Source organism: Pseudomonas sp. UM16 (assembly GCF_050312595.1).
GTDB lineage: Bacteria > Pseudomonadota > Gammaproteobacteria > Pseudomonadales > Pseudomonadaceae > Aquipseudomonas.
Genome location: NZ_JBNPJT010000028.1, coordinates 1 through 52,108, shown reverse-complemented (window position 1 = coordinate 52,108; position 52,108 = coordinate 1). Strand labels below are relative to the sequence as shown.

At 60.2% G+C, this 52,108-nt stretch carries 36 protein-coding genes and 1 pseudogene; 20 read left to right on the top strand and 17 right to left on the bottom strand.

The genetic code is table 11. The annotated features are described in order from the left end of the window. Positions 1 to 127: 127 nt before the first annotated feature. Positions 128 to 4,993 carry an NAD-glutamate dehydrogenase gene (locus ACQRAX_RS24150; protein WP_412040656.1) on the bottom strand — a complete coding sequence of 1,622 codons (4,866 nt, stop codon included), beginning with the start codon at positions 4,991 to 4,993 and terminating at the stop codon, positions 128 to 130. Positions 4,994 to 5,343: 350 nt separating this feature from the next. Here ACQRAX_RS24150 and ACQRAX_RS24145 point away from each other — a divergent pair, with 350 nt between their 5' ends. The 13 genes from ACQRAX_RS24145 (at position 5,344) to ACQRAX_RS24085 (ending at position 21,672) form a co-directional block, all read left to right on the top strand. Beyond that, positions 5,344 to 5,697 carry a hypothetical protein gene (locus tag ACQRAX_RS24145; RefSeq protein WP_412040657.1) on the top strand — a complete coding sequence of 118 codons (354 nt, stop codon included), beginning with the start codon at positions 5,344 to 5,346 and terminating at the stop codon, positions 5,695 to 5,697. A 74-nt stretch (positions 5,698 to 5,771) separates the two neighbouring features. Beyond that, positions 5,772 to 6,482 (top strand): FadR/GntR family transcriptional regulator, encoded by a 711-nt coding sequence (locus ACQRAX_RS24140; RefSeq protein ID WP_045187316.1) that lies wholly within the window; start codon positions 5,772 to 5,774, stop codon positions 6,480 to 6,482. A 117-nt stretch (positions 6,483 to 6,599) separates the two neighbouring features. Then, a complete protein-coding gene (gene lhgO / locus ACQRAX_RS24135) occupies positions 6,600 to 7,793 on the top strand; it encodes an L-2-hydroxyglutarate oxidase (RefSeq protein WP_412040658.1) in 1,194 nt (397 codons plus the stop codon). A 45-nt stretch (positions 7,794 to 7,838) separates the two neighbouring features. Further along, positions 7,839 to 9,167: an MFS transporter gene (locus ACQRAX_RS24130; RefSeq protein ID WP_412040659.1), complete on the top strand. Its 1,329-nt coding sequence runs from the start codon at positions 7,839 to 7,841 to the stop codon at positions 9,165 to 9,167. A 169-nt stretch (positions 9,168 to 9,336) separates the two neighbouring features. Further along, complete coding sequence (locus tag ACQRAX_RS24125) at positions 9,337 to 10,296, top strand: AAA family ATPase (RefSeq protein ID WP_412040660.1); 960 nt, start codon at positions 9,337 to 9,339, stop codon at positions 10,294 to 10,296. Between the two features lie 4 nt (positions 10,297 to 10,300). After that, positions 10,301 to 11,245, top strand: a complete 945-nt coding sequence (locus ACQRAX_RS24120) for a DUF58 domain-containing protein (RefSeq protein WP_412040661.1) — start codon at positions 10,301 to 10,303, stop codon at positions 11,243 to 11,245. Then, the gene (locus tag ACQRAX_RS24115) at positions 11,242 to 11,736 is read left to right on the top strand and encodes a DUF4381 domain-containing protein (protein WP_412040662.1); all 495 of its coding nucleotides are present in this window, start codon (positions 11,242 to 11,244) and stop codon (positions 11,734 to 11,736) included. The genes ACQRAX_RS24120 and ACQRAX_RS24115 overlap by 4 nt, the downstream gene beginning before the upstream one ends. Beyond that, a complete protein-coding gene (locus tag ACQRAX_RS24110) occupies positions 11,729 to 12,805 on the top strand; it encodes a vWA domain-containing protein (RefSeq protein WP_412040663.1) in 1,077 nt (358 codons plus the stop codon). The genes ACQRAX_RS24115 and ACQRAX_RS24110 overlap by 8 nt, the downstream gene beginning before the upstream one ends. Beyond that, positions 12,802 to 14,520: a tetratricopeptide repeat protein gene (locus tag ACQRAX_RS24105; RefSeq protein WP_412040664.1), complete on the top strand. Its 1,719-nt coding sequence runs from the start codon at positions 12,802 to 12,804 to the stop codon at positions 14,518 to 14,520. The genes ACQRAX_RS24110 and ACQRAX_RS24105 overlap by 4 nt, the downstream gene beginning before the upstream one ends. Next, positions 14,517 to 16,145 carry a BatD family protein gene (locus tag ACQRAX_RS24100; protein ID WP_412040665.1) on the top strand — a complete coding sequence of 543 codons (1,629 nt, stop codon included), beginning with the start codon at positions 14,517 to 14,519 and terminating at the stop codon, positions 16,143 to 16,145. Before ACQRAX_RS24105 ends, ACQRAX_RS24100 begins: the two co-directional genes overlap by 4 nt. 51 nt (positions 16,146 to 16,196) lie before the next feature. Next, positions 16,197 to 17,438, top strand: coding sequence for an exonuclease SbcCD subunit D (locus tag ACQRAX_RS24095; protein ID WP_412040666.1), 1,242 nt, complete (start codon positions 16,197 to 16,199; stop codon positions 17,436 to 17,438). Further along, positions 17,435 to 21,082 (top strand): AAA family ATPase, encoded by a 3,648-nt coding sequence (locus ACQRAX_RS24090; RefSeq protein WP_412040667.1) that lies wholly within the window; start codon positions 17,435 to 17,437, stop codon positions 21,080 to 21,082. Before ACQRAX_RS24095 ends, ACQRAX_RS24090 begins: the two co-directional genes overlap by 4 nt. After that, the gene (locus ACQRAX_RS24085) at positions 21,079 to 21,672 is read left to right on the top strand and encodes a glutathione S-transferase (protein WP_412040668.1); all 594 of its coding nucleotides are present in this window, start codon (positions 21,079 to 21,081) and stop codon (positions 21,670 to 21,672) included. The genes ACQRAX_RS24090 and ACQRAX_RS24085 overlap by 4 nt, the downstream gene beginning before the upstream one ends. Positions 21,673 to 21,824: 152 nt before the next feature. Here the strand turns inward: ACQRAX_RS24085 and ACQRAX_RS24080 are convergent, their stop codons facing one another. The 6 genes and pseudogenes from ACQRAX_RS24080 to ACQRAX_RS24055 form a co-directional block, all read right to left on the bottom strand. Beyond that, positions 21,825 to 22,013, bottom strand: coding sequence for a hypothetical protein (locus ACQRAX_RS24080; protein WP_412040669.1), 189 nt, complete (start codon positions 22,011 to 22,013; stop codon positions 21,825 to 21,827). A gap of 121 nt (positions 22,014 to 22,134) precedes the next feature. Then, positions 22,135 to 23,274 (bottom strand): lactonase family protein, encoded by a 1,140-nt coding sequence (locus ACQRAX_RS24075; protein ID WP_412040670.1) that lies wholly within the window; start codon positions 23,272 to 23,274, stop codon positions 22,135 to 22,137. Then, the gene (locus ACQRAX_RS24070; protein WP_412040671.1) at positions 23,240 to 23,536 is read right to left on the bottom strand and encodes a DUF5629 family protein; all 297 of its coding nucleotides are present in this window, start codon (positions 23,534 to 23,536) and stop codon (positions 23,240 to 23,242) included. The genes ACQRAX_RS24075 and ACQRAX_RS24070 overlap by 35 nt, the downstream gene beginning before the upstream one ends. A gap of 148 nt (positions 23,537 to 23,684) precedes the next feature. Further along, the gene (locus ACQRAX_RS24065) at positions 23,685 to 26,063 is read right to left on the bottom strand and encodes an efflux RND transporter permease subunit (protein ID WP_412040803.1); all 2,379 of its coding nucleotides are present in this window, start codon (positions 26,061 to 26,063) and stop codon (positions 23,685 to 23,687) included. Between the two features lie 20 nt (positions 26,064 to 26,083). Then, positions 26,084 to 27,130: a WD40/YVTN/BNR-like repeat-containing protein gene (locus ACQRAX_RS24060; RefSeq protein WP_412040672.1), complete on the bottom strand. Its 1,047-nt coding sequence runs from the start codon at positions 27,128 to 27,130 to the stop codon at positions 26,084 to 26,086. A 220-nt stretch (positions 27,131 to 27,350) separates the two neighbouring features. After that, a pseudogene (locus tag ACQRAX_RS24055) lies at positions 27,351 to 27,938 on the bottom strand (aminopeptidase N C-terminal domain-containing protein); the annotation flags it as partial. Positions 27,939 to 28,727: 789 nt separating this feature from the next. Between ACQRAX_RS24055 and ACQRAX_RS24050 the strand changes: the two are divergent. Genes ACQRAX_RS24050 through ACQRAX_RS24040 form a run of 3 tightly spaced genes read left to right on the top strand, consistent with a single transcriptional unit; the run spans position 28,728 to position 35,486 of the window. Continuing rightward, complete coding sequence (locus tag ACQRAX_RS24050; RefSeq protein WP_412040673.1) at positions 28,728 to 33,158, top strand: condensation domain-containing protein; 4,431 nt, start codon at positions 28,728 to 28,730, stop codon at positions 33,156 to 33,158. Positions 33,159 to 33,207: 49 nt separating this feature from the next. Then, the gene (locus tag ACQRAX_RS24045) at positions 33,208 to 34,518 is read left to right on the top strand and encodes an MFS transporter (protein ID WP_412040674.1); all 1,311 of its coding nucleotides are present in this window, start codon (positions 33,208 to 33,210) and stop codon (positions 34,516 to 34,518) included. Further along, positions 34,515 to 35,486 (top strand): TauD/TfdA family dioxygenase, encoded by a 972-nt coding sequence (locus ACQRAX_RS24040; RefSeq protein ID WP_412040675.1) that lies wholly within the window; start codon positions 34,515 to 34,517, stop codon positions 35,484 to 35,486. The genes ACQRAX_RS24045 and ACQRAX_RS24040 overlap by 4 nt, the downstream gene beginning before the upstream one ends. Before the next feature lie 246 nt (positions 35,487 to 35,732). Here ACQRAX_RS24040 and pepN read toward each other — a convergent pair whose 3' ends face one another. From pepN to ACQRAX_RS24010, 6 genes are read right to left on the bottom strand one after another with little or no spacing between them, the layout of a single operon-like run. Beyond that, the gene (gene pepN / locus ACQRAX_RS24035) at positions 35,733 to 38,390 is read right to left on the bottom strand and encodes an aminopeptidase N (RefSeq protein WP_412040676.1); all 2,658 of its coding nucleotides are present in this window, start codon (positions 38,388 to 38,390) and stop codon (positions 35,733 to 35,735) included. 12 nt (positions 38,391 to 38,402) lie between these two features. Then, positions 38,403 to 39,233: a DUF2797 domain-containing protein gene (locus ACQRAX_RS24030; protein WP_412040677.1), complete on the bottom strand. Its 831-nt coding sequence runs from the start codon at positions 39,231 to 39,233 to the stop codon at positions 38,403 to 38,405. Continuing rightward, positions 39,230 to 39,490: a YeaC family protein gene (locus ACQRAX_RS24025; RefSeq protein WP_412040678.1), complete on the bottom strand. Its 261-nt coding sequence runs from the start codon at positions 39,488 to 39,490 to the stop codon at positions 39,230 to 39,232. The genes ACQRAX_RS24030 and ACQRAX_RS24025 overlap by 4 nt, the downstream gene beginning before the upstream one ends. A 13-nt stretch (positions 39,491 to 39,503) precedes the next feature. Next, positions 39,504 to 40,376 carry a rhomboid family intramembrane serine protease gene (locus tag ACQRAX_RS24020; RefSeq protein ID WP_412040679.1) on the bottom strand — a complete coding sequence of 291 codons (873 nt, stop codon included), beginning with the start codon at positions 40,374 to 40,376 and terminating at the stop codon, positions 39,504 to 39,506. Further along, positions 40,373 to 41,344 (bottom strand): metallophosphoesterase, encoded by a 972-nt coding sequence (locus ACQRAX_RS24015; protein ID WP_412040680.1) that lies wholly within the window; start codon positions 41,342 to 41,344, stop codon positions 40,373 to 40,375. Before ACQRAX_RS24015 ends, ACQRAX_RS24020 begins: the two co-directional genes overlap by 4 nt. Then, positions 41,344 to 42,234, bottom strand: coding sequence for an NAD(+) kinase (locus tag ACQRAX_RS24010; protein ID WP_028945842.1), 891 nt, complete (start codon positions 42,232 to 42,234; stop codon positions 41,344 to 41,346). The genes ACQRAX_RS24015 and ACQRAX_RS24010 overlap by 1 nt, the downstream gene beginning before the upstream one ends. A 137-nt stretch (positions 42,235 to 42,371) precedes the next feature. On the opposite strand from ACQRAX_RS24010, the gene ACQRAX_RS24005 reads away from it, so the two are divergent. Continuing rightward, complete coding sequence (locus tag ACQRAX_RS24005; RefSeq protein ID WP_412040681.1) at positions 42,372 to 43,316, top strand: DUF1853 family protein; 945 nt, start codon at positions 42,372 to 42,374, stop codon at positions 43,314 to 43,316. 13 nt (positions 43,317 to 43,329) lie between these two features. Here ACQRAX_RS24005 and ACQRAX_RS24000 read toward each other — a convergent pair whose 3' ends face one another. Next, complete coding sequence (locus ACQRAX_RS24000; RefSeq protein WP_412040682.1) at positions 43,330 to 44,616, bottom strand: arsenic transporter; 1,287 nt, start codon at positions 44,614 to 44,616, stop codon at positions 43,330 to 43,332. Between the two features lie 171 nt (positions 44,617 to 44,787). On the opposite strand from ACQRAX_RS24000, the gene ACQRAX_RS23995 reads away from it, so the two are divergent. After that, entirely contained in the window at positions 44,788 to 45,336 is a 549-nt protein-coding gene (locus tag ACQRAX_RS23995; protein ID WP_412040683.1) for a cytochrome b, read from the top strand. Here the strand turns inward: ACQRAX_RS23995 and ACQRAX_RS23990 are convergent. Together ACQRAX_RS23990 and ACQRAX_RS23985 are read right to left on the bottom strand one after the other, a co-directional pair. Then, positions 45,333 to 46,229, bottom strand: coding sequence for a 1-aminocyclopropane-1-carboxylate deaminase/D-cysteine desulfhydrase (locus tag ACQRAX_RS23990; protein ID WP_412040684.1), 897 nt, complete (start codon positions 46,227 to 46,229; stop codon positions 45,333 to 45,335). The two genes, ACQRAX_RS23995 and ACQRAX_RS23990, sit on opposite strands and share 4 nt — an antisense overlap. Positions 46,230 to 46,301: 72 nt before the next feature. Then, on the bottom strand, positions 46,302 to 48,338 hold the full coding sequence (locus ACQRAX_RS23985; RefSeq protein WP_412040685.1) for an FAD-dependent oxidoreductase: 2,037 nt from the start codon (positions 48,336 to 48,338) through the stop codon (positions 46,302 to 46,304). A 192-nt stretch (positions 48,339 to 48,530) separates the two neighbouring features. Here ACQRAX_RS23985 and ACQRAX_RS23980 point away from each other — a divergent pair, with 192 nt between their 5' ends. Together ACQRAX_RS23980 and ACQRAX_RS23975 are read left to right on the top strand one after the other, a co-directional pair. After that, positions 48,531 to 49,652, top strand: coding sequence for a nitrilase-related carbon-nitrogen hydrolase (locus ACQRAX_RS23980; protein ID WP_412040686.1), 1,122 nt, complete (start codon positions 48,531 to 48,533; stop codon positions 49,650 to 49,652). A 7-nt stretch (positions 49,653 to 49,659) separates the two neighbouring features. Continuing rightward, positions 49,660 to 50,700, top strand: a complete 1,041-nt coding sequence (locus ACQRAX_RS23975) for an AraC family transcriptional regulator (RefSeq protein ID WP_412040687.1) — start codon at positions 49,660 to 49,662, stop codon at positions 50,698 to 50,700. Between the two features lie 216 nt (positions 50,701 to 50,916). On the opposite strand, the gene ACQRAX_RS23970 is transcribed toward ACQRAX_RS23975, so the two are convergent. After that, the gene (locus ACQRAX_RS23970) at positions 50,917 to 51,780 is read right to left on the bottom strand and encodes a DUF2242 domain-containing protein (RefSeq protein ID WP_412040688.1); all 864 of its coding nucleotides are present in this window, start codon (positions 51,778 to 51,780) and stop codon (positions 50,917 to 50,919) included. Positions 51,781 to 52,108 lie beyond the last annotated feature (328 nt).

The following is a 52,108-nucleotide window of genomic DNA, read 5'->3' as shown; positions in this document are numbered from 1 at the left end:
TCAGGCTGAACGCCATGCTACGCGACGGTACCGAATGGCGGTGACGAATAGCATGGTGAAGACAGTTGCTCCCACAAGGTCAAAAAAAAGCCCCGGCATATGCCGGGGCCTTGGTTTCAGCTCAGACTCAGGAAGGCATCACCACTGCCTGCCCGCTCATGGCCAGATCCACCAGCTCGCGGTTGGCCACCGCATACATGGCGTAATCGGTACCGGTAGCGGCACGCAGATCGTCGAGCATGGCGCGCCAGCGCTCGACCATCACCCGGTGCTGCTCCAGCCACAATGCCACTCGGGCGTCCATGTCTGCTGGCGCATCGGCCATCTGCAGGACCGAGATGGTGATCGCCCGCTGCTGCAGGTCGATATCATCGCGAAACGACTCGCGAGCCAGGGCCTGCCAGTTGTTTTCCACCGGCAGGTTGCTGATTTCCTGCAGGTACCAGGTCAGGTCCAGGGCGCTGCCAACGGCGAAGAAGGCCTTGGCCACTTCAGCCGGATCCTGGCCAGTGACGTCGGACGCTTCAATGATCGGCAACAGGGTATACAGGTGCGTAGTCCCCGCGACCATGCGCGCCAACAGTTCTGGTACGCCCGCTTCGACAAAACCTTGGTAACGGGTCATCCAGCGCTCGCGGGTCGGCCCTTCCAGCAGCTCATCAAGTTTCAGGCCCAAGGCGGCGATCTTCGGCCCGAAATGCGCTACGTCACGCCCAGCATCCTGCTCGTTGCGACGGCTACGCAGGAACCAGCGGGTTGCCCGGCGACCCAGACGCATCAACTCGTCCATCAGGGTCAGCTGGATTTCCGCCGGCACCTGATAGTCCAGCGCCTCGATCTGGCGGAACCAGTGCGGCAAGTGGAAGATGTCACGCACGATCACGTAAGCACCGGCAACGTTCGCCGGGCTCATGCCGGTGGACTCTTTCAGGCGCTGAACGAAGGTGATGCCCATGTTGTTGACCAGATCGTTGGCGATCTGGGTGCTGACGATTTCGCGCTTAAGGCGGTGACGACGCATGGCCTCGGCGAATTTGCTCACCAGCGACGGCGGGAACGCGGTTTCCATGTCACGGGTCAAGTAGTCGTCATCCGGCACCAAGGACTTGAGCAACGCTTCCTTGAGGTCGATCTTGCTGTACGAGATCAGTACCGACAGCTCCGCACGGGTCAGGCCCTGGTTGGCCGCCAGACGCTCGGCCAGCTGTTCTTCAGTCGGCAGGAACTCGATGGCCCGGTCCAGCTTGCCACGGCTTTCCAGATCAGCCATCAGCCGCTTGTACTCGGCGATGCGCTCGCGAGCCCGACGCGCCGCCAGGGACAATGCCTGGGTCTGCTTGTAGTTGTTGCCCAGCACCAGGCCGGAAACTTCCTCGGTCATGCTGCCCAGCAGCTGGTTACGCTGCTTCTCGGTCATATCGCCAGCCTGCACCACTTCATTGAGCAGGATCTTGATATTGACCTCGTGATCGGAGCAGTCCACACCACCGGCGTTGTCGATGAAGTCGGTGTTGGTAGCACCGCCGTTGAGGCCGAATTCGACCCGGCCCAGCTGGGTCATGCCGAGGTTACCGCCCTCACCCACCACCTTGCAGCGCAGCTCATCACCGTCAACGCGCAGGGCGTCGTTGGCCTTGTCGCCGACATCAGCATGGCTTTCTTCACTGGACTTGACGTAGGTACCGATACCGCCGTTCCAGAGCAAGTCCACCGGTGCCTTGAGCAAGGCATTGAGCAGCTCGGTCGGGGTCAGTTTGTCGGCTTCGATGGCGAAGCGTTCTTTCATCTGCGCGGTAATGGCGATGCTTTTCGCGCTGCGCGGGAAGATCCCGCCGCCTTCGGACATGATGCTGGTGTCGTAGTCGCTCCAAGCTGAGCGCGGCAGGTCGAACAGGCGTTTGCGCTCAGCAAAACTGCTGGCCGGCTCCGGGTTCGGATCGATGAAGATGTGCAGGTGGTTGAACGCAGCCACCAGTTGCAGTTTGTCGGACATCAGCAAGCCGTTGCCGAACACGTCACCGGCCATGTCGCCGACGCCGACCACGGTGATCGGGTCTTCCTGGACATTAATGCCACGCTCACGGAAGTGGCGTTGCACGCCGACCCAGGCACCACGGGCGGTGATGCCCATCTTCTTGTGGTCATAACCGGCCGAGCCACCGGAGGCGAAGGCATCGCCGAGCCAGAAGCCGTAGTCGATGGCAATGCCGTTGGCGATGTCGGAGAAGGTCGCGGTGCCTTTGTCAGCAGCCACTACCAGGTACGGATCATCATCGTCGTGACGCACGACGTTGGCCGGCGGCACCAGAGCGCCGTCCTTGAGGTTGTCGGTGATGTCCAGCAGACCGGAAATGAAGATCCGGTAGCAGGCGATGCCCTCAGCCTGGATATCGTCGCGGCTACCGCCCAACGGCAGGCGACGCGGCAGGAAACCACCCTTGGCACCGACCGGGACGATCACCGAGTTCTTCACCTGCTGGGCTTTTACCAGGCCCAGCACTTCGGTACGGAAGTCTTCCTCACGGTCCGACCAGCGCAGACCGCCACGGGCAACGTTGCCAAAGCGCAGGTGTACGCCTTCGACACGTGGCGAGTAGACAAATATCTCGAACTTGGGCACAGGCTTGGGCAATTCAGGAATCAGCTTGGGATTGAACTTGAAGCTGAAGTACGACTTGACCTGACCTTGTGCGTCGGTCTGGTAGAAGTTGGTACGCAGGGTGGCCTTGATCAGATCAAGGTAGCGTCGCAGGATGCGGTCTTCGTTGAGCACCTGAACGTTGTCCAGGGCGGTGAGAATGGCCTGCTCCAGACGCTGCTGCTTGTCGTCCAGGTCGTCAGTGGTGAGCTTGCGCGCCAGGTAGAAACGAGTCTTGAACAACCGGGTCAGTTCGCGAGCGATATCGGTGTGGTTGTTCAGGGTGCTGGCGATGTAACCCAGGTCGAAGCCCAGGCGGATCTGCTTGAGATAGCGGGCATAGGCACGCAGCAGGGCGACGTCGCGCCATGGCAACCCAGCAGTCAGTACCAGGCGGTTGAAGGCGTCGTTTTCCGCATCGCCTTTGACGATGTGAACGAAGGCATCCTGCAGGGTGTCGTTGAGTTGCTGGATATCCAGGTCCAGGCCTTCGCTGTAGGTAAAGGCGAAATCATGAATCCAGAACTCGCGGCCGTTGGCATGACGCAAGCGGTACGGGAACTCGCCGAGCACACGCAGACCTAGGTTTTCCAGGATCGGCAGCACGTCGGAAAGTGCCAGCGGGGTATCGGCGTGGTACAGCTTGCAGTGCAGTTGCTGCTTACCGGCCTGGGTCAGCGGCTGGTAGAAGCTCATCACCAGCGGCTTGCGCTCGGACAAGGCCAGCAAGTGGTGCATATCAACCACTGCCGAGTGCGCCGCAAAGCGCTCGCGATACCCTGCCGGGAAGCCTTTAGGGAAGTCGGCGAGGATATTGGTGCCCTGGGCTTCGCCGAAACTCTCGACGGTCAGGCTGGCGAAGTCATCCTGCCACGAGCGGCAGGCCTGGATCACTTCGTTTTCCAGCTGCTGCGGGTCGATATCGATGCGGTTCTTCGGGTCGACGCGCAGGATCAACTGCACGCGCGCCAGCACCGACTCGGAGAAGAACGTCCAGAACTCGCAGTCGCTGGCCTTGAGGCGGTCCATCAGCACTTGCTGGATCTTCTGCCGCACTTCGGTGGAGTAGATATCCCGTGGCACATAAGCCAGGCAGTAGCAGAAGCGACCGTATGGATCCTTGCGCAGGAACACGCGAATCTTGTTGCGCTCCTGGATCTGCACGATCGACATCACGGTGCTGAACATCTCGTCCACCGGTGTCTGGAACAGATCATCGCGCGGTAGCACTTCCAGAACCTGCGCCAACTCTTTACCCAGGTGGGCTTTAGGGTCGAAACCGGAACGACGCTCGACTTCGGCCACCTTGCCACGGATATACGGAATCGAGCGCACGCTCTCGCCGTACACCGAGGAAGTGTACAGGCCCATGAAGCGGCATTCCTTGATGACCTTGCCGTCGGCGTCGAGCTGGCGGATCGATACGTAGTCCGGGTAAGCCGGTCGGTGTACGCGACTCGGGTAAGCGGCCTTGGCGAAGGACAGCAGTAGCGGTTCGTTGAGGTAGTTGACCGCGTAGTCTTCGATGCGCAGATCTTCAGCCGTGAGGCCGGCGCGCAGCAGACGGGTCAGGCCGAGGAACGACTGTTCGTCATAGACCAATTGGCCGCCCTGAGCATCACCCTGGACAACAAACTCTTCATAGCCGAGGAAGGTGAAGTGGTTGCCCAACAGCCACTCAAGGAAATCCTTGACCTCGGCCTTCTCGACCTGCGCCGGGGCGTAGGCGGTTTGTTCGACCAGCGTCAGCAGCTCACCCAGCTTGGCTTTCATCGGCTCGAAATCGGCCACCGCCACGCGCACTTCTGCCAGCACCTGCTCCAGTTCGCGGGTCAGTACATTGAGTTCGGCGGCGTTGGCGCAGCGGTCGATCTCCAGGTACATCAACGATTCTTGCGAAACACCCTCGCCCTGGGTGCCCTTGGGCAGAATTTCCAGCAGTTCGCCCTTAGGCCCGCGACGCACGCTCAGAACGGTGGTCTGCAGGGTATGGATGCTGTAACCGCGGCGGTTGAGCTCGGTACGCACCGAGTCGACCAGAAACGGCAGGTCATGGTGCAAGACTTCGACCGCGGTGTGGGTCGATTGCCAGCCATGACGCTCGTAATCGGGGTTGTAGACGTGAACTTCAGGATGGGCCGGATCGAAGCGCTCGATAATGCGCCAGGCCGACAGGGTGCAACCGGCCAGGTCCGACATGCGGCGCTGGGTGAGCTCGTCAAGAGAGATGATGCCGAAGAACTGCTCGGCGAACAGCGCCACTTGTGGCAGTGCCTGTTCGCTGATGTGCTGCGCCAGGGCCGCCTGCAGTTGATGCTGGAAGTCGGCTTTGCTGGCTGCGGTGAAAAACGCCATCTGTGGTACTCCGCTTGGGCTTTGTTATTGAGTGAAGCGTCGCGCGCCTCCGCCATCTACGGATCAACGATAGCCAACCCGCAGCAGGAGGACGGTAAAACCATAAGAACAGGCGCAAAACACGACTCATTAGTCACATTCACCAATTCCACGGATGGGCATCTGCAAAAACGACTGCTCCAGAGCGAGCTGTGTCTTTACGGGTGACCATCGACAGCGCAGCTTAACGAGTGCCTACCCGCCCCTGCTTGCGGCGCTGCGACATATTCGGTCATTGAGGTGCAACTGCTCGTTTATCCTGGGGCCGAAGACTGGCAAAATCATGTTTCAACTTATTGATCGAGCCGCCCATGCAACTGACCACCGCCCTGCTCTTCGCCACCCCTTGCGATGATGAAGAAGACAACATGGCCACCCTGTGCTGCCACAGCGACAAGGGCCAGATGTTTCTCATGACCCGCTACCCGGACGAAGACCGCGTGGACATTACCCTCGACGAGCATTACGCCCCCGTCGAAGGTTTGAAGGTCACCTTCAGCGCCAAACGCCTACTGATCGAGGTTGCACCGCTGGATGCCGACGCCCTCGGTGGCGACGACCATCTGCAGATCCACCTCAGTAGCGACGGCACCGACCTTGCCGAGGTCGAAGAAACCCTGCAGAACATCCTCAAGGGCACCGGCACCTACGTCAGCGAGCTGTAATCGCGGCTGCAGCTTCTTGACAAGCAACTGCCTCGAGGGCATTGTCTGACAACCTGATTAATGAGCAATACCCCATGCTTGAGCTTCAGCGCCCTGACACGCTGGTTGAACGCGTCGTCGGTGCCATCCGTGCAGAGATCGATTCCGGACGCTTGGCGGCCGAAGCGCGCCTGCCCACCGAGCAGCAACTGGCCGAACAGCTGAACGTCAGCCGCTCGGTAGTGCGCGAAGCCGTGGCCCAGCTCAAGGCCGATGGGGTGCTGATCGCCCGCCGTGGCCTGGGTTCGTATATTTCGCAAACGCCCACCGGCACGGTGTTCCGCTTCCCTTCTGCACAAGGCCGCAGCCCAGACCTGGTGCAGATGTTCGAAGTGCGCCTGTGGATCGAAACCCAGGCCGCCTCGGTGGCGGCTCAACGTCGCGATGCGGCGGACCTGGCACGCATGAACAAGGCCCTGCAAGAGATGCTCGACAAGCGCAGCGACTTTGCCGCGGCAGCCGCCGCCGACGTCGAGTTCCACCGCGCTATTGCCGACGCCAGCAAGAACGATTATTTCGTCGCTTTCCACGACTTTCTCCGTGGCCAGCTGGCTGCGGCACGCAAAACCGCCTGGGAAAACTCCGCCGCCCACTCGGTGGGAGGCTCAGCTGACGCCAACCGCGAACACCAGGCGCTGTATCAGGCCATCGTCGATGGCGATCGCCACGCTGCCGCTGCCTGCGCCGAAGCCCACCTGCGTGCCTCAGCCAAGCGCCTGAAGCTGGAATTGCCAAGCATCGATTGAGCACCTGAACGGCAATACCTAACCGGCGCTGGTACACAGCGCCTTTTGTTTGACTGGCTTAGTCTGACAACCTGATAAGCAGACTCTCTGATAAGAACAAACCAAGGTGACACCTGCATGATTTACGACTACTGCATCATCGGCGGCGGCATTGTCGGCCTCGCCACCGCCATGGCGCTGCTCGAACGCCAGCCCGGCGCGTCCCTGCTGATTCTGGAAAAGGAAACTAGCCTGGCCAGGCACCAGACCGGTCACAACAGTGGCGTGATCCATGCAGGCATCTACTACGCCCCCGGCAGCCTCAAGGCTGACCTGTGCAAGCGTGGCGCCGAGGCAACCAAGGCGTTCTGCAGCGAGCACAAGATCAAGTTCGATGTCTGCGGCAAATTGCTGGTGGCCTCCACCCCGCTGGAAGTCCAGCGCATGCACGCGCTGTACGAGCGTTCGCAACAAAACGGCCTCAAGGTCGAGCGCCTGGACGCCGCCGAACTGCAACGCCGCGAACCGAATATCGTAGGCCTGGGCGGGCTGTTTCTCGACGCCACCGGCATCGTTGACTACAAGCAGGTGTGCCAGGCCATGGCCCGAGTGATCCAGGCGGCTGGCGGCGAAGTGCAGCTGTCGACCAGCGTGCGCGCGATTGTCGAGAGCGGCGACGATGTCACCATCAGCAGTGACGACAAGGTCTGGCGCGCGCGCCAGCTGGTTGCCTGCGCCGGCCTGCAATCGGACCGCCTGGCAGCCCTGGCCGGGGTCAAGATCGACCATCAGATCATCCCGTTTCGCGGTGAGTACTTCCGCCTGCCAGCCAGCAAGAACGACATCGTCAACCACCTGATCTACCCAATCCCCGACCCTGAGCTGCCGTTTCTCGGCGTGCACCTGACGCGGATGATCGACGGCAGCGTCACCGTCGGCCCTAACGCGGTGCTGGGCCTGGGCCGTGAGAACTACAAAAAATTCTCGGTGAACTGGCGCGATGTCGCCGAATACGCACGCTTCCCCGGCTTCTGGAAAACCATCTGGAACAACCTCGGTTCGGGCACCACCGAGATGAAGAACTCACTGTTCAAGGGCGGTTACCTGGAGCAATGCCGCAAGTACTGCCCATCACTGAACATCGAAGACCTGTTGCCCTATGAAGCCGGCATCCGCGCCCAGGCGGTAATGCGCGACGGCACCTTGGTGCATGACTTTCTGTTCGCCGAAACGCCACGCATGGTCCACGTCTGCAACGCGCCATCACCGGCCGCCACGTCGGCGATCCCGATCGGCCAGATGATCGCCGAGAGAATTTTCAAGACCCGCTAAAAACCTGCTGCACACATAACTACAAAGACAAAAAGGAAACCTCTTATGTCGGTACATGAGACGGCTGCGGCCGCGACAGAAACCCCGCAACAGAAGAAAAAACGTCTGCGCAAAGTCGCTGCGGCAACCATCTTCGGCTCGATGCTGGAGTGGTATGATTTTTACCTGTACGCCACCATGGCGGCGATCGTGTTCTCCAAGGTGTTCTTCGACCCGAGCAACCCGGCCATGGCCTCGTTGCTGGCCTTTTCCACCTTCGCCATCGGCTTTATCGCCCGCCCCTTCGGCGGCATCCTGTTCGGTTACCTGGGCGACCGCTTTGGACGCAAGCAGGTACTGGTTATTACGTTCTGCCTGATGGGTGTGTGCACCACCCTGATTGGCCTGATCCCCAGCTACGCCTCCATCGGCATCTGGGCGCCGATCATTCTCGTCCTGGTACGGATCATTCAGGGCCTGGGCGCGGGCGCCGAACTTTCCGCCGCAGCGGTCACCTCCTATGAGCACGCCAGCGAAGGCAAACGCGGCAGCCAGGGTGCCTGGCCAGCACTGGGACTGAACCTGGGCTTGCTGTTGTCGTCGCTGACCGTGTACGTGCTGACCATGAACGGCAACGAGTTCCTGCTCTCCGGTGGCTGGCGCATCCCGTTCATCTGCAGCATCGTGCTGGTCGCAGTCGGCCTGTGGGTGCGCAGGAGCATCCCGGAAACCCCGGACTTCAAAGAGCTGGAAAAGACGCCAAGCAAAGCGCAGGTATCGCCGCTCAAGCTGCTGTTCAAAAACGACCTCAAGGGTCTGGCAGTGGTGTTCTTTGTCGCCATTGGCTACAACGCCCTGAGCTACATTTTCAAGACCTTCTCGCTGGCCTACCTGACCCAGTACAAAGGTGTTGAAGCCCATGTCACTTCGTTGTCGGTAACCATCGCCAGTCTGGTGGCGATTATCGCCGTACCGTTCTTCGGCTGGCTGTGCGACAAGTGGAGCAGTAAAGCCGTGCTGATGCTTGGCGGGGCTTTCTCGGTACTGTTCGCCTATCCGTTCCTGGCGCTGCTCAACACTGGCGAGCCGATGATGATCTACCTGGCCATCGCCATCGGCACCGGCATCCTCGCGCCGATGATGTTCGCCCCTCAGGGTTCGTTCCTCAGCCGTCAGTTCCCGACCCAGACCCGCTCCTCGGGCTTTGGTACCGGCCGCGAGATTGGTACTGCGGTAGCCGGCGGCCTGGCGCCACTGGGCGGCCTGGCCTTGGTGGCAAGCTCGGCGACTCACTCCACCGATGGCGTGGCGGTGATCCTGGCCGTAGCAGCGGTGCTGGTAGTGGTGTTCGCCTTCTGTGACCAGGGACGTAAGCATTCCAGCTTCAAGAACTGAGTGATGGCCGTAGGTTCCGTCCTGCCCGTCACCGGGCAAGACGGAACCTACGAATCAATTGCACCTACCGGCCCGCGATGCTTTTCAACCCCGGATGCATTAAAGTAGCAGCCCCCGCCCGGGCGCTTTGACGCGGTACGCCCTGGCTTTTGTCCAGGAATCTTCAACGATGGAACACCGTGAGGCGCTGATCGCGCTGCGCACCTTTCTTTCCACCCAGATCCTTGGTCAGGAAAAGCTCGTCGAGCGCTTGCTCATCGTACTCCTGGCCGACGGCCACATGTTGGTTGAAGGCGCCCCAGGCCTGGCCAAGACCAAGGCCATCAAAGAACTGGCCGAAGGCGTCGAAGCCGAGTTCCATCGCATCCAGTTCACTCCCGACCTGCTCCCGGCCGACATCACCGGCACCGAAATCTATCGCCCGGAAACCGGCAGTTTCGTCTTCCAGCAAGGACCGATCTTCCACAACCTGGTGCTGGCCGACGAAATCAACCGGGCCCCGGCCAAGGTACAGTCGGCGCTGCTCGAAGCCATGGCTGAGCGTCAGGTCAGTGTCGGGCGCAGCACTTACGAACTGTCGCCGCTGTTCCTTGTCATGGCCACGCAAAACCCGATCGAGCAGGAAGGCACCTACCCGCTGCCTGAAGCCCAGCTCGACCGTTTTCTCATGCATGTAAAAATCGGCTTCCCGGATGCCTCGGTGGAGCGCCGCATTCTCCTGCAAGCCCGTGGTGAAGCGCTCAATGGTGAGACCAAACCCGAGCGTCGGGTCAGCCAGCAGGCGATCTTTGCCGCCCGCAAGGAAATCCTTGGCCTGTACATGGCCGATGCCGTGGAGGAGTACCTGGTGCAGTTGGTCATGGCCACCCGGACCCCGGCCAAATTCGACCTGGAGCTGGCCGACTGGATCGCCTATGGCGCCAGCCCCCGTGGCTCGATAGCACTCGACCGCTGTGCGCGGGCCCACGCCTGGCTGGCCGGTCGTGACTTCGTCAGCCCCGAAGACATCCAGGCGGTGTTGTTCGATGTGTTGCGTCATCGCATCATTCTGTCCTTCGAGGCTGAAGCCGCCGGGATTGATCAGGACCGGGTGATCCAGCGCATTCTCGACGTCGTCGCTGTCGCCTGACGCCATGCCTGAACGCTTGCTGGCCGCGCCCGGAATCCGCATCAGCCTCGCCGAGCTGATCGAGATGCGTCATCGCGTGCGCGAAGTGCAGCTGTTCTCCCGGCCCGGCCAGCGCAGCCCGCTGGTGGGCCTGCACCACTCGAAATTGCGTGGCCGCGGGGTCGACTTCGACCAGGTGCGGGTCTACCAGGCCGGCGACGACGTGCGCAATATCGACTGGCGGGTGACGGCACGTACGCAGGAGCCGCATACCAAACTGTTCCACGAAGAACGTGAGCGACCGATCTTCATTCTCGTCGAGCAGAGCCAACGGCTGTTCTTCGGCTCCGGCCTGATGTTCAAATCGGTGCTTGCCGCCCAGGCGGCGGCGCTGATCGGCTGGGCTGCGCTGGGTCACAACGACCGTATCGGCGGCCTGGTGTTCGGTGACAACGAGCACTACGAAATCAAGCCACGACGCAGCAAACAAAGCCTGCTGCAGTTGCTCAACCGCCTGGCCCGGGTCAATCAATCACTGCATACCGAAGCCCAGCCTCAGGCCGACAGCCTTGGCCTGGCCCTGCGCCGCGCCCGTGAAGTGCTACGCCCTGGCAGCCTGGCCATCATCATCTGCGACGAACGTGCCTTGAGTCCAACGGTAGAACAGCAACTGAGCTTGCTCGCGCGGCACTGCGACCTGCTCCTGCTGCCACTGTCTGACCCGCTCGACCATGCCCTGCCCGCCGCCGGCCTGCTGCGTTTTGCCCAGCGCGGTGCACAACTGGAACTCGATACCCTCGACCCGACCCTGCGCCAGAGCTACCGTCAACAAAGCGATGCACGCATTGAACGTTGGGAGCTGCTGGCACAAAAACTACGGGTGGTGCTAATGCCGCTGAGCACCCAAAGTGAAATGATCGAACAACTGCGCGAGTACCTCAACGCGCAACGACCGGGGAAAATCCAGTGAGCTCACTGGAGCAACTGCAACCGCTGATCGCCCCACCCGCTGTTGGCTGGTGGCCGCTGGCGCCGGGCTGGTGGGCGTTACTGGCGCTGTTGCCATTACTGGGGTGGGGCCTGTGGCGTCTGCACCACTGGCGTGCAGGCAAAAAACTGATCGTGCGCGCCGAACTGCCGCTGGAGCCAATCCGCATCGAAGCGCTGGCAGAACTGGCGCGTCTGCCCAAACCCTACGACGGCGAACCCGCGGGTGCCTGGCTGCAGCAAATCAACGCCCTGCTCAAGCGCCTGTGCCGCAATCATTACCCAGACAGTCATAGCCATACCCTCAACGGTCGCCAGTGGCTGGCCTTTCTTGACAACCGCTGCCCAGCCGCCGGCCTGACCCGCTGGATGATCCTGGTTGAAGGCGCCTACAAGCCTGAATGCAAGCTCGACGACAAGGCCATCGCCGGGCTCAATCAGGCGGTCGAAACCTGGATTCGCAAACATGTTTGAACTGGCCTGGCCGTGGATTTTCCTGCTGTTGCCGCTACCTTGGCTGGCACGCTGGCTGCTGCCCGCCGCCGACAGCGGGGAACCGGTGCTCAAGGTCAGCTTCCTCGATGAACTCGAAGGTCTGGCCGGGCGCCGGGCGCGGCTGAACCTGCCAACCTGGCGCCAACAAGCACCGTTCATCCTGATCTGGCTGTTGCTGCTGTTTGCCGCTGCCCGCCCCCAATGGCTGGGCGACCCCTTGCCGGTGGCTGCCAGCGGCCGCGACCTGCTGATAGCAGTGGACGTCTCCGGTTCCATGGACTTCCCCGACATGCAATGGCAGGACGAAGAGCTCAGCCGTCTGAGCCTGGTCAAAGTTCTGCTCGGTGACTTTCTCGAAGCACGCCAGGGTGACCGTGTTGGCCTGATTCTGTTTGGCAGCCAGGCTTATCTGCAGGCGCCGCTAACCTTCGATCGCCATACCGTACGCACCTTCCTCGACGAAGCCCAGATCGGTATTGCCGGCAAGAACACGGCCATCGGCGATGCCATTGGCCTGGCCCTCAAGCGCCTGCGCCAGCGTCCATCGCAGAGCCGCGTACTGGTACTGGTCACCGACGGCGCCAATAACGGCGGGCAGATCCACCCGCTGACGGCAGCGCGCCTCGCCGCCCAGGAACACGTGCGGATCTACACCATCGGCATCGGCGCCGACACGCAAGAGACCGGCAGTGCCGGTTTGCTCGGGATCAACCCGAGCCTGGACCTGGACGAAGCCTCACTCAAGGAAATTGCCGAACTGACCGGTGGCACCTACTTCCGTGCCCGTGACGGCGAGGAGCTACGCGATATCGACGATGCTCTCGACCGCCTGGAGCCGGTGGCTCAGCAACCGACTCAGGCGCGTACGGCGCAAGCCTTGTACAGTTGGCCACTGGCCTTGGCATTGTTCCTGAGCGTGCTGCTGGTGATACGCGAACAATGGCCGGACAATTGGCTGCAGCGGCTGTTGCGACGACCGAACTTTCTCGTGCCGCACCCGCAATGGCGTGAGCGCCTCAAGCGCCTGCGCCTGAGGAGACGCCGATGATTGCCCTATGGCCGCAATGGTTACGCCCGGCTTGGCTGATTGTCCTGCCGCTGCTTGCCTGGTTGCTGTTCAAGCTCTGGCACCGGCAGAAACGCGCCGGACGCTGGCAGATGATCCTGCCGCCTAGCTTTCATGCCGTGCTTCTGGGCGGCGGCAATGGCCGCGACAGCAAGCTGCCATGGGTTGCCCTGGGCCTGGCCTGGCTACTCACGGTTCTGGCCCTGGTTGGCCCTAGTTGGCAGCGCCTGGAGGAAACCCGTCAGCGCCCCGCCGATCCGCTGGTGATCCTGCTCGAACTGACCCCACAAATGCTCGCCGAGGATGCCGCGCCGAACCGCCTGGAACAGGCCCGCCGCAAGATACTCGACCTGCTTGAACATCGTCGCGACAGCCAGACCGCAATCATCGTCTATGCCGGCAGTGCCCACACCCTGGTACCGCTGTCCGACGACCTGGCCACCAGCCGTAACCTGCTCGAAGCCCTCGAGCCGTCGATCATGCCTCAGGCCGGGCAGCGCGCTGATCTGGCCGTGCGTAAAGGCCTGGCGCTGCTGGCCCAGGCCGGCTTGGGTCAGGGCCGCCTACTGTTGGTAGGTTCGTCCCTGAGCCCACAGGAACGTGCCGGTATCAAGCAGGCCCTGGGCCGTCAGGGGCCGAGTTTGTTGATGCTTGGCATCGGCTCCGCGCAAGGCGCACCGGTCAAGCAAGCCAATGGTGAATTCCTCAAAGATGATCTGGGCGGCATCCTCATGCCACGCCTGGAAAGCGCCAGCCTCAAGGCCTTTATCAGCAACACCGGGGGGCGTTATCGCAATGCCCGCATCGATGACCTCGACCTGCGCGGCTTGCGCCTGTTCGAGAACCCGAAAAGCTTGCGCGACGATGGTCAGACCCTGCAACTGGACAGCTGGGCCGACCAGGGTTATTGGCTGCTTTTGCCGTTGCTGCTGTTGGCCGCCTGCGCCGGACGTCGCGGTTGGCTGTTCTGCCTGCCGCTATTGCTGCTGGTGCCGCAACCGAGCTACGCCTTCGAGTTCAACGACCTGTGGCTACGCCCCGACCAACAAGGTCAGCGGCTGCTCGAACAACAACGGCCCAATGAAGCCGCCCAGCACTTTGAAGATCGCCAGTGGAAAGGCCTGGCGCTTTATCAAGCGGGTGACTACGACGGTGCAGCGCGCCTGTTCGCCCAAGGCAACAGCGCCGCCGACCACTACAATCGCGGTAACGCTCTGGCCCGCAGTGGGGAACTTGAAGCCGCTCTCGATGCCTATGAGCAGGCCCTGGAAAAGCAGCCGGAATTACAGCCGGCCTTGAGCAACAAGGCCTTGGTCGAACAGTTGCTGCAAGAGCGCCAAGCTGAACAACCCGAACAACCTGCGCAGGAAGCGCAACAGAGCGATCCCAGCGCGCAAACCGACACCAGCAGCAGCGCCCAGAATAATCAGGCCCCGGCCAGCGAAAAGCCCTCGCAACAGCCCAGCGACAGCAACAAGGACGACAGCAATGCCAGCGAGCAGGCACAGAACCTGGCCAGCAATGCTGATGACGAACAGACTACACGGCCACCCCAGCGCCCGCTCGACAGCACCCTGGATGCCGAACAGCGTCAGGCTCTGGAACAATGGCTACGGCAGATTCCGGATAACCCGGCCGAACTGCTGCGACGTAAATTCTGGTACGAACAGCAACAACATCAGGAACCCCATCAATGAGTCGCGTCTGCGTCTTTGTACTCGGCCTCTTTCTCAGCCTGCAGGTGCACGCTGCATCGCTGCTGGCCAGCGTCGACCGCGCGCGCCTAAACGCTGGCGAAACCCTTGAACTGACCTTGCAGACCGAAGACGTGACGCAGTTCGGCAAACCCGACCTGAGCCCGCTGGAGGCCAACTTCGAAGTGCGTGATACCCGTCAGGTCAACAGCCTGAACAGCCTCGACGATCAGAGTGTCGCCGGTACTCGCTGGATCATCACCCTGCTGCCGCGCCAGAGTGGCAGCGTAGAAATCCCCGCCCTGCAAATGGGCGAATTGCGCAGCGAACCAATCAGCCTGCAAGTACTGACGCAAGAGGCCAGCAACGAAAATCACGGCCCGGTGTTTATCGATGCCAGCCTCGATCAACCCGAGGTCTACGTGCAGGCCCAGGCAGTGCTGACCCTGAGCATCTATCATTCGGTGCCGCTGTACGATGACAGCAGTTTGAGTCCGCTACAGATCGACAACGCCAAGGTCGAGCCTCTGGGTGAGTCGCGGACCTTCGAAAAAGTCATCGATGGCGTACGCCATGGTGTGATCGAAATGCGCTACGCGATCTACCCGCAGCACAGCGGGGACTTGAACATCCCGGCCCTGGCATTCAGCGCCACGGCGGCGCAGAACGACGCCGATCAGGAGCTTAATTCACCCAGGGCTGGCAAGCAGGTGCGGGTCAGCTCTACGCCACTGGTACTGACGGTCAACCCGATCCCCGCCGACTACCCCGCCAATGCCCCTTGGTTGCCGACCAGCAACCTGAGCCTGGAAGAGCATTGGAGCCCGGATCCTGGGCAACAACAGATTCAGATCGGCGACTCACTGACCCGCACGGTGACGGTACAGGCGGAAGGCCTGTCGAGCGCCCAATTGCCGCCGCTGCCAGCAACCGAGGTCACCGGCTTGCGCCGCTACCCGGACCAGCCGCAACTGCGCAACCAGGTCAACGACCGCGGCTTACTCGGCATCCGTGAAGAACGCGAAGCCTTGGTCCCGACCCACAGCGGCACGCTGGAGTTGCCAGCTCAGGAAGTATTCTGGTGGAACACCCGCGAAGACCACTTGGAACACAGCAGCTTGCCGGCACGTAGCCTGCAGATTCAGGACAACCCGGCCCTGAGCGCCGACAAGCCGGCCAACATCGACCCGGTCAGCGTTACTACCCGCCCACTCTGGCCCTGGCAATTGAGTACCTTGCTACTGGCCCTGAGCACCCTGGCCGGTTTTACCCTGTGGTGGCGCGCCCGCTCGCAACCGGCTGTACTGCGCGCCGCCCAAACTGGACCGAGCCCGCGCACCCTGCTGGACGACCTCAAACGTGCGTGCCAGGCCAACGATCCCCAGGCTACTCGCCAGGCCCTGGATGCCTGGGCCCGACAACAGCCGGAAACCCTGGCGCAAATGGCTGCCCGCTTCGTGCCGTTGTCCGACGCCCTGGACGGCCTCAACGGTGCCCTCTACAGCGAAAGCGGGCACTATTGGCAGGGTGATGAGCTCTGGCGTGCGATCGGCACCATTCCGACGGCTGAACATAGCCAACCGACCGCGAGCGAAAACGGCAGCTTGCCGCCGTTGTATCCCAAATAACCCCAAGGCGTGACGCCCTCTGCGTTGCGCCGGCAATCTGCGGAACCCTTCATGCGTCTGTTTCACACCTCTGACTGGCACCTGGGACAAACCCTGCATGGCCAGGAACGCGACTTCGAACACGCCTGTTTTCTCGAGTGGCTGCTTGGCCAGCTCAAACTGCGCCAACCTGACGCGCTGCTGATCGCGGGTGATATCTTCGACACGGTCAATCCGCCAGTCAAAGCGCAGGAGCGTCTGTACGACTTCATCGTCCAGGCCCACGAGCAACAACCGAAGCTCAATATCGTGATGATTGCCGGCAACCACGACTCCGGTTCGCGTATCGAACTGCCGGCACCGTTAATGCGGCGCCTGCGCACCCACGCCCTGGGCCGGGTGCAATGGCTGGATGAAGGTGTACTCGACAGCGAGCGCCTGCTGATTCCCCTGACCAATGCCCGCGGCAAAGTCGCTGCCTGGTGCCTGGCCCTGCCCTTTCTGCGCCCGGCCGAAGTCACCGGTGCACACTTGGGCGACGATTACCTGCGTGGCATCGGCCAGGTGCATGAGCGCTTGATCGCCGCAGCACTTGAGCGACGCAAGCCCGGTCAGGCGTTGATCGCCGTCAGCCACGCGCACATGGCCGGCGGTTCTGTCTCAGAAGACTCCGAGCGCAGCCTGATCATCGGCAACGCCGAAGCCTTGCCCGCCAATCTGTTCAGCAAGGACATCAGCTACGTCGCCCTGGGGCACCTGCACAAGCCACAGCGGGTGAACCGCGAAGAACGCATTCGCTACAGCGGCTCGCCGATTCCGCTGTCGTTCTCGGAAATCGGCTATCAGCACCAGATCCTCGAAATCGAACTCGATGGCAGCGCTCTGGCCAGTGTTGAATCACGGCTGATCCCACGCGCGGTGCACTTGCAACGCCTGGGGCCGGCGCCTTTGCCTGAAATTCTCGAGCAATTGGCTGATTTGCCAGTGATCGACCTGCTCGAAGACCCACAACGTCAACCCTGGCTGGAAGTGCGGGTGCGCCTGGACGAGCCGCAGCCGGACCTGCGCCAGCAACTGGAAAACGCGTTGCAGGGCAAGGCCGTGCGCCTGGTGCGCATCGGCGCCGAGTATGCAGGCAACCGTGAAAGTGCAGAGATGGATGACACAGCCCTGGTAGAGCTGGGGCAGATGACCCCGCAGGAACTGTTCAGCCGCGCCTGGACTCAGGCCTACGGCAATACCGTGGACGAGCAGACCCTGGCCGATTTCGCCCTGTTGTTGCAGGACGTTCAGCAGCAAGAGGAACAGCCATGAAGATTCTCGCCATCCGCCTGAAGAACTTGGCATCGCTGGCCGGTCCATTTGAAATCGACTTTACCGCCGAACCGCTGGCCAGCGCTGGCCTGTTCGCCATCACCGGCCCGACCGGTGCCGGCAAGAGCACCCTACTCGATGCCCTGTGCCTGGCGCTGTTCGGTGCCGTACCGCGGCTGAGCAACATCGGCCGGGAAACCAAGCTACCGGAAGTCGACAGCGACATTCTCACCAGTGATCCGCGTACCTTGCTGCGCCGTGGCACGGGCAGCGGCTTTGCCGAAGTCGACTTCGTCGGCATTGATGGTCGCCGCTACCGTGCACGCTGGGAGGCCAATCGCGCCCGCGACAAGGCCAACGGCAAACTGCAAGGCAGTCGCCAGAGCCTGCAGGACCTGGACAGCGATCAACTGTTGAGCAACCAGAGCAAGGGCGAATACAAACAGCTGATCGAATCGCGCCTGGGCTTGAACTTCGAGCAGTTCACCCGCGCCGTGATGCTGGCCCAGAGTGAGTTCAGTGCATTCCTCAAGGCCGACGACAAAGACCGCAGTGAACTGCTGGAAAAGCTCACCAACACGGCGATCTACAGCCAGCTTGGGCGCCGCGCCTATAGTAAGAGCAAAGAGGCCGAAGAAGCGCACAAAGCGCTGCAGGAGCAAGCCGCCGGGGTCATGCCGCTGTCAGACCAAGCCCGTGCCGACCTTGATCAACGCTACAAGCAGGCGCAAGAGCGCTTGAAGGGCGAACAGGCGCAGCTACGCCAACTGGAGCTGCAACGCGCTTGGCTGAACGAGCTGCAGCAACTGCAAGCCCAGGTGCACAGCAGCAGCGAGCAATTGCTCAGCGCTCAGCAGCACAGCGACAACCTGCAAGGTGAGCGCTTGAACCTGGTGCGCTTGGAGCACCTGGCACCGCAGCGTCACCAATTTGCCCGTCAACAGGCCTTGAGCAGCCAGCTCACGCCGTTGTCCGCCAGTATCAGTGCCTTGCACCAGCAGCACGGTGAGCTGCAAGCATGCCAGCAGCAACTGCACGAACAACAGCTCGGCGCGCAAGAGGCGCTGACTCAAGCCCTGGCCCGACAGAGCGAAAGCGCACCCTTGCTGCGCCAGGCCTTTGCCGAACAAAACAGCCTGACCCGACTGACCCAGGAACTGGCCACCTGCCAGGCTCTCAAGCAACAGGCTGAGCACGCCTGCAATGAAGGCCAGCAACAACTGCTGCAGTTGGCGGAACACCAGCGACTGAGCGAAGAACGTCTCGGCCAGATCAGCGAACAGCTTGTGCACAGCGAATCCCTGGCGGGCTTGAGTGATGCCTGGCACGCTTACCGCGATCGCTTGCAGCAGTTGATGCAACTGGGCAACCGACTGAACCAGGGGCGCGGCGAATTGCCGGGCCTGCAGCAACGGGTCGAACAGGCCAGCGCCGCCCTGGAGCAACAACGCGCCGCCATCGCCCTGCTCTACCACGAAGCTCAGGCCGAACCCGAAGCCCTGGCAGAACAGATTGGTCTGCTCGGCGAGCTGCTGCAGAAAAACCGCCAGCAACAGCGCCAGGTGGAAACACTCAGCCACCTGTGGCAACAACAGCAAGCACTGGAACAACGTCAGGCCGCCCTGCGCGAGCGCCAGCAAGCCGCCCTCAAACAGCGCGAACAGTTGATCAGTGCCGGCCTCAACGGCAAGAACCAGTTGACCACTGCCGAACAGGCCCTGACGGTCACCCGGCAACTGCTCGAACGCCAGCGCCTGGCCCGCAGCCAAAGCGTCGAAGAACTGCGGGCGCAACTTCAAGATGATCAGCCCTGCCCGGTGTGCGGCAGCCAGGAACATCCGTATCACCAGCCTGAAGCGCTGCTGCAGAGCCTGGGCCGCCATGACCAGAACGAAGAGCACAACGCCCAGCAAGCAGTCGACGCGCTGAAGCAGCAATTGGATGAACTTCGCACGCAACTGGGTGGCGTCAACGGCCAGATCAAAGAGTACCTGCACCAACAAGAGCAACTGCTCGAACAGCTGCAAGCCATCGCTCCGGACCTTGAGGCACACCCGCTCCACACAGTGCTGCTGGAACAGGACTGCAGCCAACGCGATGCCTGGCTGCAATTACAGTCGCGCCGGCTGAGCGACGACATCAACCGCGACGAACAGCGTCAGAACACCCTGCTGACCCTGCAAAAAGATGCCGCGCGCCTGCAACAGCAGCTGCAGATTGCCAGCGACGCCAGCCAGCAGGCCATTCAACAGCTAAGCCACCAGCAACAAGCCCTGGCTGCCGATCAAGCGCGCCTGGAGCAAGACCTGGCGAGCTTCGCTAGCGTGCTACCAGCGCCTGTTCTCGATGACTTGCGCTGCGAGCCTGCGGCTACCTTCCTGCACCTGGACCAGCAACTGGCCTTGCGCCTGGACCTGCTGCAACGGCGCAAGGACGAGCAGCAAGAACACAGTGATCGCCAGCAATCTCTGGACAAGGCGCAACTCCAGCAACAGACGCGGGAACTGAAAAAAGCCGAGCTACAGCAGCAGTTCAGCGAGTTTGAGCGCCAACAGCAGCATTGCCAGGCCAGCCTCTCCCAACTGCTTGGTGAGCATGCGGGCGCCGAGCAGTGGCAGCAGCACCTGGAGCAGGCGGTCGAGCACGCTCGCCAGCAACAGGCCGAGGCGGGCCAGCAATTACAGGAAACCCAGGCGCGACTGATTGAGCTGGCCGCTGAACTCAAGGCCAAAGGTGAGCGCTTAAATGCCTTGGAACAAGAACACGCCGAGGTTCGCAGTCAAATCGAGCAGTGGCGTCAGCAGCATCCAAAATTGGATGACAGTGGCCTGGAGCAATTACTGGGTTTTGATGACGACGCCGTCAGCCAACTTCGCCAACGCCTGCAGGACAGTGACAAAGCGCTGGAGCAAGCACTGATCCTGCTCACAGAACGCCAGCAGCGCCTGGAGCAGCATCAGGCTCTGGCCACGCTGGAGCTGCCCGCCGAGGCCCTCGAGCAGGCCCTGCATACGGTGCAGGTACAACTGACTGGCAGTGAACAGGTGTGTGCCGAATTGCGTGCCGAGCAGGCCGACGATCAACGCCGCCAACAGGCCAATCAGGCCTTAGCCGAGCGTATGGCTCAGACCTACGCCGAATGGCAGCGTTGGGCGCGGCTCAATGCCTTGATCGGCTCGGCCACTGGCGACACCTTCCGCAAGATCGCCCAGGGCTACAACCTCGATTTGCTGGTGCATCACGCCAATGCCCAACTGCGTCAGCTAGCTCGACGCTATCGCCTCAAGCGCGGCGGTAGCCTGCTTGGCTTATTGGTATTGGATACTGAGATGGGCGATGAATTGCGCTCGGTGCACTCATTGTCCGGTGGCGAAACCTTCCTGGTATCGTTGGCCCTGGCCTTGGGTCTGGCATCGATGGCCTCAAGCACCTTGCGCATCGAATCGCTGTTTATCGACGAAGGCTTCGGCAGCCTTGATCCGGAGTCGTTGCAGTTGGCCATGGATGCCCTCGATGGCCTACAGGCTCAAGGCCGCAAGGTCGCGGTGATTTCCCACGTGCAGGAAATGCACGAGCGCATTCCGGTCCAGATCCAGGTGCGCCGTCAGGGCAATGGCTTGAGTACAGTGGAGGTCAGCGGATGATTCTCTACTCGTTCCGCCGCTGCCCGTGGGCCATGCGCGCACGCCTGGCGCTGCGTTACAGCGAATGCCCGGTGGCCATCCATGAGGTCAGCCTCAAGGTCAAGCCGGCCGAGCTGCTCGCCCTGTCGCCCAAAGGCACGGTGCCAGTGTTGAGTACCGGTGAGCAGGTACTCGATGAGAGCCTGGAGATCATGCGCTGGGCTTTGGCCCGGCATGATCCGCAGGATTGGCTGTTACGCGCCGACCCTCTGGCGGCAGAAGCAGCTGATGCCTTGATCGCACGTAATGACTGCGACTTCAAGGTCCAGGCCAACCTGTACAAATACGCCGAACGCTATCCGGAGCATTCCCGTGAACACTATCGCCAGCAGGCTGAACCTTGGCTGGCCGAATTGAATGCACTGCTGGCCCAGCACGCCTATCTACTCAGCGAACATCCAAGCTTGGCCGATGCGGCCTTGCTACCGTTGATGCGTCAGTTTTGCGCAGTGGAACCCGAGTGGTTCGCCAAAGCGCCCTACCCGCACCTGCGTGCCTGGTTGCAGGGCTGGCTTGAGTCGCCGTTGTTCAAGGCGATCATGGCACGTTAGTTCCAAAGGCCTCACAACGCCAGGATCGGCGAAGAATAGAGAAACAGCAGTACCGCCACGATGCGCCAGATCATGCTTCATCCCCTGATCGAGAAGAGTCAAAAATTTAGCGCCAAATTTAATCACATGGCGATATGCCATTACCAGAAAATTTACATGCCCCCGTGCTGCGACTTGTGGTCCAGCGCGGCATAGAAGTTGGCACTTTGTTGCAAGTATTTCTGGGTGTAGCTGAGGGTAGAGGACTTACGCTCGCTGATTTCAACCTGAGCGTGCGCAGGCAAGGCAACCGAAGCAGAAATGGCAGAAGCGGCAATGACCGGGAAAAGATTGAAGTTCATGGCGCTGACCTCGAAGTCTGTGGTTTGAAGTGGCCGTTGCAGGCCGTGGTTCAAACTTACGCCGCTGGCGCGGCGCACAGAAATTCATTGCAGCAGTAGCCATTATCAAGGCGGTTGATAGTCAGTCGATGAACTTGAGGTCCGACGGTGCGTCCTGGGACACCTTCTGCACCGTGTCACCCAGCAGGCCGCTGCGTGGATCGCGGCTAATCACCACTATCTCGTTGCTCTTCTGATTAGCCACCAAAAGGAACTTGCCCGTCGGGTCGATGACGAACTCGCGGGGATGATCACCCTCCACGCTGCGCCGCTGCACTTGCATCAGCTTGCCGCTGTCGTCATCCACCGCAAAGACCACCAACTCATTGGCCGTGCCACGATTGCTGACATACAGAAAGCGCCCATCAGCCGACAGGTGCAAGGCGCCTGCGGCCTTGGCTGCGGCATCGTTTTGCTCAGTCAACGGCAAGCGCTGGCGTTCGATCAGTTTGCCGTCATCGTGATCAAAGGCCACCACCTGCGCGCTCATTTCCAGGGTCAGGTAGGCCTGCTTGCCGTCGCTGCTGAACAGCAGATGACGCGGACCGCTACCCGGTGGCAGCTCGACCGATGCAGGCGTGGCCGGACTCAGCGGGTGCTTGGGACTGGCGCCATCATAGCGGTAGATAAATATCTTGTCGGCGCCCAAGTCGCTGGCGAACACGTATTGACCATCCGGCGAGGACACCACCGAATGCACATGCGGGCCGGCCTGGCGTTGCGGGTTGGCACCGCTGGCCTTGTGCTGGTCCTGCTGCACCAAGGCGCTCAACCTGCCGTCCTTGGCCACCGGCAACACGCTCAAGCTGCCGCCAGGTGTCGGTTGCACACCGTAGTTGGCGACGAACAGGTAACGCTGGTCATGGCTGAGGCTGGCATGGGTCGGCTCGTCGCCGCCGCTGCTGATCTGGTTGAGAGGTTTGAGGGTGCCGTCTTTGGCGCTGACGGAAAAACTGCTGGCTTGGCCCTGACCCGCGCCGTTCTCGTTGACCGCGAACAACAGCCGATGGTCAATCGACAGGGTTAGCCAGGAGGGATTTTCACTCCTGAGCACCTGCAATGGCTTGGCACCAATCTGGCCACTGACACTGCTGAAGGCATAACGGTATAGCCCTTCACTGGCGCCATCGGTGTAACTCCCCACCAGCAGCTGCGCTGCGTGGGCAGTGCTGATCACACTCATGGCACTAGCGATCAGCAGGGTCGTCAGCTGGCGCTTCATCGTCATCCTCATCCTCATCCGGTGCGCGAAAGGCACTCATACAGACTAGTCGATGCTCGGCACTGTCGGCAGCGATCAACCAATCCTGACCGTCGGCTCGGGCGGCGGTAATTTGCTCGGGGGAAAAGGACCATGTCTTGCGGGCTCGACCGTCCATGCATTCGATCTGCAGGCCGGTGTCATCGAAGGTGAAGGCAAACGCGTGCAAGCCGTCGATCAGGAGCATGTCGCACGTTTCGAGGGCTTGGGAAAGGGTTGTCATTGCGCAGGTATCATCGGCTGGAAAAACGCCATGATACTCCATCCTCTAACGCATCGCCGGCAAGCACGGCCCCCACAGAAATTACAACCTCTGTAGGAGTCGGCCTTGCCGGCGATGGGCTACACAGTAGCCCCGCTTACCACACCGATCAGTGAGCGAAAATCGATCCGCTCGCCTTGCCGGCCATTTTCTCCGGTTTGATCAGGAACCGTGCCAGCGCTGGCAACAGCCACAGTGCGCCGAACATGTTCCACAGCAACATGAAGGTCAGCATCAGGCCCATGTCGGCCTGAAACTTGATCGCCGAGAAAATCCAGGTGCACACGCCAATGGCCAGGCACAGGCCGGTGAACAGCACGGCTTTACCGGTCGACTTGAGCGTCTGGTAGTAGGCTTCCTGCAACGGCAGGCCGGCACGCAGGAAGCTTTCCAGGCGGCTGTAGATGTAGATGCCGTAATCGACACCAATACCCACACCCAGCGCCACCACCGGCAAGGTCGCGACTTTGACGCCGATGCCCATGAACGCCATCAGCGCGTTGCCGAGCACCGAGGTCAGCACCAGCGGCAGCACGATGCACAGGGTCGCGGCAAACGAGCGGAAGGTGATCATGCACATCACCGCCACACAGATGTACACCAGAATCAGGATGGTCAGCTCAGCCGACTTGATCACCTCATTGGTGGCCGCCTCAATCCCGGCGTTACCGGCCGCCAGGAGGAACTCCAGGCCTTCCTTGTTATGGGTATCGGCAAACTCTTTCACGGCATTGACCGCCCGATCGAGGGTTTCCGCCTTGTGGTCGTTGAGGAACACCAGCACCGGTGCCAGCGAGCAGTCGGCGTTGTACAGACCGTCGGCGCGGGCGATGGAGCTGTTGAGCACGTCAGTGTTACGCGACAGGCTTTCCCATTTCAGGTTGCCTTCGTTCATGCCCTTGATCATCTGCTTGGAGACGGTAACCAGGGAAATCGCCGACTGCACGCCTGGGGTGTTCTCCATCTTCCACATCAGCTCGTCGATCGGCGCCATGGTCGAGTAGATCGAACAGCCCTCGGTCGGCGTTTTGACCATCACCACCAGTACGTCGGAGCTGGTCGAGTAGTTGTTGATGATGAAGCTGTTGTCGTTGTTGTAGCGCGAATCCGGACGCAACTCCGGTGCGCCCTGGTCGAGGTCACCGATCTTCAGGTTCTGGCTGTACCAGAGGCCGCCACCGAAGGCCAGCAAGGCCAGGACGATGGACACCGGCGCGACCTTGGCGCTGGCGAAGTTGGACAGCAAGCGCCAGAACGGATGCTCGCGGGTCGCGTCCTTCTTGCTGCGCTCGATGGCTTTCTTGCTGATGCCGACATAGGAAATCGCCACCGGCAGCAGGATCAGGTTGGTGAACACGATCACCGCCACGCCGATCGAAGCACCGATTGCCAGCTCGCGGATCACGCCGATGTCGATGATCAACAAGGTAATGAAGCCGACGGCGTCGGCCAGAATCGCAATCATCCCCGGCAGGAACAACTGGCGGAAGGTGCGTCGGGCAGCGGTCAGGGCGTTATCGGCGTCGCTCGATTGCAGGGCAATACCGTTGATCTTCTGCACACCGTGGGAAATACCAATGGCGAAGATCAGAAATGGCACCAGCATCGAGTACGGATCCAGGCCGAAGCCCACCGCATGCATCAACCCCAGTTGCCAGACCACCGCCACCAGGGTGGTGATCAGTACGGCAATGGTGCTGCGGATACACCAGGTGAACCAGTACAGCAGGACCCAGGTGATCACCAAGGCGATAGCGAAGAACATCGCTACCATCACCAGGCCATCGATCAGGTCACCGACTTTTTTCGCGAAACCGACGATGTGAATCTTCACATTAGGGTTTTGCGCCTGGAACTTGTCGCGGATTTTCTCTTCCAGCTGATGGGAGAACTGCTGGTAGTCGAGCTTGATCAGTTTGCTCTGGTCCTGCGGGTCCGGGTAAGACTCCAGCAGCGGCACATCGATGATGCTCGACTTGAAGTTGTTGCCTACCAGGCGACCGACCTGGCCGGACTTGAGCACGTTGTTGCGCAGTAAATCGAGGCTGTCAGGCGAGCCGTCGTAGGTGTTGGGAATGACTTCACCACCGGCAAAGCCTTCTTCGGTCACCTCGGTCCAGCGCACGCTAGGACTCCACAGCGATTTCAGCCCGGAGCGGTCAACCCCTGGAATGTAGAAGACCTCGTCGTGAATCTGACGCAAGGTCTCCATGTAGTCCTTGCTGAAGATATCGCCATCGGTGGCTTCCACCGAGATGCGCACGGTGTTGCCAAGGTTGGCCAGATCGTTGCGGTGTTCGAGCATCTTCTCGATGAAAGGATGCTCAAGCGGAATCATTTTCTCGAAGCTGGTCGAAGGACGGATCTGCATGGCCTGCCAGAACAGGAACACACTGACCAGCAGGCAGATCAGGATCACCACCGGGCGGTTGTTGAAGATCAGGCGCTCAAGCAGCGTCGCCTTGTCGTGATGGTGCTGCTGATTCATGTTGAACTGCTCCTGCTGGCTCATGGCTGCACTCCTTCGGCGCCCTGGGCCGAGGCCAGGTGCACACCACCCTGGCCAACCAGCACCAGTCCCTCACCATTGCGAGCGCTGACAGCCGCCAGAGCGATGCGATCGGCGCGGTTGAAGATGCTAAAGGTCTGACCGTCGTCGCTGCTGCGCAGGACACTGCCACCGTTGCCGACCAATACCAGGTTGCCATTAGCCAGAAGCGTAGCGCTTGCCAGGCCAAATTCGAGGGCACCGCGGGCGGCCTTCAGTTCGATCTGTTGCCAACTGTCGCCAAAATCTGTGGAACGGTAGAGGTTGCCACGCAGCCCGTAGGCCAGCAGTGTGCGCGGCTGGGCGGTGCCGATCACACCAAACAGCGAGCCTTCATAGGGGCCTTGAAGCTTCTGCCAGGTCTGGCCGTCGTCACTGGAGCGGAACATGCTGCCCTGCTCGCCGACGATGAACAGGCCGGCCTCTTTGACCTGGGCTATGCCGTTGAGGTGGAACTGGTCTTCGTTGTCCAGACGTTCAGCGACATCGAGCCACTGTTTGCCACCGTCGGTGGTTTCCAGCAAGGCGCCATAGGCACCCACGGCAAAGCCATGCTCGGCGTCCTTGAACCAGACATCGAGCAGCGGTGCTTCACGTTGCAGGTCTTCGAATTGCTTGGTCCAGGTCACCCCGCCGTCGCTGCTGGCCAGGATCTGCGCGTCGTGGCCGACCGCCCAGCCCTGCTTGGCGTCGACAAAATAAACGGCGGTGAGCAGTTGCCGGGTCGGCACTTTGGCTTGGGTCCAGGTCTTGCCCTGGTCATCGGAGAAGAGAATATGGCCGCGATCACCGACAGTGATCAGGCGTGGGCCGGCTTGGGTCACGTCGAGCAACAGGCTCCTTTCGGCCTTGGCCGATTCTGTTGAGTAGACCTTGGCCTCGGACGTTGCCGCCACAACCGTGGTGGCCGACAACCCCATCGCCATCACCAGCAAACCGCTGGCGGCCAATGCCCATGGGCGCGCGCGCGCTGCGCCGCCGGTACCTGCCATGTATGGCTCGGTCATAGATGTGTCCCCCGATTATTGTTATTTGGGTCAATCTATTTGCAGGTACTGCGAAAAACCGTGTTCCAGAGCCCCGCAAAAGCTGAGAGCCATCCTATCGGGGTTTTTGAAGGGCTGACAACGAACGGGACGTTATCTTTTGTTAAGCGAGGGAAATGCGGACGTTGCAGGGGCGGGTTGACCAGCGCCGCCCCGGTCAACCCGCCCCTGCAGATGAGTTTTAAGCCAGGCTCTTGCTCACCACTTCATAAACATCGCTGGACAGCGAACCGGACGCCAGAATGCGCTCCAGTTCGCCCTTCATCAGCGCCTGACGGGCGGCGTCGTATTTGCGCCAGCGGGTCAACGGCGCCAATTGCCGCGAGGCAATCTGCGGGTTGAGGGCGTTGAGCCCGATCACCAGATCCGCCAGGAAGCGATAGCCAGAGCCATCGCCAGCATGGAAGTTGACCAGGTTCTGGCCAGCGAAGGCACCGATCAAGGCACGTACCTTGTTCGGGTTCTTCATAGTGAACGCTGGATGCTGCATCAGCGCTTTTACCCGTGCCAGACCGCCCGGCAAGGTGCTGCCCGCCTGCACGCTGAACCATTGGTCCATGACCAGTGGGTTGTCCTTGAAGTTTTCCGCGAAGACTTCCAGCGCCTTGGCCCGTTCGGCTTCAAACGGCGAGTTGACCAGCACGGCCAGCGCGGTAAGACGCTCGGTCATGTTGTCACAAGCGTCGAACTGTTCCTGGGTTGCGGCCAGTACTTCAGGTTTGCCACTGAGCATCAGGTACGACAAGGCAATGTTCTGCAGGCTGCGGCGAACTGGTGGGGGCCCTGCTCGGTTTTCATCAGACGCTTGAAGTAGTTATTGAAGCTTAAGTGTTTCATGATGTGTTTCCTAACGCGCAAGAATGGCATCAATGGGCTGGCGGATTGGGTAAATTATTTTTTACGCCAATCTTCATTGCCTACTCCGGTCTTTTGGTCTCGCTAGGGATTTGCGCCGCCCCAAATTTTCGGCTTTGGCTGCCATTGCTATTGCTCAGGCTCGGAAAGGCCCTAAGTCCGTATGGTAGGGGCAGGATGATTACCATGAGGTCTATAGTCTCATCATAGGTCGGGGTACTGATGAATACTAAAGTTATCGTTAAATTGGCGATCCTGACTGTATATCTTAAAGCTGGAATGCTGTCGGAAAAAACCTACATCGCCCTTTTGATAATGTCGATTTTTTCAACGGCACTGACAACACCATTACTCGTTTTCCTAGGGAGATAGTGGGACAGCCACTAAACGTGACGAGAGACGTGTCGATTGAGGTGTTTGATTTTTTCCGGAATCCCTATTACCGTCCAATGAAATTAAGACCAAGGCTACGCAGATGCTCCACTCATCACTGAAGAAATTTTCGCCCTAATTATTCACACCAATAAATTGGCCAGGCGATTTAACAGACACTTCCAACGCTCGCACTTTGATCGCCCTGACGCTTCTTTCATTCGGCGCAGTGGCACCACTTAGTCTCCCGGCAGCTCTACGCATCGTAGCAGCGGGCTTTTTAATACATGTGCTCGCTAGACCAAAGACAAACAAAAAGAGCAAACCTCACATGCGACATCTCATCAAAGGCAACCCACCAGTTGACCGAAACAATGGGGGCGACGTCATGAAAAACATACCCGATACAGTATATGCGCTCTCTATAGAACAGTCTCGACGCTTGAAGGCAGTGCACCACGCGCCCGAATCCATAAATGGTGTATCGCCCTATCTGGCAACCATCACCTGGTCATTCCCAGCTGACCCCACATTACTATCTAACGCCGTGGATGCAGTGATCTCCCGGAATGAAGTCCTACGTTCGAAGGTTACTTCCCCCAACTATTCCAGCACCCCGTTTCAAGCCATTCTTCCCACTTCCGAGCTACGACGGTTAGGTTTGCACTCCAAAGTCCCATCGACGAGCGATGCCTTCGAGATGCTTTTAGATTGTTGGAGGGGAAGTGGTTACGAACAGGCTCTGCTACTCACAGATAGTCTTACAGAGTCAGGTGAGCGCTGCCTTTCTCTCCTGCTGTCACCCGTGTTCGGAGACTTACCTACCCTCCGGCTCTTCGCCAGGGATCTTGCGCGGCTTTATCACCAGCAGACCTTGGCCCAAACAGTTGATCAAGACCCTGCGGTGCAGTTCGTTGAAGTCATAGACTTTCTGAACGAGCGTAAACTTGAACCACAACCAGAGACTGAGAGTAAACCTCACGCCTTCAACGCAAGCCTTAAACCGTACGGATTCCAAGACAAACCAGACGGACAAGGTACCTGTTCTACGTTAGTGCAGATAAATACTGATGCCATGGAACAGATCTGCACAGTGTGTTCCAAGACCGGCGTCTCGAAAGAAGCGGTGTTGTTGGCGGCCTCTCATAGAGTCTGGAAACGCCTTTACTCGACGGAACCCTCTGGGTTCACAATCCTCCACGAAGGACGCGCGCATTCTGAACTTGCTGATGCCTATGGCCCATACGCACTTCGCCGATATTTACCGGCGCAGTGGGAGACAGAGCAAGAAAAATCAGAAGATGTACTGAGCAAGGCGGCGCGTTTTATAGACGCCTCCTTTGAAACAGATACTGAACCGGCTGAATCCCCCGGCGCCATAAGCCTCGTGTTCGAATGTGGTTTGGGAAGTAAATGCGCTGACCCTACAGGTTTTCAACTCAACTTGCACGCCGCGCCTGCTTCAACCTCTGAGGTCGTCATCTCTTTTATCGAGGGGGTATTACCCTCTGCGCCAGGATCACTGATTTTGAGTGGGCATTCTGCCGCCACCAGCAAGCTCGCACTAGCAGACTTGGGTCATATGATATGCACGGAAATAAATGAGTGGCTCAATCCTACGCGAGACTGCAGTTCATTATCGGTGAATTCCCATAAGCGCTCGAATGAAGTACAGAAAGTTGACCTTCTTGCCAACCTGCACGAGGCCTTGCGCACAGGCGCAGAGAACTTAGCGATCAAGTCCGACATTCAAGACTGGACGTACCGTCAGTTGTACGACTTCGTGAACGCTACAGGCTGGCGCCTGTTGGAACTTGGCGCTACAAAGGGCCGCCCGATCGTTATTATCGATACAGCCTCATATGAACTAATCGGTACTTTGTGCGCATGCCTGTTGCTAGGCGTCCCATTCGTCGTCATTGATCCGGATACGCCAGTCAAGCGGCGAAATACAATATTAGACAGTCTGCAAGCGCCGCTGATTCTGGTCGCCGAGGGCGCTATTCTGGCCGAGCTGCACGCGGCTGGAGCACAAGCGATTGGCGCCGGTGAGTTCGTCAATGACGCCCCTCTTCCAATCATTTCAATGGATGCTGAACATCCCGCTTACCTGATTTACACATCCGGCTCCACAGGCACTCCCAAGGGTGTGGAAGTTGGCCACGCGGCACTGGAGAACTTTCTCTCTTGGATGGTGGAAGCCTTCGCGCTGACCTCTTCGGATCGGGTTCTTGTCAGTACTGCTCCAACCTTCGATGTGTTTATACGTGAAGTCTTTTGGCCGTTGTTGCAGGGGGCGGCAATAGTGCTTCCTGGGCGGCAATCCAATTGGTTGGATCCTCGAATTCTGGCCTCTCTGTGTGCCGAGCAGCGGATCACCCATCTTCGCCTTGTGCCGTCTTTGATGCTGGAGTTTGTGCACCTTGGGGTGGTGCTTCCTTCCACGATTAAGCGTTTCATGAGCGGTGGAGAGGCTGTTCCCACGAAACTCCTACAGGATTTCATAGCGCTTAACCCGCTGCCGTTTTGCGTTTTTTATGGACCTACCGAGACCACCATCAACGTCGCTTTCTGGCAAGGAGAGGGGCACTTCACCCCCATCAACGCACCACTTGGATCACCCGCCGCTGGAGCGCAGTTGCTTATTTTGGACGAGTCGTTTCAACCGGTGCCCTGGGGCGCTGCCGGGCAGCTATCTGTGGCCGGCAAGCCATTAGCAAACGGCTATAAGGATAATGCGGCTCTGACAGAAGAGAGCTTTCGTTGGCTGGACCTGGGCGGACTCGAAAAAACCCGGGTCTATCTGACGGGCGACAGGGCCCGCAGACTCCCGGATGGTTGCTATGAATTCCTGGGCCGCATGGACGACCAGGTCAAGCTCAGAGGCTTTCGCATTGAGTTGGGCGAAATCGCCCATGCGCTGAGGCAGCAGGAAGGAGTGACGGACGCCTTGGTACTGGCCGACACTCAAGCCACAGAAGCGCACCTGATCGCCTATGTCATGCCGGCTCATCGTGCAAACGACAGCACAGCCTTGCGAGAAGGCCTGCGCCGGGAATTGCCCGAATACATGGTGCCCGCCGCGTTCGTCGGGGTTGATCAATGGCCTTTGACCCAAAACGGCAAGATCGACCGACGTGCATTGCCGCAACCGCAAGCCGCAACCGGCGGCCACGGCGCCCTCCCCGCCGAAGGCCTGCCCCGCCAGCTCGCGCAAGCCTGGTCCGAGGTGCTTGAGGTCCAGCACTTGAGCGTGGAAGACAACTTCTTCGATCTCGGCGGCCATTCGCTGCTGGCCATGCGCTTGATTTCCAGGCTGCGGGATGACGGCCTGGACATCAGCCTGAGGCAGTTTTTCGACCGACCCACCATCGCCAGACAGGCCGAATTCTTCGCACAGCAGCCTCGCGATCCGTTGATCAAAGCCGTAGAAATCCCGCGCCTGCCCCGTGAAGAACTCTTGCCGCTGTCGATGACACAGAACCGCTTGTGGATCCTTGATCAGTTGGTGCCCGGCAATCCGGTCTACAACATTCCACTGGCCCTGCGCCTGACCGGCCCGCTGCAACAGGCCGCCTTAGTGAAGTCCTTGGAAGCGATCGTTCAACGCCACGAAATCCTGCGCGCCAACATCATCAATGACGATGGCGAACCGCAAATCACTTTGCGCACATCGGCGGCGGTGCCTTTCGAGGAGGTCGAGCTATCGGCTGCCAACCTCGACGAGTTACTCACGGAGCGTGCGCGGCGGCCGTTTGACCTGAGTGAAGATGCACTGATCCGCGCGACGTTGGTCACGCTCGGGGCTGAGCACCACGTGTTGCTGCTGGTCATCCATCACATCGTGTTCGACGGCTGGTCGCAGTCGGTTTTGTTGAAAGAACTGGCGCAGCTATACAGCGATTTTTGCAACGCCCGCCCTTCTTCGCTGCCCGAACTGGCGTACCAATACATCGATTACGCCCAGTGGAAACGCACCCAACTGGCCGAGCAAGGTGTGCTCGAACGCCAACAACGCTTCTGGCGCGAAAAATTCGACAGCGCACCGAAGACCTTCGGGCTGCCCACCGATTTCCCTCGCCCTGCGGTGCAGAGTTTTGCCGGTGCCGAATACGTATTCGAGCTCGCGCAGCCGTTGATGCGCGACCTGGAAAGCCTCGCGCGCCAACAGCGGGTCACCCTGTTTTCGCTGATGCTCTCTGCCTACGCCGCGACGCTTGCGCAGTTGTCAGAGCGCCGGGATGTGGTGATTGGGACAGACCTCGCGGGACGCAAAGTTTCCGGAAGCGACAACCTGGTGGGCTTTTTTGTCAACAACGTCCCCCTGCGCTTCGAGGTGACGCCCGATCTGAGCTGGCAACAATTGGTCAGCCATGTTCATGATCAATTCATGGAGGTCATCGATCAGCCGGTAGATCTTGAGTTCGACCAGATAGTCGATGCGGTGCGTCCAAAACGTGAAACCAACCGCAACCTTCTATTTCAGACGTTGTTCGCTCTGCATTACGAGACGGACGAGATGCTGCATTGGCATAACCTCACTGTGGATCGCCTGGACATCGACAGCGCAACCAGCCCGTTCGATCTATCGCTGCATGTGACGCGCCGCGGTGAGCACTTTGTGGGGCTTTTTCGCTACAGCACCAGCCTGTACTTGGGCCTGTCCATAGAGATGCTGTGCGCGTCCTTCACCGCACTGCTTGAACGTTGGGCGACGTGTTCCGATAGTCGCTGCGACGCGAACGCAGAGGCAGGCGAATGACTGGGCTCGATCTCATCACAGCGGCCAGATGCCAAACGCAGGAGCGCTCATGACCTTATCGCCCCTGCCGACCCGGATGACCCGACAACTCACTTGGATCATCGTCGCTACGCTCTGCACCTTGGTTGTCAAGGAAGTGTGGCAAACCTCGATTCCGTTGATCGCGGTGTCCATCATGCACCTAGATCCACGATCACTGGGGTTTCTCGTCGCCACCGAAACCCTGCCACTGGTTTTGCTGGGATTGTTGATCGGTGGCTGGGTCGATCGGCTGGGGCCGCTCAAAACCCTGGGGTTGTCACAAATCGGCCTGGTCGTGATTTTCTCGATCAGTGTTTATCTATCCCAGCGTAATGACCTATCGAACGCCATCCAACCGTTGTTCCTGGTGGTGTTTCTAGTTGGCTTGCACAGCATGTTGTTCGATGTGTCATTGCTCTCAGTCACACCGACCTTGGTGGCGCCTGAGCAACTGCCTTGGGCCAACAAGATCCAGGCCATCTGCCAGTCGATAGCAGAGATTGGCGGCCCCATCCTGGCCGGCAGTACGCTGGCTGTAGCCGGACCTACAGGTACCGCCACGCTGTTGTGCCTGCTTTCCGCTACGGCCTTGATCACCTGCACGGCCGCAATACGCTCGGGGCCAGGTTCGAAGGCCCACGTCACGCCTGCGAAACCGGTAACAACACTTGGCCCCAAGTTTTCCGGGTTTCGATCGCTGGTGCAGTCGGCGCTAATGCGTGCGGTAGTGTTCAACTCGCTAACGTGGAACATTTTCTACGGCATGCTGTTGCCTATCTTTGTCGGCGGTGTGGCGATTCTGGGAAACCGCCCCGAACTCACCATCTCTGTGGCCTTTTCAGCCAATGGCGCGGGCTTTCTTTTGGGGAGTCTGGGCTCAACGTGGATGGTCTCGCGATTGGGTGTGGGACGTACCATCCTGGCGGCAAAACTAATAGCCGCGTTAACAAGCCTTGGGTTGATGCTGTTCCTCTATACGTCTCGCTTTGAGACGCTGACAGCCCTCGCAGCCGTGGTTTTTTTCATCTTCGGCGCAGTTGTGGCGACCTCTCAAGTCAGCTCCGTGAGCATTCGCCAGGCCGCGATCCCGCGACCGTTCCTGGGACGCACAATGGCCGCGTTCCGTGTCACAACATGGGTGGGTTTGCCGGTTGGCTCGGTCTTCGGTGGCTATGCCGCTCATCACTTCGGAACCTTTGGCGCTCTAGGCGTGGCCATTGCCTTCAATGTGCTTTGCACCGTAGTGCTATGGCGCTCTCCCCTGTCAGCACCCGTCTTGGACATTCAACAGGTCAATCACGACGTCCCATCCAGCCTTCCAGATCCGGAGAAAAGATGAGCACCATCCGCCGACAAAGAAACGGAATTTCGTCTGTCGATGTACTTCAGACGCTGGTTTCGTTCAGTACCGATCCACACGAACCCCCTTGCACCATGAAGCCTCGTGTTCCAGGTGTTTCATTGGATGATCTACGCGACGAACGCCTGGAACAGACCAGGCATCTGCTGGCGCAACACGGCTGCGTCTTGTTGCGGTCATTCCAGGTAGAAGGGGCCGCCATGTTCTCTTCATTCGTCAAACGACTGGCCAAGACCTCAGCCCACTATCGAGAACCCGCCACGCCGCGCACCCATGTGCATGGAGACGTCTTTACCTCGACCGAATATTCATCTGATCAAAGTATTCCTCTGCACAACGAGAACTCGCATTGCGTGGCGTGGCCAATGACCATTGCTTTCTATTGCGAAACCCCGGCCAGTACCCGCGGTGGGACACCGATTGCAGACTGCCGAGGCGTGCTCAAGCGGCTAAGCGAGCCGCTCCTTACTGAATTCGAGCGGCGCAAGATCCGCTACATCCGCCGCTTCGGAGAAGTGCTGGGGTTCAGCTGGCAGAAGGTGTTCGGTGTCGATACCCGGCAGGCGCTTGAAGCCTATTGCGCCGATTCCGCCATGACGCCTCACTGGACTGAAAACGGCCTTTACGTGACGTATGAACGGGACGCGATACATCGGCATCCGTTAACGGGCGAGCGCCTGTGGTTCAACCATGGCCTGTTCTTCAATCCGGCGAGCATGCCGGATCAGATGCGCAATGAACTGTTCGAGCAAGTCGGGGCTCAGGCACTTCCCTACGACACGTGCTACGGCGATGGCCAGCCTTTTGAGCGCGAAACCCTTGAAGCCATACACGCGGCTTATGAGGCTGAGACTCGGGTATTTGAGTGGCAAACCGGTGACGTGCTGGTACTGGACAACATGCGCTTTGCCCACGGCCCGTTTCAAGCTCCTCCGGCCAGGCTGTAGATGGGGATCTCGTGAGCTGCGGAATCAGATTGATCAGCAGGCCATCGCCGTCAGGCCTGATCGCGACAATAGAAAAGCGCTCCCCAAAAGGGCAGACACGCATTAGCACCGCGCACAAGAACGCCGATTTGTAGATGTGTCTTCTCGAAAGAACATCATCCATCAAATCGGCATTCCTGTTTCTGCCTTTACCAGAATTCTGTGAAAAACCAAAAATTTGGGACTGCAAAGCAGCCCCCTTGGCCCTTAAGCCAGGCTCTTGCTCACGACTTCGTACACATCGCTGGACAGCGAACCGGAAGCCAGAATGCGCTCCAGCTCGGCCTTCATCAGTGCCTGACGCGCCGCATCGTACTTGCGCCAGCGGGTCAGCGGCGCCAGCTGGCGCGAGGCGATCTGCGGGTTGAGGGCGTTGAGCTCGATCACCAGGTCCGCCAGGAAGCGATAGCCAGAGCCATCGGCCGCATGGAAGTTGACCAGGTTCTGCCCGGCGAAGGCGCCGATCAAGGCACGCACCTTGTTCGGGTTCTTCATCGTGAACGCCGGATGCTGCATCAGCGCCTTGACCCGTGCCAGGCTACCCGGCAAGGTGCTGCCCGCCTGTACGCTGAACCATTGGTCCATGACCAGCGGGTTGTCCTTGAAGTTTTCCGCGAAGACTTCCAGCGCCTTGGCCCGTTCGGCTTCAAACGGCGAGTTGACCAGCACGGCCAGCGCGGTAAGACGCTCGGTCATGTTGTCACAAGCGTCGAACTGTTCCTGGGTTGCGGCCAGTACTTCAGGTTTGCCACTGAGCATCAGGTACGACAAGGCAATGTTCTGCAGGCTGCGACGAGCGAAGTGTTCCGCTGCGGCGACGTATTCGGTTGTCCGCGAGAGGCCGCGGTTGGCCTGGTAACGTGCATTCAAGGCGTCGAACAGCTGATCGGCGATCTGCTTGCGGGCGAACTCACGGGCCGCGTGAATGGCATCGACATCCGCCACTTCGCTGATTTCGGTGAGGTAGGCTTCGCTTGGCAGCGAGAGCATCTCGGCGACCATGGCCTGATCCAGTTGCTCGTTGGCCAGTACCGTGCCCAACGCCGTGACCAGACGCTGGTCGAGCAGCAGCGCACTGCCCTGCTGATGCTGGGCGATCAGCTCCTGCAGCACCTGCACCGACAGCTGCTGGCCGGCTTCCCAACGATTGAAACCGTCGCTGTCATGCTGCATGAGGAACATCAGCTGATCGCGATCGTAGGGGAAACTCAGCTTCACCGGCGCACTGAAGCCGCGCAGCAGCGAAGGCAGTGGCTTGGCAGCCACATCGACGAAGGTGAAGGTTTGCTCGGCTTCAGTCACCGACAGCACCCGCGAGGTGCCTGCAGCTGACGCTTCACCCTGCAGACGCAGGCCGATGTCGTTGCCCAGGGCATCGAGCAGGCCGAGCTCGACCGGTATCACGAACGGGTGTTTCTCGACCTTGTCCGGGGTCGCCGGGTAGCTCTGGCGGAAGGTCAGGCTGTAGGTTTGCGCGGCGCTGTCATACACCTCGCTGACCGCCAGACGCGGGGTGCCAGCCTGGCTGTACCAGCGCTTGAACTGGGTCAGGTCGACACCATTGGCATCTTCCATGGCCTTGATAAAATCGTCGCAGGTCACGGCCTGGCCATCATGGCGTTCGAAGTACAGGTCGCTGCCTTTGCGGAACCCTTCGGCGCCGAGCAAGGTACGGACCATACGCACTACTTCCGAGCCCTTCTCGTAAACGGTCAGGGTGTAGAAGTTGGAGATTTCGATGAAACTGTCCGGGCGTACGGCGTGCGCCATAGGGCCGGCATCTTCGGCGAACTGGTGGGTACGCAGGTAGGCTACGTCCTCGATACGCTTGACCGTGCGCGAGTTCATGTCGGCACTGAATTGCGAATCGCGGAACACCGTGAAGCCTTCCTTGAGCGACAGCTGGAACCAGTCGCGACAGGTCACGCGGTTGCCCGACCAGTTATGGAAGTACTCATGCGCCACCACGGCCTCGACTCGCTGGTGCGCAGCGTCGGTGGCGGTTTCGGCGCGGGCCAGCACGCAACTGGAGTTGAAGATGTTCAGGCCCTTGTTTTCCATGGCGCCCATGTTGAAGTCGTTGACCGCAACGATCATGAAGATATCCAGATCGTATTCACGGCCATAGACCTCCTCGTCCCAGCGCATGGACTTCTTCAGGCTGGTCATGGCGTGTTGGCATTTGTCGATGTTTTCCGGCTCGACATAGATGCGCAGGGTTACGTCACGGCCCGATTGGCGGGTGAATTTGTCTTCGACACACCACAGGTCACCCGCGACCAGGGCGAACAGGTAGGCCGGTTTCATGAACGGGTCTTCCCAGGTCGCCCAGTGCCGGCCATCTTCTTGCGGGCCGGTACCGACCGGGTTGCCGTTGGACAGCAGCACCGGGTAACGATGCTGCTCGGCGATCACCGTGGTGGTGAATTTGCTCATCACGTCCGGGCGGTCGAGGTAATAGGTGATCTTGCGAAAGCCCTCGGCTTCGCACTGGGTGCAGAACATGCTGCCGGACTTGTACAGCCCCTCCAGCGCGGTGTTGCTTTCCGGGTGGATCTTCACGCTGGTGTCGAGCTTGAAGCTTGCCGCTTTCGGCTGCACGGTAAGATGACTGTCGTCCAGTTGGTAGTCAGCCGCTTGCAACGCTTGGTCGTCCATGGCGACTGCAATCAACTGCAACTGTTGGCCATCTAGCACCAGCGGCGGCAAGCCTGGACCACGCGCAGGATTGCGGCGCATGACCAACTGCGCGTGGACCAGGCTGTGGTCCTCGAACAGTTCGAAGGTCAGGTGCGTCTCGTCAATCAGGTACTCGGGGGCCTGATAGTCCTTGAGGTAGATCACTTGCGGCTGTTCGGTACGCATGTGGCGGTCCTTTTACTGATGCACGGCGAGCTGGTACGCCGTGTACTTGCGAATATTGATCACACCGGTATCGAAAATCAGGTACTGACCTTTGATCCCCAGCAGCGTGCCTTCAGCCACCGGGTTCTTGTCCAGGTTGAAACTGACGATCTTGCTCGGGTAGGCCTCGACCGGGTAGCGTATTTCCAGCACTTCGCCGTCGCTCAATGGCTGCACGGCCTGTAGGCCGAAGCGCGCCTGCAAGGCGGTCAGGCCTTCGGCGCAACTGTCGAACAACTGTTCACGCACCGCCAGCAGGTCAACCGCCTCGGCATCGCCCTTGAGCAGTGCCCGCCAATTGGTACGATCAGCGACCTGACTGCGGAGCAGGTCTTCGACCAAGCCCGATTGCTGGCGGGTGGCAACCCGAACGATCGGCAACGCCTGGCTGGCGCCCTGATCAAGCCAGCGCGTGGGCAACTGAGTGGCACGGGTGATGCCGACCTTGATACCCGAAGAGTTGGCCAGGTACACCACATGATCGGTCATGCAGAACTGCTCGCCCCAGGACGGTTCGCGGCAGGTGCCTTGATCGTAATGGCATTTTTCCGGGGCCATGATGCACACATCGCACTGGGCCAGTTTGGTCATGCACGGGTAGCAATACCCCTGACTGAAGCTGGTCTTGGTCTTGCGACCGCAATGGCTGCAATGAATAGCGCCGAGGTATTCCAGGCGCAGGGTCTTGCCGATCAACGGATTGACCGGCACCTCCTGTTCGCCCAGACGAAAAGCGTACTGCACCACCGGTGCGCCAAGACGCGCCGACATTTTACTGATGGAGCCGCGGCCAAGTTCGATCAATGGACCGCATCCGATTTGAACAGGATGTTAGCTACCGGCGCCGACTTCGAGCTGCACTCTTGCGGCCCCATGTAGCCGGTCCGCTGCTCTTCAGGCAGGTTCTGCAGTTCCCAGGCGATCACTGCCTGCAGCGACAGTTCTTTCTGTTCGGTGGTGAGCTTGCGCCCGTCCGCCCATTTGCCCAGTTCCACAGCCAATTTCAGGCTCTGGTAGATTTCCGGGGTGATGTTTTCGATCATTTGCGCAAAAGTGGACATAGCGTCTCCCAAATCAAGCCGTCAGTTTACGCCGGGCCAGCGCCCCGCCCAAGAGCCCGCTGAGGCAACCGACCAAAAGCCCGCCGACATGCGCGGCGTTGGCAATCTGGCCGAAGCCCAGCAGGCTGACCAATCCAGACAGACACAACAGCAGCCAGACCAGCATCATCACCAGCACCCCCCGCGGCATGCGGTAAACCGGATTGGGGGCCAGCCACTGGTATAGCCAGACGTGCCCAAGCAGGCCGTAGAGCACCCCCGACAAACCGCCAAACAGGCTCGGCCCGCCAAACAGGTACTGCGCGGCGTTGGATACCAGGCTGAACAACAGGGTCAGGCTGAGTAGCGACCAAGGGCCTTGGCGCAGTTCGATACGCCGACCCAACTCCCAATACCACAGGGCGTTCATGGCCAGATGAAGGATGCCGAAATGCACCAGCATCGGCGTGAACAGGCGCCACCATTGGCCGTCTGCCAGGCTGGCGTCCAGCGGGGTGAAGTACAGGTACTCGCCCTGCACGCGAAAGTCGAGAAAGGTCAGCCAACTCAGGGTCGCTAAGTTATCGCCAAGCCCGGTCAGCCCGGCGACGATCAGGCACAGCAATAGCACCACGGCAGTGGCCTTGCTAGCCTGTAACTGCTCGGTGAAACCCGGCCGCGACGGCGGCGCCAGGGCGGCATCGGCGGGCAGCTGGAAGTCGGCATCGCCTTCGGGAAAGCGCTGGTAAAGCGCGCGGACATCCTCCGCGAGGTTTTCCGCCACCCATAACACCTGATCTCCGCCCTCCTCGCTGACTCGGTGCGGCACCTGCAGGCGCCGCAACAGGCCGACAAAGCCACTGAGGTCAGAGTTCAAGGGCATGCGTAACACCACCACTGCACTCATTGGTTGGCCTCCGGCCGGTCCACATCGACCCAGACGAACTTGCGCGGGTCGATTTGGGTTTCATCATCGAGTCGGTAAGCGACCAGCTTTCCATACAGCACCGCGCTGTAATCCAGGCAGGCCAAATTGGAACGGATCGGTGCCGGCTTGCCGCTGCGCCAGTAATGGCCGACAAACAGCATGGGCTCCTCCTCTCCATAGCGCAGCAAGGCATTTTTCTGGGTGTGGCTGAGTGGCGTACTGGCGACTTTCTCCGGCAAGGCATCCGGCTGGAAGACGATATCACCGTAGGTTTGCGGGTCTTCTTCCCAGAACTTGGTGCGGAAGAAAGCCCGGGTCAGGCCGTCGCCGCCGGTCAGGGTCAAACCGTCCGGCAGGCGCATGTCGGTACCGCGCAGCAGGCGGTTGCAGACCGTCGCGGCAAAGCTCTCCGGCACTGCTGAAGCCTGAATGAAATGCTCGTCGATGCGACCATCAGGATGCTGCTGGCGTAATGGTTCGATCAGCCGCGGGTCCCAGCAGGCATGCACGACACGGAAGCGCCCGGCATCGATAAACAACGGCAACGCGTAGAACCATTCGAGAAAATCATGCCAATCGCCTGGATGCTGCTCGAACTGGGTCAGGGTTTCGTAGATCAGGCGACCATGGCGCGGGTTGTGTTCGCGCACGAACTGCTTGCCGCTGCCGGGCAAAGCCGGGGTATTCCAACCCAGCGCGTTGTACTCATGATTGCCCATGATGCAAAAGGCTTGGCCTGCATCGACCATGTCATGGACGATGTGCAGCGCCTCACGAATCCGCGGGCCGCGGTCGATGATATCGCCGAGGAACAGCGCCTGGCGCTGGGCATGGCGCCAGACGCCGCCCTGGCGTTTGTAGCCAAGGGCATCGAGCAGGCGTTCGAGGGTGTGCGCACAGCCGTGCACGTCACCAATCAGGTCGTAACTACGGGCTGGATCGAGCATCACTCGCCTCCACCACCCAGGCGGCTGCCCCAACCGAGTTTGGTCCGGCAGACCTCGTAATAATTGTGATCCAGTGGGTGAATCAGGCGCAGCTTCTGCGGCTTTTTGTTCACCGTAATGGTGTCGCCAGGGGCGCAGGTGAAGTGGTTCTGGCCATCACAGGAAATCTGCGGGTAGATCTGCAGATCCTTGGACACCACGATCTTCAGTTCACTGTTGCCATCAACCACGATCGGCCGCCCGGACAGGGTGTGCGGGTACATCGGCACAATGACGATAGCGTCGAGTTTAGGGTGCATGATCGGCCCGCCCGCTGACAGCGCATAAGCCGTCGAGCCCGTCGGCGTAGCGACGATCAGGCCGTCGGCCTTCTGGCTACAGACAAACTGGCCGTCGATGTAAATTTCGAACTCGATCATCCGCGTCGATTTGCCCGGGTGCAGGACCACGTCATTGAGCGCATCGCCCTGGCCGATGGCTTCAGCGTGGCGGCGCACTTCGGCCTGGAGCAGGAAGCGGTTTTCCACCAGGTAATGACCGTCGAGCACTTCGGCGACCTTGACCTCCAGCTCGTCAGGGCGGATGTCGGTCAGAAAGCCTAGACTGCCACGGTTGATGCCCAATACCGGCGTATTGTGCTTAGCCAGGGCGCGGGCGGCGCCGAGCAGACTACCGTCACCGCCAACCACGATGACCAGGTCGCAGACCTCACCCAACAGCTTGCGCGACGAGGTCTGCAGGCCGTGGCCAGGCAGGACTTCGGCAATCGTGTCCTCGAGGATGACGTGCAGATGCCGTTGCAGCAGGAATTTTTTCAGTCGGCGAATAGTATCGAGCACCTGCGAGCTGCCAAGGCGACCGATGATACCGATATTGCGAAATTGCTCCATGGGGCTCCTGCTAGACGCTACGGCGGGTAAAGAGGCGCAATGGCGCCAAAGAGTTCGATTATGGGCGAAAGCGTCGGCTAGCAGCAAACGCCGGAGAAAATCGCCAAGGCCTGAAGCTTAGCGGCTATGCTCGCTGGATGAACCCTTTTCCCGGCCTGATCGACCTGCCCCGCCTGTTGCGCCAGCCCCACGTGCGCGACCTGGCCTGGGTCATCCTCGCCCCGCCGCTGCTGCGCGACACGCCCTGGCCACAGCGTCATCCGCTGGCGGGCAGTGACTGGGTCGCCCACCCTGAACGCCTGCAGCAATGGCTATATGGCCTGGATCACGACAGCAGCGCGCTGCACCACTGGCTAGCGCAAACCAGCACCCGGCGACTAGGCCTGTACTACGAACGTCTCTGGCAGTTTGCCTTGCAGCAGGCACCGGGGGTTGAGTTGTTGGCCGCCAATCTACCGATCCGCAGCGGGGGCCACACCTTGGGTGAGCTGGACATTCTCCTGCGCGATGGGCAAGGCGTGCACCACCTGGAGCTGGCGATCAAACTCTATCTGGGGCCGCCAGGCGGCGATGGCAAGGACCCGGCGCACTGGTTGGGCCCAGGCTGTCACGACCGCCTGGACCGCAAGCTGGCACACCTGAGCGGTCACCAACTGCCGATCTCTGCTCGCGTCGAAAGCCGTGCAGCCCTGGCAGCCCTGGGTATCGAGCGGTTCAGCGCGCAACTCTGGCTTGGCGGCTACCTGTTCTACCCCTGGCCCAGCCATGCCGACTCTCCTGCCGGCGCACATCCGCAGCACTTGCGTGGGCAATGGTTGCATCAGTGCGATTGGCCGACCTTTGTCGAGCACAGTGATGACGGCTACTGGCAGCCCTTGCCACGCCAAGCCTGGCTGGCGCCGGCGCGGTGTGAAGCCGAGGCATGTTGGTCAGCAGCACGCCTGGGGAATTGGCTGCAAGCGCTTGATCCTCTGGCACCCGCGCAACTGCTGGTGCGCATGGTGGAGGTTCAAGGTGGCGACTGGCAGGAAGCGCAACGGGTGTTTCTGGTGTCGGATCAGTGGCCGAACCTGCCAGGCTGAGTGGATACCCTCGTCAACCCAGACTCAAACGCAGCGCCAACGCTGCCAAGGTCACCAGCAACACCGGCAGTGTCAGTACAATCCCGACCCTGAAGTAATAGCCCCAGCCAATCTTCACCCCCTTGCGCTCCAGCACATGCAACCACAACAGCGTGGCCAGGCTGCCGATCGGGGTGATTTTCGGCCCCAGGTCGCTGCCGATCACGTTGGCATAGATCATCGCCTCCTTGACCACGCCAGTGGCCAAGCTTGCGTCGATCGACAGCGCACCAATCAGCACGGTCGGAAGGTTGTTCATGATCGACGACAGCACTGCTGCCAGCAGCCCCGTGCCCATCGCGGCGCCCCACACTCCACCACGGGCAAAGTCATCCAGCCAGCCGGCCAGATAGTCAGTCAAGCCAGCGTTGCGCAGGCCATAGACCACCAGATACATCCCCAACGAGAACACCACGATATGCCAGGGTGCCTCTTTGAGCACCTTGCGTGTGGATATCTTGTGTCCACGCGCGGCCACCAGCAGCAGCACCATCGCGCACAGCGCCGCAATGGCACTGATGGGAATACCCAGCGGCTCCAGCGCAAAACAGCCGATCAACAAAATCGCCAACACCAGCCAACCGGCAACGAAGGTAGCCGGGTCCTGCACCACGCTACGCGGACGGTCCAGTTGCAGAGGGTCGTAATTAGCCGGGATGTCTCGGCGGAAATACCACAGCAGCATTGCCAGGGTCGCCACCACGGCGACCAGGTTGACCGGCAACATTACCGCGGCGTAGCGATTGAAACCGATGCCAAAGAAGTCGGCCGAAACGATGTTGACCAGGTTCGACACCACCAGCGGCAGGCTGGCGGTGTCGGCGATGAAGCCTGCGGCCATGACAAACGCCAGGGTCGCCGTCGGACTGAAACGCAAGGCCAGAAGCATGGCCACCACAATGGGCGTCAGGATCAGCGCTGCACCGTCATTGGCGAACAACGCCGAGACCAGCGCTCCGAGCAGGACGATATAACAAAACAGCCGTCGGCCACTTCCTCGCCCCCAGCGCGCCACATGCAAGGCCGCCCAGGCGAAGAAACCCGCAGCATCGAGCAGCAGGCTGATGATAATCAGGGCGATAAAAGTGCCGGTAGCGTTCCAGATGATCTGCCAGACCACCGCGATATCACCCCACTGCACCACCCCGCTGAGCAATGCCAACAAGGCGCCACCACTGGCGCTCCAACCAACGCCCAAGCCTCGGGGCTGCCAGATCACCAGGGTGATGGTTAGCAAGAAAATCAACGACGCCATCAGCATTTCAAAAGCCTTGTGAACGAAGGAGGACGAAACGGCGAATTCTAGCGACAGGTCAATACGGCGTCGGCAATTTTTTGTTGCAATTGATGGGGAATCGGCTGCTCAGCGATTACAGTGATTCCCATTGCGCCGCCAAGAGCGCGAACTTCAACCTGATGACAAGGAATGACCATGACCCTGAATTCGCCCAAGGACCGCTATAGCGGTTTATCGATTACTTTGCACTGGCTGATGCTGGTGCTGTTGGCAGCGGTGTACGCCTTGATCGAACTGCGCGGCCTGTTCCCCAAGGACAGCGTCGAACGCAACCTGATGAAAGACCTGCATTTCATGCTCGGCCTGAGCGTTTTCGTGTTGGTCTGGTTGCGCCTGGCCCTGCGTCTGGGCCGCCCCACGCCGCCGATCGTCCCTGCTCCGCCGGCCTGGCAGACTGGCCTGGCCCACTTGATGCACCTGGCCCTGTACCTGCTGATGATCGGCCTGCCGCTGGCCGGCTGGCTGATTCTCAGCGCGGCAAACAAACCCATCCCCTTCTATGGTTTTGAGCTGCCGGCACTTATTGCACCGGATCCGGACCTGGCCAAATTCATCAAAGGCTGGCATGAGCGCATCGGCACTTGGGGATACTGGCTGATCGGCCTGCATGCCTTGGCCGGGCTTTATCACCACTATGTGCAGCGCGATAACACCCTGGTGCGGATGCTGCCGCGCAACAACTAAGCAAAGCCGCGGCGGCCCTGCAGACCGCCGCTATGCAGGAAAATCAGCCGGGTGCCGGGGGTAAAGGCACCCGCCTCCACCTGTTGTTGCAAGGCCAGCAGTGCCTTGCCGGTGTAAAGCGGCTCCAGCGGCACACCGGATTCGGCCTCGCAAGCGGCGATAAACGCCAGTAAGGCTTCATCGACATAGGCAAAACCGCCGCGACTGGCTTCGTACAAACGATATCCATAGGCCCCGGCCAGGGCTTGAACCTGTGCAGGAACGCCATGGTCCATTGGCACAGCCAAGGCGCCATGCACTGGATGGGCACCACCCTCAGCCAACACCAACCCGGCCAAGGTGGTACCTGTTCCCGCCGCCAGCCACCAGCCGTCATAGTCCGGCCACCCCAGCGTTGCCAACTGTGCGCGAGCCTGCTCAACAATCTGGGCGCAGCCTTTGACTCCCAACGGACCGCCACCGCCTTCAGGTATGCAGTGCCAGCCCGGGTATTGGCTCTGCCAAGGCTGCCAGAAGTCGGGCTGATGCCGCGCTCGGTACCCGGCATAGCCCAACCAATGCAAGTGCATACCAAAGGCTTGCAGGTCACGCACTGTGGGGGTGTCCTGAAAATGCCCGCGCAACAAGCCTGCCGTGGCAAAACCAAAACGCTTACCGGCAGCTGCCAGCGCGTGCAGATGATTGGAATGAGCGCCGCCCAGGCTGATGACACCGGGGGCGGCTAGATATTGGGCCACACGCAGGTGTTCCAGCAGTTTGAACCACTTATTGCCGCTGATCAGCGGATCAATCAAATCCAGGCGCAGCACCGCCAACTCAACACCGAACGGACGTAACCAGCTCAGTTCCAGTCGCTGCAGCGGGGCATGGGGAAGAGAATCAAAGCCGAACATGTAAAGATCACTGCCACTAGGAAGCAGCAGTCTAACAGCGCGGCGGGATCGGCACCCCGCCGTGCGCCTCACTCAGAGCTCAGCAGCCAGACGCGAACCCTGGTTGATCGCCCGCTTGGCGTCCAGCTCGGCAGCCACATCGGCACCGCCGATCAAATGCACCGACTGCCCGGCCGCTTGCAAGCCTTCGTGCAGCTCGCGCAACGGGTCTTGCCCGGCACAGATCACCACGTTATCGACTGGCAGCAGTTGCGGTTCGCCCTCACCGATACGGATATGCAGGCCGGCGTCGTCGATACTCAGGTACTCAACGCTGTTGAGCATCTGCACGCGCTTGTTCTTCAGACCGGTACGGTGAATCCAGCCGGTGGTCTTGCCCAGGCCATCGCCCACTTTGGTTTTCTTGCGTTGCAGCAAGAACACCTGGCGCGCTGGCGCATGCGGTTCAGCCTTGATCCCGGCAACTCCACCTCGAGCGTTCAGCGCGGTATCGATACCCCACTCTTTCCAGAACGCTTCACGGTCCTGGCTGGTGGCCCCCCCCTGGTGCACCAGGTACTCGGAGACGTCAAAACCGATACCGCCAGCACCGATCACCGCGACTTTCTGACCTACTGGCTTGCGTTCAAGTAGCACGTCCAGATAGCTAAGCACCTTGCTGTGTTCGATCCCCGGAATCGCCGGCAAGCGTGGCGCAATGCCGGTGGCGAGGATGATCTCGTCATACCCGCCCTTGGCCAATTGCTCGACATCGACGCGGGTATTGAGGCACAGCTCGACACCGGTAGTCTGTAGCTTGCGTTTGAAGTAACGCAAGGTCTCAAAGAACTCCTCTTTGCCCGGCACACGCTTGGCGACGTTGAACTGGCCACCGATTTCACTGGCCGAGTCGAATAGCGTCACTTGATGGCCACGTTCGGCGGCGACGGTGGCGGCAGCCAGCCCGGCTGGACCAGCACCGACCACGGCGATCTGCTTGACCTGAGTGACAGGCAGGTAATTGAGTTCGGTTTCATGGCAGGCCCGTGGGTTGACCAGGCAACTGGTCAGCTTGCCGCCAAAGGTGTGATCGAGGCAGGCCTGGTTGCAACCGATGCAGGTGTTGATCTCATCGCCACGCCCGGCGGCGGCTTTATTGACGAACTCAGGGTCGGCGAGAAACGGCCGCGCCATGGAGACCATATCGGCATCGCCGTCGGCGAGGATCTGTTCAGCCACTTCCGGGGTGTTGATACGGTTGGTGGTGATCAGCGGAATCTGCACCGCGCCACGCAGCTTGGCGGTGACTTTGCTGAAAGCGGCCCGTGGCACCTTGGTGGCAATCGTCGGGATCCGCGCTTCATGCCAGCCGATACCGGTGTTGATAAGGGTCGCGCCGGCCTTTTCGATCGCTTGCGCCAGTTGCACAATCTCTTGCCAGTCACTGCCGCCTTCAATCAGGTCAAGCATCGACAGGCGGAAGATGATGATGAAATTCGGGCCCACCGCCTCACGCACACGGCTGACGATCTCCACTGCCAGGCGCATGCGGTTCTCGTAGCTGCCGCCCCAGCGGTCAGTACGGTGGTTGGTATGGGCGGCGAGGAACTGGTTGATGAAGTAGCCTTCCGAGCCCATGATCTCGACACCGTCATACTCGGCGCTTTGCGCCAACAACGAGCAGGTGACGAAATCCTGGATCTGCTTTTCGATGCCCTCCTCGTCCAGCTCACGCGGCTTGAACGGGTTGATCGGCGCCTGGATGGCGCTGGGCGCCACCGACTTGGGGCTGTAGGCATAACGCCCGGCATGCAGAATCTGCATGCATATCTTGCCACCGGCCTCATGCACGGCCTTGGTAACGATGCGGTGTTTGTCGGCTTCTTCCGGGGTACTCAACTTGGCGGCACCGGAATACACCCCGCCCTCGACGTTCGGGCCAATACCGCCGGTAACCATCAGACCGACCCCGCCACGGGCGCGCTCGGCAAAATAGGCGGCCATACGCTCGAAACCACCGGGCTTCTCCTCCAGACCGGTGTGCATCGAACCCATCAGGGTACGGTTGCGCAAGGTGGTGAAGCCCAGATCCAGCGGGGCGAGCAGGTGCGGGTATTGAGCGGCGACCATATTGAACTCCACAACAGACGTAATCACGGAATGCAGGCGCCTCGCACGGCTGGCGGGGCCTGTCGGTTATCTGTGGACGACATTAAAGAGCTAGCTTGCGCGGCTCAATGATCGAAAATGACAAGTTATTGATCCTACTGCACCTGAGGTCTACCCTTAGGGCCGAATCCTTTGTTGGCGCTGTGCTGTTTCATGCGAAAACTACTGTTAAGCGCCCTGGCGCTGGTTGTCATTGCTGCGCTCTGTGGCTACGGGTTCTGGACTGAGCAGCGGCCGAGTGGACATTACCTATCAGACCTGCGCGTCGAGCTGGCTCTAAGTGAGGGCGTCCGCGCCGACCATGGCAACTTACTGGGGGTCGAGCCGCAACTGTTCCCCAGTGACTACCAGAGCCTGCAGCGCCTGCACCGCAAGCTGGCTGCGTACCTTGAGCAAGCGCGCGCGCAAGGCCTGGTCAGCGCCCGCACCATCGTCATCCTGCCCGAACATATCGGCACTTGGCTGTGGGCGCGGGGCGAAAAGAACGAACTGTACCAAGTCACCGAACGCCGCGAGGCCTGGCAATGGCTGGAGCTGAGCAACCCGATCAGCTACGGCCTGGCCATGCTTGGCGCCGAGGGCGACGACTGGCGCGCCGATGCGCACCTGCGTATGAAGGCGCAGCAGATGGCCCGCGACTACCAACAGCTGTTCGGTGGCCTGGCCAAAGAGTTCGGTGTCACGCTGGTGGCCGGCTCGATTATTTTGCCCTCTCCGTATGTCGAGAAAGGCAGCCTGCGGGTCGGTTCAGGCGCCCTGTACAACAGCAGTCTGGTATTTGCCGGTGACGGCTCAATACTCGGCCAGCCACAACGCCAACAACACCCGGACAGCGATGTGCGCCGCTACATCGACAGTGGCACCGACCAGCCACCACACGTTGTGCAGACCCCGGCCGGACGCCTGGGCGTGTTAATCGGCAGCGATAGCTGGTATCCGAGCAACCAACAACAACTGGCCAACCAATCGGCGCAGTTCATTGCCAACCCGGCATTTCTCGGTGGCAAGGACAGCTGGAACGCGCCCTGGCGTGGCAATCGTCATCAACCCTTGGCTGCCTCACTGCCGCTCAAACCCGGCGAAGTCAGCGAAGCCCAGGCCTGGCAACAGTTGACCCTGCGCGCCAACCCCGGCGACATGAGCAGCATGAGTGTATTCTTGCGTGGGCGTTTCTGGGATGTGGTTGCCGAGGGCCAGGGCTTTGCCAATCGCGGCGGCCTCAACCTGAATGGCAATCACGCCAACGGTGCGCGGCTGCTGAACCTGTGGCTGTAGTGCGGCCATGACCCGCCCACGGATGCGCCTCGGGGATCTCTCAGTCGGTTTTATCCAGAGCCTCAGTGAAACCCTGCAGCAGCGCGGCATCGAGCCCACAGCGCTGTTGCAGCGTTATGGCCTGGACGCTCCCCGCCTGAATGAAGCTGGCGCACGCTTGTCTATCCCACGCTATATGCACCTGGGCCATGCCGCCATCGAACTGACCGGCGACCCGGCCTTGGGCTTGCAGATGGGCGCTATCAGCCGTCTGAGCCAAGCTGGCCTGGCCGGGGTCACTGCAGCGCAGGCTCCCACCATCGGGGAGGCGGCGCGCACCCTGCTGCGCTTCGAACCGTTGTATGCCGCTAACTACCGCGGCCATTCGAGTTTTCATGAAGACAGCACTGGCGCCTGGCTGCGCTTTTACTCCATCAGCCCCTACAACGACTACAACCGCTTTGTGGTGGATTCACTGCTGTCTGGCTGGCTCGCTCAGTTATCAAACCTGGCAGGGGTGAGCCTGGTGGCTGAGCGACTGGACATCGAGTTCGAGGCGCCCGCCTATGCCGCCGACTACCAGGCGCTGTGCAGCACTGCGGTGCACTTTGGCGCGCAGACCAACCAGCTGCGACTGAATCGAACAAGCCTTGCCCTGCGCAACCCAGCGCACTGCCCAAGCACTTGGCAGCATTTGCTCAACTTGTGTGAGGCAGAACTGGAGCAGCGCACACGCATCCGCAGCTTGAGCGAACGCATCGCCCATTTGCTCGGGCCGCTGCTAAATGGCGCAAGGGAACCGGATCTGCAGGAAGTGGCGCAGCACCTGCAACTGCCGACCTGGACACTGCGGCGCAAGCTGGCTGAAGAAGGCACGCAATTTCGCGCCATCCTCAACGACACTCGCCGCGATCTGGCCATGGCCTATATCCGTGACACCGAACTGGCGCTGGGCGAAATCGCCTACCTGCTCGGTTTTGCGTCGGCCGAAGCGTTCCAACGCGCATTCAAGCGCTGGAACAGCATGACCCCAGGAGCGTTTCGCCGCAGCCAGCGACGAACCGGCTGAAATTACAGTTCGGTGGCGTCTTCAGCAGGCTCGGGCGGGTCAAGCTCGAAGGCGCGTAACTCGAGTAGTTCTTCCTGATAGTCGTCCATCGTCTGCTCCGTCGTTTCTCATTCATTTCATTGATTAGTCATCGAGCCTAAAGTGCCGCGATGAAAGAAAAATGACAATGACGCTTATCAAAACAACGTAGCAGCAACGGCGAAAATTACCGTGGCTTTACTGCGGCGCTTGTTCAGGGTTGCTGCCAGGCACCACCACCGGCACTTCGGTCGAAACAGGCTCAGGCGCAGCAGGCGCTGGCTGCTCGACATTGATCGGCGCCGCGTCGACCGGCGGCGCCACCGGCATCGAGCCAGTGCTGTCATCCACCACCGGTGCTGCCGCAGCCTCAGCGGCGGGTGGCTGTGACACAGGGGCCGGCTCAATGACCGCAGGCACTGGCTCAGGCGCCTGGACCGGAGCCAAGGTAGCAGCTTCAGGTGCAGGGTTGGCTTCAGGCATCCCCAGTGCTGGGGCAGGCTTCTCTGCCGGCTTTTTCCGCGCTTTCTTCTGCTCTTTGGGCAGGAAACTTTCTACCAGTGCAAAGTAGCGCTCGTAAAACTTGGCCGACGTCACCGTCTCACTGGCGACCTTAACCATCGAGTCATCGGTGGAGCCGATCGGCATCGACACCGAACCGAGGATGCCAACGCCGAGGCTGGCCGAGGTATTGGACTTTTTCAGCGCATAGCGGTCCTGGAGGGCGTTGGCAAATATGGTCGAACGCTGCTCATCGCCGCTGTCGCGGGCGCAGACCACGTTGAAACTGATCTGCAGGTGCGAGTCGCCGGTCTGCTGAAAGCTCTTGTTGCCGTTGACCTGCCCGGCATCGCTACTGGTGATGATGTAGCCCTGGCTGAGCAAGGCGCGGCGGGCCGCTTCGCATGAACCCGCTTCGCTGACCGGGAAATTGCGCGAAAAGGTACCCGAGTCGTCGAAATTCTCGTGTTCGTAGATGGCAGTTTTCTTCGAAGAACAGCCGGAAACACCCGCCAGCACAAGGGCCAGCCCGAGCGCACTGAAGACGGTTGACTTTGACATTGCAAATCCTGAGTAAAACAATCAACGCCTATTGTGCAACACATCGGCGGATCACTGAAACCGCAGCTAGACGATCACTGCAGAAAATTCATCAATGGGCCTGTAAATCAGGCTGATGCCCCAGGGCGCCACTGGTCGAAAACTTTATCTATGCAATGCGCGCCGCTCAGCTGGGCTTCGAGCAGTAACGTCATGGCCCGTTTACGCAGGCACAAAAAAAGCGACCCGAAGGTCGCTTTCTTTGATACTTCAATATGGCGCAGCGGACGGGACTCGAACCCGCGACCCCCGGCGTGACAGGCCGGTATTCTAACCGACTGAACTACCG

Bases quoted from the DNA above. Each gene is read 5' to 3' on its own strand.
- ACQRAX_RS24140 (WP_045187316.1), top strand. From the start codon at position 5,772: ATGCTTGAGCTTCAGCGCCCTGACACGCTGGTTGAACGCGTCGTCGGT.
- ACQRAX_RS24125 (WP_412040660.1), top strand. From the start codon at position 9,337: ATGGAACACCGTGAGGCGCTGATCGCGCTGCGCACCTTTCTTTCCACC.
- ACQRAX_RS23975 (WP_412040687.1), top strand. From the start codon at position 49,660: ATGACCCGCCCACGGATGCGCCTCGGGGATCTCTCAGTCGGTTTTATC.
- ACQRAX_RS24065 (WP_412040803.1), bottom strand. From the start codon at position 26,063: ATGAATCAGCAGCACCATCACGACAAGGCGACGCTGCTTGAGCGCCTG.
- ACQRAX_RS24060 (WP_412040672.1), bottom strand. From the start codon at position 27,130: ATGACCGAGCCATACATGGCAGGTACCGGCGGCGCAGCGCGCGCGCGC.
- ACQRAX_RS24070 (WP_412040671.1), bottom strand. From the start codon at position 23,536: ATGACAACCCTTTCCCAAGCCCTCGAAACGTGCGACATGCTCCTGATC.
- ACQRAX_RS24130 (WP_412040659.1), top strand. From the start codon at position 7,839: ATGTCGGTACATGAGACGGCTGCGGCCGCGACAGAAACCCCGCAACAG.
- ACQRAX_RS24045 (WP_412040674.1), top strand. From the start codon at position 33,208: ATGACCTTATCGCCCCTGCCGACCCGGATGACCCGACAACTCACTTGG.
- ACQRAX_RS24090 (WP_412040667.1), top strand. From the start codon at position 17,435: ATGAAGATTCTCGCCATCCGCCTGAAGAACTTGGCATCGCTGGCCGGT.
- ACQRAX_RS24150 (WP_412040656.1), bottom strand. From the start codon at position 4,993: ATGGCGTTTTTCACCGCAGCCAGCAAAGCCGACTTCCAGCATCAACTG.
- ACQRAX_RS23985 (WP_412040685.1), bottom strand. From the start codon at position 48,338: ATGGTCGCCGCTCAATACCCGCACCTGCTCGCCCCGCTGGATCTGGGC.
- ACQRAX_RS24010 (WP_028945842.1), bottom strand. From the start codon at position 42,234: ATGGAGCAATTTCGCAATATCGGTATCATCGGTCGCCTTGGCAGCTCG.
- ACQRAX_RS24100 (WP_412040665.1), top strand. From the start codon at position 14,517: ATGAGTCGCGTCTGCGTCTTTGTACTCGGCCTCTTTCTCAGCCTGCAG.
- ACQRAX_RS24095 (WP_412040666.1), top strand. From the start codon at position 16,197: ATGCGTCTGTTTCACACCTCTGACTGGCACCTGGGACAAACCCTGCAT.
- ACQRAX_RS24015 (WP_412040680.1), bottom strand. From the start codon at position 41,344: ATGCTCGATCCAGCCCGTAGTTACGACCTGATTGGTGACGTGCACGGC.
- ACQRAX_RS23990 (WP_412040684.1), bottom strand. From the start codon at position 46,229: ATGTTCGGCTTTGATTCTCTTCCCCATGCCCCGCTGCAGCGACTGGAA.
- ACQRAX_RS24110 (WP_412040663.1), top strand. From the start codon at position 11,729: ATGTTTGAACTGGCCTGGCCGTGGATTTTCCTGCTGTTGCCGCTACCT.
- ACQRAX_RS24025 (WP_412040678.1), bottom strand. From the start codon at position 39,490: ATGTCCACTTTTGCGCAAATGATCGAAAACATCACCCCGGAAATCTAC.
- ACQRAX_RS23970 (WP_412040688.1), bottom strand. From the start codon at position 51,780: ATGTCAAAGTCAACCGTCTTCAGTGCGCTCGGGCTGGCCCTTGTGCTG.
- ACQRAX_RS24075 (WP_412040670.1), bottom strand. From the start codon at position 23,274: ATGAAGCGCCAGCTGACGACCCTGCTGATCGCTAGTGCCATGAGTGTG.
- lhgO (WP_412040658.1), top strand. From the start codon at position 6,600: ATGATTTACGACTACTGCATCATCGGCGGCGGCATTGTCGGCCTCGCC.
- ACQRAX_RS24085 (WP_412040668.1), top strand. From the start codon at position 21,079: ATGATTCTCTACTCGTTCCGCCGCTGCCCGTGGGCCATGCGCGCACGC.
- pepN (WP_412040676.1), bottom strand. From the start codon at position 38,390: ATGCGTACCGAACAGCCGCAAGTGATCTACCTCAAGGACTATCAGGCC.
- ACQRAX_RS23995 (WP_412040683.1), top strand. From the start codon at position 44,788: ATGACCCTGAATTCGCCCAAGGACCGCTATAGCGGTTTATCGATTACT.
- ACQRAX_RS24105 (WP_412040664.1), top strand. From the start codon at position 12,802: ATGATTGCCCTATGGCCGCAATGGTTACGCCCGGCTTGGCTGATTGTC.
- ACQRAX_RS24040 (WP_412040675.1), top strand. From the start codon at position 34,515: ATGAGCACCATCCGCCGACAAAGAAACGGAATTTCGTCTGTCGATGTA.
- ACQRAX_RS24120 (WP_412040661.1), top strand. From the start codon at position 10,301: ATGCCTGAACGCTTGCTGGCCGCGCCCGGAATCCGCATCAGCCTCGCC.
- ACQRAX_RS24005 (WP_412040681.1), top strand. From the start codon at position 42,372: ATGAACCCTTTTCCCGGCCTGATCGACCTGCCCCGCCTGTTGCGCCAG.
- ACQRAX_RS23980 (WP_412040686.1), top strand. From the start codon at position 48,531: ATGCGAAAACTACTGTTAAGCGCCCTGGCGCTGGTTGTCATTGCTGCG.
- ACQRAX_RS24050 (WP_412040673.1), top strand. From the start codon at position 28,728: ATGCGACATCTCATCAAAGGCAACCCACCAGTTGACCGAAACAATGGG.
- ACQRAX_RS24080 (WP_412040669.1), bottom strand. From the start codon at position 22,013: ATGAACTTCAATCTTTTCCCGGTCATTGCCGCTTCTGCCATTTCTGCT.
- ACQRAX_RS24145 (WP_412040657.1), top strand. From the start codon at position 5,344: ATGCAACTGACCACCGCCCTGCTCTTCGCCACCCCTTGCGATGATGAA.
- ACQRAX_RS24000 (WP_412040682.1), bottom strand. From the start codon at position 44,616: ATGCTGATGGCGTCGTTGATTTTCTTGCTAACCATCACCCTGGTGATC.
- ACQRAX_RS24020 (WP_412040679.1), bottom strand. From the start codon at position 40,376: ATGAGTGCAGTGGTGGTGTTACGCATGCCCTTGAACTCTGACCTCAGT.